Raw genomic sequence first — 56,972 nt, forward strand, 5'->3', positions numbered from 1 at the left:
TACACGTACATCTCACCGCGCGGCACCATGAAGGTCCGCGAGGCGACGTCCTTCACCACCAGCCAGCGGGCCGCCGCCGTGCTGCCGGGCCTGCCGAAGGCGTCCGGCGTCGACGCGGCCCGGCTGCGCGGCTACCTGAACGAGGTCGTGAACGCCCCCGACCCGCTGCAGGGCGCCACCGACACGTACTGGACCGGCAAGGCCCTCGGCCGCCTCGCCCAGCTCGTGCCGCTCGCCGAGCAGACCGGCGACACCGCCGTGCGCGACAGGCTGCTCGGCCTCATCAAGGGCCGCCTCCAGGACTGGTTCACCGTGGGCGGCGGCAACGAGTTCTCGTACGACCGGACGTGGAAGACGCTGACCGGCTACCCCGCCTCGTACGGCAGTGACACCGAGCTCAACGACCACCACTTCCACTACTCGTACTACGTCTACGCGGCGGCGATCGTCGCCCAGTACGACCCCGGCTGGGCCGCCGACTCCGCGTGGGGCGGCATGGTGAAGACGCTCGTGCGCGACGCCGCGAACCCCAGCCGCACCGACACCGCCTTCCCCTTCCTGCGCGGCTTCGACGTGTACGCCGGGCACAGCTGGGCCTCCGGTCACCAGGGCTTCGCCGCCGGCAACAACCAGGAGTCCTCGTCGGAGTCCACCAACCTCAGCGCCGGCCTGGTGCTGTGGGGCGCGGCCACCGGGGACACCGCCCTGCGCGACCTGGGCGTGTACCTGCTGACGACGGAGTCCGAGGCGATCACGCAGTACTGGTTCGACGCCGACCAGCAGGTCTTCCCCGCCTCCTTCGCCCACGACACGGCCGGCATGGTGTGGGGCAGCGGCGCCGCCTACGCGACCTGGTGGACCGCCAACCCCGAGGAGATCCACGGCATCAACGTCCTGCCCGTGACCGGCGGCTCCCTGCACCTCGGCGGCGAGAAGGCCGCGATCCGGCGCAACCTCGCCGAGATGGAACGCGAGAACGGCGGACCGGCCGTCGAATGGCGCGACATCCTCTGGGAGTTCCAGGCCCTCGCCGACCCCGCCGCCGCCAAGGCGAAGTGGGACTCCGGCCACGCCGCGTACACCCCGGAGGCGGGGGAGTCCAAGGCCCACACGTACCACTGGATCGCCACGCTGGACGCGCTCGGCGCCCCCGACGCCACCGTCACCGGTGACATCCCGACGTCGGCGGTCTTCACCAAGGGCACCGTACGGACCTACGCGGCGCACAACCACGGCTCCACCGCCCGCACCGTGACGTTCTCCGACGGCGCGAAGCTCACCGTCCCGGCCCGTTCGACGGCCACCGGCACCGGAACCGGAGGCACCGATCCCGGGCCCGGCCCCTCCACGGGCGACACCTTCCAGCTGCGCACCGGCGGCGCCCTGACGACCGCCACGAACGGCACGGCCGGCAGCGACACCATCGCCTCGGCGGGCGGCGCCAACCACGACGGCACCCCTCACCAGCCGCTCGTGTACGAGGCGAAGGGCGTCAACGGCACCCTGAAGCCCGGCGGTGCCACCGCCTTCCGCCTCCAGGTGGACGCGGGCACCACGGTCGGCCTCGGCCAGCAGGCGCGGGTCAGCTACGACCTCACGGGCGACGGCACCTTCGACCGGACGGAGACGTACCACTACTTCGCCACCGACCCGGTGGCCGGCTGGGAGGAGTACGGCCAGGGGCGCGGCCTGAAGTCGGCGACCGGCACCCTGGGCGACCTCCGGGGCGGCACCGTCCGCCTGGAGGTGTGGCACGCCATCGGCAACGGCACCGCCAAGCTCCAGACCGGTACGGACCGGTCCGTGCTCGTCATCCCGTACGCGTAGTCAGGCCGAGGCCCGGCGGACCAGTTCCGTCGGCATGATCACCGAGCCCGGGGCGCTGCTCGCCCCGGGCTCGGCCCCTTCCTGCCCGCCCAGCACGCGCATCAGCAGCCGGACCATGAGCCGGCCCATGCCCTCGATGTCCTGACGGACCGTCGTCAGCGGCGGATCGGTCGCCTCCGCGATGGACCTCATGTCGTCGAAGCCCACCAGCGCCACGTCCTCGGGCACCCGCACCCCGCGCTCGCGCAGCACGCGCAGGGCCCCCGACGCCATCAGGTCGTTCGCGGCGAACACCGCGTCCAGGTCCGGCCGCCGCTCCAGCAGCTCCGCCATCGCCCGGGCCCCGCTCTCCTCCGTGAAGTCGCCCTGCGCGATGAGGCCCGGTCCGGCGTCGAGCAGGACGTCCCGGTACCCGTCGAGCCGGTCCGTCGCGGAGGTCTGGTCGCGGGGGCCGGCGATGTGGGCGACGCGTTCGCGGCCCAGGGCGAGCAGGTGCCGCACGGCCTCGCGGGCGCCGCCGCGGTTGTCCACGTCGACGTACGGCACGGCGAGGCTTCCGGTCGCGCCCGGCCAGCCCGGCCGGCCGCCGAAGACCGCCGGCACCTGGACGCGCCGGATGATCGCGGGCAGCTCGTCGTCGTCGTGCACCGAGAAGGCGAGCGCTCCGTCGACGTGGCCGCCGCCGAGGTAGCGGCCGATCCGGTCGTAGTCGCCCGGGCCCTCCACCCACAGCAGCACCAGCTGCGCGTCGTGCGCGGTCAGCTCGCGGCTGATGCCGCGCACCTGCTGCTCGAAGAACGGGTCGGAGAAGACCCGGAACTCCGGCTCCGCGATGATCACCGCGACCGCGCCGTTGCGCCGGGTCACCAGGGTGCGGGCGGCGTGGTTGGGGATGTACCCCAGCTCCTCGACCGCCCGGCGCACCTTCTCCACCAGCGGCCCGCGCACCCCCGTACCGCCGTTCACGACACGCGAGACCGTCGCCCGCGAGACCCCGGCGCGGGCGGCGACGGCTTCCAGCGTGGGGCGGGACCCGGGGGCGGGATCGGGCGGTGCGGGCAGGGCGGGCAAGCGAGCTCCTCGGCGTCGCGGGCGGACCGGGTGTGCGCGGACGTCGTGCGCGCACAGGAGCAGGGTAACCGGTCACGACTCCTTCTGAGAGCGCTCTCATCCATCGCGAGCCCGGCGAGATGCGGAAGACAGCCCTTAGGCTCCCCGCATGTCAGGTCCGACGCTGGTGATCGAGTTGGCCGCGCCCCTACCACCGGAGGTGCTCGGGGAGTTCCGCGCGTTGATGGTGGCGCTCTCCTGCGGCTTCACGGAGCTGCGGCCCGGGTCTTTCGACGTCCATGTGCCCGCTGAGCGGCTGGGTGTCGAGGACACGCGGGACAAGGACTGGCGCAAGCCGTTCCCGCTTTCCCTCACCGGCGAAACGGTGAGGGACGAGAAGCTGACGGCTCAGGTCGGCTTCAATCCGTGGCGCGAGGACTGGCGTCGGCCTTTCCTGGTGTACCTGATGGGGCCGGGTGCCGGGGACGAGAGCCTCTTCGAGGCCGAGCATGAGGACGAGCCCGAGGTGGAGGCCGTTCTCGGCTTCAAGCCGACCCATGCCGTCAATGTCAGCGCCTGCTGCAACGGCGGGATCGACCATGTGGCCGCAGCCCTGCTGACCGCCGCCGTCATGGACGTCATCGGGGGCGTGGCCAAGGCGGAGCTGCTGGACGGGCAGGCGGGGATCGTCGCGGGCCTGCCGGGAGTGCTGGGGATCACGGAGGACGACGGGACGGCGCTGGGCAGCGCGGAGTTCCTGCGGGCCTGGGCCGGGCAGCCAGGTTTCCGGCTGCTCAAGTAGCCGGCCGGCGGCCGCCGCCCCCACGCCGGGTGGAGGCGGCGGCTTGGGTCACCTCAGTGGTCGTGCCCGTGGTCGTCGTGCTCGTGGACCGTGTTCGTCGCGGCGATCTTCTTCCACGACTTCGGCTGCGCGGGCGCCGCCGACGGGGCCGTCGCCGCCCGCGAGCGCGCGGCGATCCCCGACTCGGCCGCCGTCGGCGCCTCCGGCTTCGACGGCTGGTACAGCCAGGTGTCGAAGAGCCCGGAGAGCGGCTTGCCCGAGATGCGTTCGGCGTACGCGACGAAGTCGCCCACCTTGGCGTTGCCGTACGCCCGCTCGGTCGGCCAGCCCTTGAGGATGGCGAAGAAGTCCTCGTCGCCTATCTCGTTGCGCAGCGCCTGGAGCGCGAGCGCGCCCCGGTCGTACACGGCGATGTCGAACTGCTTGTCCGGACCCGGGTCACCCGGCTTCACCGTCCAGAACGGGTCGTCGGCCGCGCGCGTGGCGTACACGTAGTCCGCCAGCTCCTGCGCCGTGCCCTCGCCCTCCTTCTCCGACCAGAGCCACTGGCTGTAGCGGGCGAAGCCCTCGTTGACCCAGATGTCCTTCCAGCCGTCCACCGACACGCTGTCGCCGTACCACTGGTGCGCCAGCTCGTGCACGACCACCGAGACGTTCGCGCCGTTCGCGAACTGCCGGGGGCTGTAGAACGGCCGGGTCTGCGTCTCCAGCGCGTACCCGCTCGTCACGTTCGGCACGTACCCGCCGAGCGCGTTGAAGGGGTACGGCCCGAAGACCTCCTCCAGCCACTCGGCGACCTCCTTCGTGCGCTCGATGCTGGCGCGCGCCGCGCCCGCGTTGTCGCCGAGGTCCTTGCTGTACGCGTTGAGGACGGGCAGCCCCTTGTCCGTCTTGTCCGTCGTGATGTCGAACTTGCCGACGGCGAGCGTGGCGAGGTAGGTGGCCTGCGGCTTGTTGGAGCGCCAGTTGAAGCGCGTCCAGCCGAGCCGGGAGGACTGCGACTGCAGGACGCCGTTGGAGATGGCCTGCGTACCGTCCGGGACGGAGACCGAGATGTCGTACGTCGCCTTGTCCAGCGGGTGGTCGTTGGAGGGGAACCACCACACGGCCGAATCCGGTTCCTGCGCGGCGACACCGCCGTCCGGCGTACGGTGCCAGGCCGTCCAGCCGCCGATCTTCAGCTCGGACGGCTTGCCCGCGTACCGTACGACGACCGAGATCGCCCGGCCCTTCTCCAGCGGCGTGGCCGGGGTGATCTCCAGCTCGTGGTCGCCGGTCGCGGCGAACTTCGCCCGGGTGCCGTTCACCCGCACCTCGCTGGCCTTGAGCCCCAGGTCCAGGTTGAAGCGGGACAGGTTCTGCTTGGTGGTGGCGAGGATCGTCGCCGTGCCCTCCAGCAGGTCGGTCTTCGGCTGGTACTTCAGGCGCAGGTCGTAGTGCGACACGTCGTACCCGCCGTTGCCGCTGGCCGGGTAGTACGGGTCGCCGATTCCGGCGGCTCCGGGTGCGTAGTCGGCGGCCGATGCCGGGATCGCCAGCATCAGCGAGACCACGAGTGCGCTCGGGACGATCAGTCTGCGGTGCACGTCAGGCTCTCCAAGTCGTAGGACCATAAGATCTTCTGAAGGTTATTCAGCCCTCCTCGACGCAGTCATGTCCATGGCCTCTTCCGTCACACGATCGCCATTCAGCCGACATGAACGCGCCCGCCCATGCCGTCCCACATGCCCCATTGGTACCGGTCCGGCACTCTTTTACGCGGCAGTTGACCCGTGTACGTTCCCGGCCATGCCCCTACATCTGCGCGGCACCCGCCCGGCGAGGAGATCCCTGGCCGTGGCGGCCTCGGCCGTACTGCTGACCGTCGTCCTGACCCCGATGGCGAACGCGCGGAGCGACGCCGGCGCCGCGTCGCCACCCCGTGCGCCCCATGCGCCCCGCGAGTCCGCCCCCGTCTACTCGTACGACGATGCCGTCCGCGAGTCCGTCTGGGTCGACACCGGCCTCGACGGCGACCGCGACGGCAAGACCGACCGCGTCGCCGCCGACATCATCCGGCCGCGCGAGGCCGAGGCCCAGGGCCGCAAGGTCCCCGTGATCATGGACGCCAGCCCGTACTACTCCTGCTGCGGGCGCGGCAACGAGAGCCAGAAGAAGACGTACGACGCCGACGGCAGGCCCGTCCAGTTCCCGCTGTTCTACGACAACTACTTCGTGCCGCGCGGCTACGCCTTCGTCGCCGTCGACCTCGCCGGCACCAACCGCTCCGACGGCTGCGACGACGTCGGCGGCCCCTCCGACATCCAGTCCGCCAAGGCCGTCGTCGACTGGCTGAACGGCCGCGCCCCCGCCTACACCAGCCGCACCGGCTCCGAGCGGGCCCGCGCCACCGGCTGGACCACCGGCGACACCGGCATGATCGGCAAGAGCTGGGACGGCACCATAGCCAACGGTGTCGCCGCCACCGGCGTCGAGGGCCTGAAGACCATCGTGCCGATCGGCGCCATCTCCTCCTGGTACGACTACTACTTCGCCAAGGGCGCCCCGCTCTACGACTCCGGCCCCGAGTGGCTCTCGCACCACGTCAACAGCCCCGACGCCCGCGCCCGCTGCGGCCACGTCCAGCAGCGGCTCACCGCCGGCGCGCCGCGCAGCGGCGACTGGACCCCCCTGTGGGACGCGCGCGACTACGTCCCCGACGCGGGCAGGGTGAAGGCCAGCGTCTTCGTCGTCCACGGGCAGCAGGACCTCAACGTCCGCGCCAAGCACTTCGGCCAGTGGTGGGACGCCCTCGCCGCGCACGGCGTCGAGCGCAAGATCTGGCTCTCCCAGACCGGGCACGTCGACCCCTTCGACTTCCGCCGCGCCGAGTGGGTGCGGACGCTCCACCGCTGGTTCGACCACCACCTCCTCGGTTACGACAACGGCATCGACCGCGAGCCGATGGCCGACATCGAGCGCGCCCCCGACCGGTGGTCCACCGACCGCGTCTGGCCGCCGCGCGCCACCGTCCCCACCACCCTGCGGCCCGGCACGGGCACGGCGCCCGGCGTCGGCACCCTCTCCCTCGCCCCGGCGCGGCCGGGCACGACGGAGACGTTCACCGACGACCCGGGCCTGAGCGAGATCGACTGGGCGTCCCACATCGACACCTCCACCCCCGGCAAGGCGGGCTTCACCTCCCGGCCACTCGCCAAGGACCTGCGCCTGTCCGGCTCCGCCACGGTCACGGTCACCGCCACCCCGAACACCACCGCCGCCCACCTGACCGCCGTGCTCGTCGACCTCGGCCCGGACACCATCCGCGACTACGCGGCCCGCGGCGAAGGCATCACCACGCTGACGGAGCGCAGCTGCTGGGGCGCGAGCACGAGCGGCGACAGCGCCTGCTTCAAGGAGACCGAGGCCAAGACCGCCGACGTCGACTTCACCGTCTTCAGCCGCGGCTGGGCCGACCTCGGCAACTGGGCCGACGACCGGCGGGGCCGCCCGCTGACCCCCGGCAAGGCCCACACCATCACCCTCGACCTCGCCGCCGCCGACCACGTCGTCCCGGCCGGACACCGCCTCGCGCTCATCATCGGCGGCACCGACGCGGGCCTCATCGATCCTCCCGCGAGCACCACCGCCCCCACCCTCACCCTCGACCTGGCCCGCACCCGGGCGAAACTGCCGGTCGTCGGCGGGGCGGGAGCGTATCTGCGCGCCACCTCCGGCACGATGCCCCACACGCCGCGCAAGGCGCCGCTCGACGGCGTCGCCGAGCCGCGCGCCACCACCCCGATCCCGTTCCCGTCGACCGGTGGAGGCGGCCTCCGATGAGACCTCGCCTCCGCACCGCCCTCCTCTCCGTCACCGCCACCGCCCTCGTCCTCCCGCTTCTCACCGCCCCCGCGTCACAGGCCTCGTCCGCCACCGCGCCGCCGCGCACCGGCTTCGAGACGAGCGCGGGCGCCCGCTGGACCACCCAGCCCGAGGAGCAGCGCTTCCTCGCGGCCGTCGACCGGGCGAGCGACCGCGTGGCGATGTCCACCATCGGTACGACGAAGCAGGGCAGGCCCCTCCAGCTCGTCACCATCGGCACCGGGCGCCACACCCGCACCACCGTGCTCCTCATCTGCAGCCAGCACGGTGACGAACCGTCCGGCCGCGAAGCCTGCCTCACCACCGTCCGCGACCTCGCGTACGCCCGGGACGCCGGCACCCGGCTCTTCCTGTCCCGTACGACCGTCCTCGTCGTGCCCACCGCCAACCCCGACGGCCGCGCCGCCGGCACCCGCACCAACGCCGACGGCGTCGACGTCAACCGCGACCACATCGCCCTGAAGACCGCCGAGGGCCGCGCCCTCGCCGCCGTGCTGCGCGACCACCGCCCCGACGTCGTCTACGACCTGCACGAGTACGACGCCACGCCGCCGTACTACGACAAGGCGCTGCTGTCGCTCTGGCCGCGGAACCTCAACACCCACGCGCGCGTCCACGACGAGGCGCACGCGCTCTCCGAGTCGTACGTCCGCCCCGCCGCCGAGCGCGCCGGGTTCACGAGCGGCGTCTACGGCATCTGGACCGACCCCGCCACCGGTGAGCCCCTCAAGCAGGTCGCCGGCGACGGCCAGGAACGCATCCTGCGCAACACGGCCGGCATCAAGCACTCCGTCGGCCTGCTCGTCGAGACGCGTGTCACCCCCCTCACGGACGAGGAGAAGCGGGACACCGCCGTCAACAACCGCCGCCGCGTCACCACCCAGCTCACCGCCCTCGACGGCCTCAAGCGGTACGTCGACGAGCGGCGCGGCCGCATCGAGGCGGCCACGACGGCCGCCCGGCTCGCCGGCCTGGGCGACCGCGGCCCCGTCCACCTCGGCGGCGCCGACAACGACCCGGCCGAGCCGGCGGAGGTCATCCAGGACCCGCCCTGCGCCTACCGCCTGAGCCCCGCCCAGTACGCCGACGTCGGCGACGAGCTCGCCCTGCACGGCGTCCGCGTCACGCCGCCGGACGGCGGCGACGGCTCCGTCCGCGTACCGCTGCGGCAGTCCGCGCGCGCCCTGGTGCCGCTGCTCCTCGACGCGCGGGCCGCGTACCACCTCACGGCGGGGGAGCCCATGACCGCCTGTTGATCCCGATTCGTATGGTGCGGGTGTGGTAGGGGGTACCGAGAGCGAAATCACCCATGGATTCGTGAAAGGTGCCGCCTGTGTCGCACGACGAACGCAAACCGGGGCAACGGCTGCGGCTGCCGGTGAAGGCGGCCCTCCCGGGCCGCCACCCGCACGAGGAGAAGCCGCCCGTGACCGACGCGGTGGTGTTCGGTGTGGCGGCCGTCCTCACCCTGGCCTTCGTCATCTGGGGCTCCACCGCGACCAAGTCCCTGGAGAGCCTCTCCGACACGATGCTCGGCGGGCTGATGCACAACGGCGGCTGGGCGTTCGTCCTGGCCGCCTCGGGGTTCGTCGTCTTCGCCCTCTGGCTCGCCGTCAGCCGCTACGGCCGCATCGAGCTGGGGCAGGAGCACGAGGAGCCCGAGTTCAAGACCGTCTCGTGGGTCGCCATGATGTTCAGCGCGGGCATGGGCATCGGGCTGATGTTCTACGGCGTGAGCGAGCCGCTCGCGCACTACACCACGCCGCCGCCGGGGACCGACCCGGCGGACTCGGCGGCCGCCATGCAGACGGCGCTCGCGACCACGCTGTTCCACTGGACCCTGCACCCCTGGGCCATCTACGCGGTGGTGGGCCTGGCCATCGCGTACAGCACCTTCCGGCGCCGCAGGCGGCAGAACATCAGCGCCGTCTTCACCCCGCTGATCGGCAAGCGGCGGGCCGAGGGGGCGCCCGGCCGGGTGATCGACATCCTCGCCATCTTCGCCACGCTCTTCGGCTCCGCCACCTCGCTGGGCCTGGGCGCGCTCCAGATCGGCAGCGGCATGCGCGAGGTGGGCTGGCTGGACAAGGCCGGGACCGGGCTGCTGGTCTCCATCATCGCCGTGCTGACGGTGTGCTTCGTCCTCTCGGCGGTCTCCGGAGTGGAGCGCGGCATCCAGTGGCTGTCGAACACGAACATGGTGCTGGCCGTCGTGCTCGCCCTCTTCGTCTTCGTCGCCGGCCCCACCATCCTGGTCCTCGACCTGATCCCCACCTCGCTCGCCTCGTACCTCGACGAGCTGCCGCAGCTCGCCGGGCGCACGGAGGCGGCGACCGGCGGCGGTGACGTGGCCGACTGGCTCAGCAGCTGGACGGTCTTCTACTGGGCGTGGTGGATCTCCTGGACGCCGTTCGTCGGCATGTTCATCGCCCGCATCAGCCGGGGCCGGACCATCCGCCAGTTCGTCGGCGGCGTGATCCTGGTGCCCAGCACGGTGAGCCTGATCTGGTTCGCCGTCTTCGGCGGCACCGCCATGCACCTGGAGGAGCGGGGCCGGCTCGCGGCCGACGCGACGCCGGAGGCGCAGCTGTTCGGCGTGCTCCAGGAGTTCCCGATCGCCGGGGTGATGAGCCTGGTGGTGATGATCCTGGTCGGCATCTTCTTCATCTCCGGCGCCGACGCGGCCTCGATCGTGATGGGCACCCTCTCGCAGAAGGGCACCTTCGAACCGGCCCGGTTCGTCGTCGTCTTCTGGGGCGTCGTGACGGGCGCCGTCGCGGCCGTGATGCTGCTCGTCGGCGAGGGCAAGGGCGACGCGCTCGCCGGTCTGCAGCACCTGACGATCCTCGTCGCGGCGCCGTTCGTGCTGGTGATGGTCGGCATGTGCTGGGCCCTCATGCGCGACCTCCGGCAGGACCCGCTGATCGTCCGCGGCGAACTCGCCGAGGAGGCCGTGGAGGAGGCGGTGATCGCCGGTCACGAGAAGTACGCGGGCGAGTTCGAGATCCGCATCGGCCCGGCCGATCCGGACGCCGGGCACCGGGCCGAACCGGGGCCGGAGGGTGGCGAGGAGCCGGGGGAGGGGCGTGACCGGCCGTCCGGGGAGAGGTGATCGTTGCGCTATGGTTACCAGTCGGTAATGATCAACCCCACGAACGGGCCCGCACAGCCCGGAAGTTGAGGCTCCTTTTCTATGCGTGTACGTATTTCCGCGCTGGCCGTCTCCGCCCTGGTGGCGGGCGGGCTCCTGATCGGCGGCGCCCATGTGGACCGGCCCTCGGTCGACCTGGTCGCCAAGACGGGCACCTGCCACATCGCCCAGATGGAGAACCAGATCGCCGACCTGCGGCAGAAGGCGCAGCGACTCGAGCGTGACGGCGCCAGGACCGAGGCCACCAAGGTCCGTGCGCAGGCCACGGCGATCGAGCGCAAGCTGAAGGCCTGCATCGACAGCGACAAGAGCGCCAGCAAGCCGTTCCCGCGCTGATGCCCCTCGCCTCCGTGCCCGTCCCGGACTGAAACCGCGCGTCACCGGCCCCAGGGCCGGTGACCCGCGCGACTCCGAGACCACCGACCGGCGTCGGACCGCCCCACGAGGGCGGCCGAGCGGTCGGGAACCCCGAAAGGGCCGCCACCCGCGGCCCTTTCGGCATGTCCGGGCCCCGCGGCCGGGACGGTGCCCCGGCCCCGGGCATACTCCCTCGCCTCCGACGTACCGCCCGCCATCCTCACCGCGCACCCACCACCTCTTCGACGGCGTCCTGGACCCGGGCGCGCACCACCCCCGCTGGACGCCCGCGTCGCGGGCGGCGGCGGGGCGTACCTGGTGGCCCGGGCCATGGGCAGCGTGCTCGTCGCACCCGTGGCAGCGCCTAGGATCGGGGACGCTATGACTGCCACTCTCGTCGCCAAGGACCTCGCCGCCGGCCACGGCGAACGCTCCCTCTTCTCCGGCCTCGACCTCGTCGTCGCACCCGGGGACGTCATCGGCCTCGTCGGCGTCAACGGCGCGGGCAAGTCGACCCTGCTCCGGCTCCTCGCCGGACTCGACGCACCAGAGCACGGGGAGCTGCGCCTGTCGCCGCCGACCGCCACCGTGGGGCACCTCCCGCAGGAGCCCGAGCGCCGCGAGGGGGAGACCGTACGGGGCTTCCTCGCCCGCCGCACCGGCGTGGCCGCGGCCCAGGAGGCGATGGACGCGGCCACCCAGGCGCTCGTCGACGGCGCGCCCGGCGCCGACGACGCCTACGCCACCGCCCTGGAGCGCTGGCTGGACCTCGGCGGCGCCGACCTCGACGAGCGCGCCGAGGAGGTCGCCGGCTCCCTCGGCCTCACCGTCGGCCTCGACCTGCCGATGACCGCGCTCTCCGGCGGCCAGGCCGCCCGCGCCGGACTCGCCTCCCTGCTCCTCTCCCGCTACGACGTCTTCCTGCTCGACGAGCCGACCAACGACCTCGACCTCGACGGCCTGGAGCGGCTCGAGCGCTTCGTCACCGGCCTGCGTGCCGGGACGGTCGTCATCAGCCACGACCGCGAGTTCCTCGCCCGCACCGCCACCAAGGTCCTGGAGCTCGACCTCGCCCAGCAGCAGATCCGGCTGTACGGCGGCGGCTACGACGCCTATCTGGAGGAACGGGAGACCGCCCGCCGCCACGCCCGCGAGGACTTCGAGGAGTACGCCGACAAGAAGGCCGCCCTCGAAGGCCGGGCCCAGATGCAGCGCTCCTGGATGGACAAGGGCGTCAAGAACGCCCGCCGCAAGGCCGGCAACGACAACGACAAGCTCGGCCGCAAGTTCCGCAGCGAGGCGAGCGAGAAGCAGGCCGCCAAGGCCCGCCAGACCCAGCGCATGATCGAGCGCCTGGACGTGGTCGAGGAGCCCCGCAAGGAGTGGGAGCTGCGGATGGAGATCGCCGCCGCCCCGCGCTCCGGCGCCGTCGTGGCGACCCTGCGGGACGCGGAGGTCCGGCGGGGCGAGTTCCGCTTCGGCCCGGCCAGCCTCCAGATCGACTGGGCCGACCGGGTCGCCATCACCGGGGCCAACGGCGCGGGCAAGTCCACCCTGCTCGCCGCCCTCCTGGGCCGGCTCCCGCTGGACGCGGGCCACGCGGCCCTCGGCTCAGGGGTCGTGGTCGGCGAGGTCGACCAGGCCCGTCGCCTCTTCCACGGCACCGAGTCGCTGCTGGACGCGTTCTGTGCGGCCGTACCGGACACCGAGCCCGCCGAGGTCCGCACGCTGCTGGCGAAGTTCGGGCTCAAGTCCCACCACGTGCTGCGCCCGGCGACCTCGCTCTCCCCGGGCGAACGGACCCGCGCCGCGCTCGCCCTGCTCCAGGGGCGGGGCGTGAACCTGCTCGTGCTGGACGAGCCGACCAACCACCTCGACCTGCCGGCGATCGAGCAGCTGGAGTCCGCGCTCGACTCCTACGCGGGCACGCTGCTGCTGGTCACCCACGACCGCCGCATGCTGGACGCGGTGCGTACGACCCGTCGCGTCGAGGTGGCGGACGGCAAGGTCACGGAGGTCTGACGCCCGGAGGTCTGACGCCCGGCCCGCTACGGGCGGTCCTCGGGCTCCTCGTAGCGCTCTTCGTACGGTTCGTCGAACGGCTCGTCGTCGCGCCGTACCGGCCCCGGGGTCTTCGCGGACCGGTCGTCGCCGGGCTTGCGTTCCTTCCGACGGGCGTCCCGCCGCTCCTCCTGGAGGTGCTTGCGGACTTCCTCGGGCTTGTCACCGACCTGGTTCATGCGGCCAGGGTCACACACCCCGCAAACGCCCGCACGCCGGGCGGGCGGGTCCCCGGGAGCACCCCGGGGACCCGCCCCTCGCCTCAGCGGCGGCGCTTGCCCCCGCCGTCGCCGCCGAGCAGACCGGCCTTGCGCAGGGCGTCCGCCATGGCGCTGTTCGCGGGCGCCGCAGCCGACGCCTGGGCCTTGCCCCCGCCGCCACCACCGCCTGCGCCCGCGCCGCCCCTGCGCTGCTGCGGCGGCCGGCCGCCGCCGCCCCGCTCGCGCTTCGGCCCCTTCTGGCCCGGCGCCGCCGTACCGCCGGGCTTCTCGTCGTCCAGCCGCAGCGTCAGCGAGATCCGCTTGCGCGGGATGTCGACCTCCAGCACCTTCACCTTCACCACGTCACCCGGCTTCACGACCTCGCGCGGGTCCTTGACGAAGTTCCGCGACATGGCCGAGACGTGCACGAGCCCGTCCTGGTGCACACCGACGTCCACGAAGGCGCCGAAGGCGGCCACGTTCGTGACGACGCCCTCCAGCACCATCCCCGGCTCCAGGTCGCCGATCTTCTCGACGCCCTCCTTGAAGGTGGCCGTCTTGAACGCGGGCCGCGGGTCGCGACCCGGCTTCTCCAGCTCGCGCAGGATGTCGGTGACCGTCGGCAGGCCGAAGGTCTCGTCCACGAAGTCGTCCGCCCGCAGCGACCGCAGCACCGACGTGTTGCCGATCAGCGAGGCCACCTCGCCGCCGGTCGTCTTCACGATCCGCCGCACCACCGGGTACGCCTCGGGGTGCACGCTCGACGCGTCCAGCGGATCGTCGCCGCCCCGGATCCGCAGGAAGCCCGCGCACTGCTCGTACGCCTTCGGGCCCAGCCGCGGCACGGCCTTGAGCGCCTTGCGCGACCGGAAGGGGCCGTTGGCGTCCCGGTGCGCCACGATGTTCTCCGCGAGACCGGCGCCGATACCGGACACGCGCGACAGCAGGGGCGCCGACGCGGTGTTGACGTCGACCCCGACGCCGTTCACACAGTCCTCGACCACCGCGTCAAGCGACCGCGAGAGCTTCACCTCGGACAGGTCGTGCTGGTACTGGCCGACGCCGATCGACTTCGGGTCGATCTTCACCAGTTCGGCGAGCGGGTCCTGGAGGCGGCGCGCGATCGACACCGCGCCGCGCAGCGACACGTCGAGCTCCGGCAGCTCCTGCGAGGCGAAGGCGGAGGCCGAGTACACCGACGCGCCCGCCTCCGACACCATCACCTTCGTCAGGTTCAACTCCGGGTGCTTGGCGATGAGTTCGCCGGCGAGCTTGTCCGTCTCGCGCGACGCGGTGCCGTTGCCGATGGCGATCAGCTCGACCGCGTGCTCCTTCGCCAGCCGGGCCAGGGCCGCCAGCGACTGGTCCCACTTGTTGGCGGGCACGTGCGGGTAGATCGTGTCGGTGGCGACGACCTTGCCGGTCGCGTCCACGACCGCCACCTTCACGCCCGTACGGAAACCGGGGTCGAGCCCGAGCGTCGCCCGCGTCCCGGCCGGGGCGGCCAGCAGCAGGTCGCGCAGGTTCGCGGCGAAGACCCGTACCGCCTCGTCCTCGGCCGCCGTGCGCAGCCGCAGCCGCAGGTCGATGCCGAGGTGGACGAGGATGCGGGTGCGCCACGCCCAGCGGACCGTGTCCGCGAGCCACTTGTCACCCGGCCGCCCCCGCTGCGCGATCCCGAAGCGGGACGCGATGATCGCCTCGTACGACGAGGGGCCCTCGACCGGCTCCTCCGGCTCCAGGACGAGGTCGAGGACCTCCTCCTTCTCGCCGCGCAGCATCGCCAGCACCCGGTGCGAGGGCAGCTCGGTGAAGGGCTCGGCGAAGTCGAAGTAGTCGGCGAACTTCGCGCCCGCCTCCTCCTTGCCCTCCCGGACCTTCGCCACCAGCCGGCCGCGCGTCCACATCCGCTCGCGCACCTCGCCGATCAGGTCGGCGTCCTCCGAGAACCGCTCGGTGAGGATCGCGCGGGCGCCCTCCAGCGCGGCGGCCGGGTCCGCGACGCCCTTGTCGGGGTCGACGAACGCGGCGGCCGCGACCAGCGGCTCCACCGACGGGTCGCCGAGCAGTCCGTCGGCCAGCGGCTCCAGCCCCGCCTCGCGCGCGATCTGCGCCTTGGTGCGCCGCTTCGGCTTGAACGGCAGGTAGATGTCCTCCAGGCGCGCCTTGGTGTCGGCCTCCCGGATCCGCGCCTCGAGCTCCTCGGTGAGCTTGCCCTGCTCGCGTACGGAGTCGAGGATCGCGGTCCGCCGCTCCTCCAGCTCCCGCAGGTAGCGCAGCCGCTCCTCGAGCGTGCGCAGCTGCGCGTCGTCGAGCATCTCGGTCGCTTCCTTGCGGTAGCGCGCGATGAACGGCACGGTCGACCCGCCGTCGAGCAGCTCGACGGCCGCCCTCACCTGCCGCTCCCGTACGCCGAGCTCCTCGGCGATCCTGCCTTCGATGGACGTCGTCACGGTGTCCCGACTCGCCTTCTCGTGCCTACCAGCTTGAGCCTGCATTCTGCCGGGTCACCGTGCGACGTGTCCGCCTGCCCTGCCGTCAGGCGCGGCGCGCCCTGCCCCCGCCGCGTGACGCCCCGCCGAAGAGCCGTGCCAGCAGCCGGAAGGGCAGGGTCACCACGGTCGCGACGGCCGAGCCGATCATGCGGAAGAAGTCCGCGATGGTACGCAAGGGGCACCTCCATGTCCTGTTGGTCGCCCCGTGCGGGTTGCCGCGCCCGACGCCGCGAAACGTCGGCCCTCCGCGTTCAGCCCTTGCCGGCCAGGTCCTGAGGGAACGCGCCCGCCGCCACCGCCGCGGTCAGGAAGCCGCGCCCCAGCTCCGTGAGGCGCTCGACGTCCGCCGCGCCGAGGTGCTCGTACGGGGCGGCGTCCAGGCGGTCGGTCTGCTCCTCCAGCTCCGCGCGCAGGGCGGAGCCCGCCTCCGTCAGGTCGCCGGCCTCGTCCAGCAGGCCGCGGTCGCGGAGCCGGCCTGCCGCCGCGTCCCAGTCGGCGCGGCTCCAGCCACGGGTGGCGAGGATCCAGCGCGGGGCCATGCCCTTGCCGGTCGCCGTGTGACTGACCAGCGCCTCCAGCGGGTCCAGCCCGGCGGCCAGCAGCGCGACCAGGTGCGCGTCCCCGCGGTGCTCGCGCAGCAGCGTCGCGGCGTGCCAGTACGCGAGGTGCGGCTCCTCCGGTACCGGCAGGTCGGCGTGGGCGGCGTACAGCGGGCGCGCGTGCCGCGTGCACGCCTCGGTGGCGCGCAGGGCGAGCCGGGCGGCCTCGGCCATCGCCTCCGAGGCGACCGCCTCCGCACCGAGCAGCCGCCGCAGCGTGGCGTCGGCGGCCCGCAGCCGCGCCGCGAGCACGGTCTCGGGGGAGGCGGTGTCCCAGACGGCGGGGAGGTGGCGGGCGACGAGCTCGTGGTTGAAGTTGTAGAAGGCGGCCGCGACCACACCGGGGCCCACGGCCCCCATCGCGGCGGCGCGTCCGGCGAAGTACGCGGCGCTGGAATCCTCCACGCCCAGCCCGGCGAGCTCCTTGGCGTAGTCGGGGGAGAAGTAGACCGTCGAGTGGAGCGGGTTGAGTGCGTTGTGGCAGCGGCGGCCGGCGCGCGGCGGCAGTGTCGTCATGAACGGTACGTTACCGACTGGTCGGTACGACCGGCCAGGCCGTGCGCGGAACCTGGCCGCCATGCGCCGGGCGAACCCGTCGCGACCCCGCGGTGGGAACTCTGCGTCGGCGTCGACGACGTGGACGGCGTCGTCTCCCGCGTGGCCGGTGGCCAGGGCCTCACCGCCTGGACCCGGGAGACCGACCACTCCGTGCTGAGGCTGCACAGCCCGGAAGGGCTGATGTTCCGCGTCACCCGCTGGGCGGATGAAGGCCGAAGCGCCGAACGCCTGGGTTCGTGATCCGTCGTGCGAGGCGGGAAGGGCGGTGTCACCGCGGTTCCCATGGATGCAGCGGGCGGAGTGAGTACTCACTCATTGACGGAGTGAGTGCTCACTCCGTACTCTTGCCGTCATGACGGAGCCTCAGGAGAACCAGACCACCCGCCGCCGCGCCCCCGGGATGTCGCCGGAGCGCCGCCGCGAAATGATCATCCAGACCGCGATCCCGCTGATCGCCGAGTACGGCGCCGCGGTCACGACCGCGAAGATCGCCCGCGCCGCGGGCATCGGCGAGGGCACGATCTTCCGCGTCTTCGCCGACAAGGAGGAGCTGCTGCAGGCGTGCATGGCCGAGGCGCTCTCGCCCGAGCACGCGGTCCGCGAGCTCGACGCGATCGACGTGTCCCAGCCGCTGCCCGACCGGCTCGCGGAGGCGGCCGAGGCGCTGCAGGCGCACATGTCCAGGATGGGCGCGATCGCCGGCTCGCTGGGGCATCGCGGCGGCAAGCACCCCGGCACGGTGCGCGGCGTGGGCCGCGACGAGTCGACGACCCGTATCCGCGCGGCCCTCGTGGAGCTGCTTGAGCCCGACAAGGCCGCCTTGCGCCGGCCGCCGGAGCAGATCGCGGCCCTCTTCTTCGGGCTGCTCTTCATCCAGCCGCGTACGGACGACGAGCCCGACCTGACCCCGCAGGAGCTGGTGGAGGTCTTCCTGCACGGGGCACTCTCCGGGGACGCCAAGTGAGCGCGCGGAGAAGGCGCCTGGGGGTGACCGCCCTGGCCGTCCTGGCCCCCGTCCTGGTGTGGCTGGTGGCGGACCCGCTGTTGGGGAACCGGATACGGATCGCCGACAGAGAGCAGACGCTCGACATCGGCGCCGCGCCGGTGGCGGTCGTCGCACTGCTCGCGTCGCTCTCCGGCTGGGGACTGCTGGCCGCCCTGGAGCGGTTCGGGTTACGGCGTGCCCGCGCCCTGTGGACCGGGATGGCCGGGCTCGTACTGGCCCTGTCCTTCCTGCCGTTCACCGGCGACGGCATGGACGGCGGCACCCGGGTCTCCCTCGCCCTGATGCACCTGGCGGTGGCGGCGGTGCTGATCCCGGGGCTGGGCGGCAGCTCCCGCGGGGCGGGGGCCGGTGCCGCCAGAGGGTGACCGGCGGCACCGAATTGCGAAGTACGAGGCCGTCCCGCGCGGGGCGCTCGAGTCGACCGCGCGCTGCGCCGGCGCCGGATGCGGCGGAAGCGCCTCCGGGAGCCCGGCACAGCGGCGCGGTCATGCGCTCATCCGGTGGCCTGGGAGCCGATGTGGGCGAGCAGCGCAGCGGTGCCGTCCTCCGCGGCGATCCCGCGGGCGAGTTCGGTCGCGCGGCGGCGGTGGGCCGGTTCGGAGAGGCAGGCCGTGATCGCGTCGCCGAGGGCCTCGGCGGTGAGGTCCTGGAACGGCAAGGGCCGCGGGGCGACTCCCAGCTCGTGCAGCCGAGACGCCCAGAACGGCTGGTCGGCCATGACCGGAACGGGCACGGCGGGCACGCCCGCCCGCAGCCCGGCCGCGGTGGTGCCCGCGCCGGCGTGATGGACGACGGCGGCGGCGCGCGGAAACAGCCAGTCGTGCGGGACGTCCCCGATGGCCAGGACGTCGGCGCCGCAGCCGTTCAGACCGGCCCACCCCGCCTGCACCACCGCGCGCACGCCCGCCCGCTCCACCGCCGCGGCCACCAGCTCGCTGAGCCGCTCCCCCTGGCCCACCGCCATACTGCCGAACCCGATGAACACCGGAGGCGGACCGGCCTGGAGGAAGTCGACCAGTTCGGCAGGGGGCTGCCAGCCGTCCGGCCGCGCGGGCCACCAGTAGCCCGCCACTTCGACCCAGGACGGCCAGTCCTCGGGGCGCGGCACCACCAGCGGGCTGAAGCCGTGGAAGACCGGCCGGACGTCCGCCGCCGCCGAGGGCGCAGCGGCGGGCAGGCCGAGGCGGGCGCGCAGCCGGGTGACGGCGCCCGCGAAGACGCCGTCCGCGCGCCTCAGCACATCCCGGCCCGCGGCGAGGTTGCCCTCCTGCCCCAGGCCGCCGGTGTTCCGGGCGTTGGGCAGCGGAAAGCGCCTGGTGGCGAAGGACGGTACGAGGTAGGTGCCGATGACGGGCACGCCGAGCGCTTCGCCGGCCGTCCGGCTGAGCGCCGCCGGGCCGAAGGCGGTGAGCAGCAGGTCGGCTCCGCCCGCCACGGCCTCCGCCACCCCGTCGGCGAGCCCGTCCGCGTACGCCCTCGTCAGTGCCTGGACCTCCTCCCGCGACGCCGCGCGGGACCAGTCCCGGATCAGCCCCTGAGCATCCCCCGGCACGGGCCGGTGGTCGAGGCCGCACCCGCCGATGAGCGCCTCGAAGGAGGAGTGCGCGGCCACGGCCACCTGATGGCCGGCGTCCAGCAGGCGCCGCCCCAGACCCGTGAACGGCGCGACGTCGCCGCGTGAACCGGCGGTGATGATCAGAATGCGCATGCCCTGATTCTCCTCGCGGCGCGAAGTACCCGGCGCATGGCAGGAAAGGTGGGGTTCTCGTCATTGCCGCCACCGGGCCGCGCCCCGAAGGATGGGGGGCATGACGCAGCGACCCGTACTCGTCGTCCTCTTCGACGGCGTGCAGAGCCTGGACGTCACCGGACCGGTGGAGGTGTTCGCCGGGGCGTCCCGTCTCGGCGCCGTCGCCCCCTACCCGATCCGTACCGCCTCGCTCGACGGAGAGCCCGTCCGCACCCAGAGCGGCCTGCGGCTGGCCGCCGACACCTCGCTCACCGACGCCGAACCGCCCCACACCCTCCTGGTCCCCGGCGGCGACGGCACCCGCGCACCCGACCCGCGCCTGATCGACTGGCTGCGCCTCCACGCACCGCGCGCCGAACGCCTGGTGTCGGTCTGCACCGGCGCGGTCCTCCTCGCCGAGGCGGGCCTGCTGGACGGCCGGCGCGTCACCACCCACTGGGCGTTCTGCGACCGCCTCGCCCGCGACCACCCGGCGGTGGAGGTCGACCCCGAGCCGATCTTCGTACGCGACGGGAACCTCGCCACCTCCGCCGGGGTCACGGCGGGCATCGACCTCGCCCTCGCCCTGGTCGAGGAGGACCTCGGCCGGGACACGGCACTCGCCATCGCCCGCCACCTGGTGGTCTTCCTCCGCCGCCCCGGCAACCAGGCCCAGTTCAGCGCCCAGCTCGCCGCCCAGACCGCCCGGCGCGAACCACTGCGCGAGCTGCAGCGGTTCATCACCGAGCACCCGGCCGCCGACCTGTCGGTCGACGCCCTGGCCGCCCGCGCCAGCCTCTCACCGCGCCACTTCGCCCGTGCCTTCCGGGCGGAGACCGGCACGACCCCCGGCCGCTATGTCGACCGGGTCCGCCTCGAACACGCGCGGCGCCTGCTGGAGGACACCCCCGAGGGGGTCCAGGAGGTCGCCCGGGCCGCCGGCTACGGCACGCCCGAGGCGATGCGCCGCGCCTTCGTCAAGGCGCTCGGGACCGCGCCCGCCGAATACCGGCGGCGCTTCCACGCGCCCCACGTACCCGTCCCACGAAAGGACAGTTGAGCCCATGCGGATCGCCATCCTCCTCTACCCGGGCTTCACCAGCCTCGACGCCATCGGGCCCTTCGAGATGATCAGCCACCTGCCCGGCGCCGAAACCCTCTTCGTCGCCAAGGAGACCGGGCCGTCCGCAACGACCAGGGCAACCTCGCCGTCGTCGCCGACCGCACCCTCGCCGAGGTCCCGCGCCCCGACATCGTCATCGTTCCGGGAACCGGCGAGTGGGAGCCGGTCCTGCGCGACGAGGACATCCTCGACTGGCTCCGCACCGTCGACGCCACCACCACCTGGACCACCTCCGTCTGCACCGGCTCCCTGCTGCTCGCGGCGGCCGGGCTCCTGGTCGGCCGCCGCGCCACGACCCACTGGCTCGCCATGGACAGGCTGAAGGAGCTCGGCGCCCAACCGACCGGCGAACGGGTCGTCTTCGACGGCAAGTACGTCACGGCCGCCGGCGTCTCGTCCGGCATCGACATGGCCCTCCACCTGCTGGGCCGCATCGCCGGCGACACCGTCGCGCAGACCGTCCAGCTGATGACCGAGTACGACCCGCGTCCCCCGTACGACTCCGGCTCCCCCCAGAAGGCCCCGGCCGAGATCGTGGCCCGGATGCGCGGCGAAGCGCACGCGCCGACCCCAGGACGTGATCAGACCTGAGGATCCGGGAGACGGACGCTAGGCGACGTCGGGCAGCCCCGCCCGGTCCATGAGCTCGTGCATCGTGGCCTCGGGCAGGGTGGGGTTCGCCGCCGCCTCGTCCGCGGTCTCCTGATCCCCCAGCAGTGCGGCCACCACCTCGCCGGGCACCCGGGGGTCGCGTACGGCCGCGTTCCTCACCCACCACGCGGGGTCGCGGGTCAGCCGGACCACCGACTCCGCCGACAGGCGGGGGTCGTCCAGCGCACGGCGGCGTACGGCCTCCTCCGGGTCACGGCTGAGCCGTTCGACGACCTGGGCCGGGCAGTCCGGGTCCAGCAGCGCGAGCTCCCGCATCCGGGGCCGCGGATCGTCGGCGTACCGCAGCAGTCCCTCGCGCGGGAAGTTCGGGTGCTCGGGCAGGTGGTGGGCGGAGCGGCCCTTCCAGGTCTCCCATATCTCCAGCAGCAGGCGTCCCGGGGCCTCGGCGCACCGCTCGGCGAGCATGAGCCGTACGGCGAAGTCCTCGTCCCTCGCGAGGAGTTCCACCACATCGGCGGGCAGGCTGCGCGCGGTCGCGACGCTGCGGCGCAGCAGCACATGCCCGGACGCGGCGCACCGGCGCATCTCGTCTGCGTCGCCGTGCCGGTCCTGGACCCAGCGCAGCGGATAGTGGCGGTCGTGCGGGGCCACCTCCACGCGCGCCGCCGCCCGCTGCTCCTCGCTGAGCGCCGGATGGACGGAGGCGTTGAGGCGTACCGCGTCGTCGGGGTCCTCGCACAGGACGGCCGCCAGGTCCGCATCCAGGTGGAGGTTGCGGGCCACGGCGCACCGTGTCCCGTAGTCCTCGTCGCGGACCAGCCGCTCGGCGAGGTCACGCGTGAGCCGGCACTCCTCGGCCGCTTGCTGCGGGTACCGGTGCCCGTCGTCGACCAGGAACGCGTACGCCGCCGGGTCCATCGGCGGCCCGTCCCGGTGGTGACTCAGCAGCGCGGCGGAGCGTACGGCGTCGTCCTCGTCGGCCAGCAGCGCCGCCCGCTCCGCCGCGTCGAGGTGCTCCCAGGCGTTCGGGCAGGCCGCGCGGCGGATGCCCGGCTCCGGGTCCATGGCCAGCCGACGCAGTGGAGCGGGCGGCAGCCGGCGGTGGCGGGCGATCTCACCGCGCACCAGGTGGTGCTCGTGCGTCGCCAGCCGCTCGAAGCCCGCATCGGTCAGCGCGGAGGAATCCCAGCCGGCGCTCAGCGCCACGGCGTACGCCATCCGGGGCTCCACGTCGAGCAGCCAGGTGCGCTGCTCGGGGGTGAGGTGGATGTGCTCCGCCACCGCGCGGCGGGTCTTCGGGTGCGGATGGTGCGCCCAGGCCTCGATCACCTCGGGCGGCAGCCGCCGGAAGCGCCAGTTGAAGGGCAGTTCACGGTCGGGCGCCATGCCCAGTACCCGGAGGAGCACGCGCGTCGGCGCGGAGGGGTTCATGGCCAGGCCGTGCAGCCAGGCGCCGTGCAGTGCGGCCGTCGACGCCATCTCACACCCCGTACGTGAAGCGCGGCGTCCGCCGCTCCAGGAAGGCGGCGATCCCCTCGGCGGTGTCACCGCTGGAACGCGCCTGCTCCGCCCAGTACGCGTCCCGGTCCGTGCGGCCGGTCGCGAACTCCTTCGCCGCCGCCTGCGTCAGCTGCGAACGGGACACCAGGACCCGGGTGAACTCCGCCACCCGCTTGCCCAGTTCACCCGGCGCGAGCACCTCGTCCACCAGGCCGGTGCGCAGGGCCCGTTCCGTGTCGATCAGCTCACCCGAGAAGAGGAGGTACTTGGCGGCCGACGGCCCCACCAGCGAGACCAGGCGGCGGGTGGAGGAGGCGGGGTAGACGATGCCGAGCTTCGCCGGGGTGATGCCGAAGAGCGCGCCCTCCTCGGCGAACCGCAGGTCGCAGGCGGCCGCGAGCTGGCTGCCGCCGCCCACGCAGTAGCCCCGCACCGCGGCGAGCGTCGGCTTCGGGAAGGCGGCCAGCGCCTCTTCGGCCCGTACCGCCAGCGTCTGCTGCTCGTCGCCCGGTGCGCCGAGCGAGGCGATGTCCGCCCCGGCGCAGAAGGTGGCGCCCGCGCCGGTCAGCACCAGCGCCCGGACGTCCCGGTCGGCGGCCAGTCCGGCGAGCAGGCCGGGCAGGGCGCGCCACATCGCCGCCGTCATGGCGTTCCTCTTGGCGGGGTTGCTGATGACGACGGTGGCCACACCGTCCGAGACGCTGTGCTCCAGCTGTGGCTGCTGCTCCATGGCCGGATGCTATCCGTCGACGGGGATCGTGCCGTGACCAGGCATGTCGACAAAGCGGTCAAAGGACAATCCCCGGCGACGTGTTCGGTCAAAAGGCGTCGGCTACACGGTGACTTCCGGTCAGTGGCCGGGCGGCGCTCCCGGCGCTCCCACACTCGTTGCGTGGCGACAATCGAGCACGAAGGTGAAAGCCGGACCATCGAACCCCGTGGGAGCGCACCGGCGCGGACGCCGACACCTGCGCCCGCGCCCACGCCGACGCGGCCACCGACGTACGACGGGGTCTGGCGGTTCACCGCGCCCGCCGTCGACGTCTCCGTACCGCAGGCCAGGCACGCCGTCAGGGATCTGCTGAAACGTCAATGCGCCCCCATCCGCGAGGACGTCGCGCACGGGCTGCTGCTGATCGTCTCCGAGCTCGTGACCAACGCCGTACGGCACGCGGCGCTGCTGTCACCCGAGGTCGCGGTCGAGGTCGGGATCGGCCCGGAGTGGATCCGGGTCTCCGTGGAGGACAACCACCCGTACCGCCCCAAGGCGCTGGAGTCCGACGCCGCGCGGACGGGCGGCCGCGGACTGCTGCTCGTACGCGAGATCACCCGGGAGGCGGGAGGCACGTGCGACGTCGAGCACACCGCGAGCGGCGGCAAGATCATCTGGGCGGCACTGCCCCTGAGACCGGGGCCGCCGTTGCCCTGAGGCGAGGGCGCGGCGGTACCCGCCCGTACGTGAGGCCGGGACGGTGGCCTGATCTTTGTGGCTTCCGCCAGTACGAGAGTCCGTCGTGATGTGGAGAGACTGCCCAGCAGAGGCGGCGGCGTGTCCCGGGAACGGGAACGGGACGTGCGCCGAGCCACGCGCATGAGCAAGCACACGGGAGGACGGCGCAATGAGCGTGCAGCAGTATGACGAGATCGGTGAGGCGTACGAGGGCTTCAAGGCCCTGACGCTGGAGCGGTACGTGGTGGTGCCCAGCTTCCTCGCCATGGTCGGGGACGTACGCGGCAAGTCGGTCCTCGACCTGGCCTCCGGCACGGGCTTCTACAGCCGGGAGTTCAAGCGGCGCGGCGCCGCGGAGGTGCTCGGCATCGACATCTCCAGTGAAATGGTCGCCGTGTCCCAGGCGCTGGAGGAGCAGGAGCCGCTGGGCATCCGCTACGAGGTGGGCGACGCGGCCGAACTGCGCACCTTCGACGAGCCTTTCGACATCGGCCTGGCGGTGCAGCTGCTCAACTACGCGCAGGACATCGCCACCACGGAGCGGATGTGCCGCAACGTGCACCGCAGCCTGAAGCCCGGCGCCGAGCTCTTCCTGCTCAACCAGTCGCCCGACTACCGGTTCGACGGGCCGACCCCCGAGAAGTACGGCTTCCGCACCGAGCTCACGGGCGAGGAGGGCGAGACCGGACCCCAGGTCCGGACCACGGCGCTGCTCGACCCGCCGGTCTCGTTCGTCGCCAACCGCCCGCGCCGCGACGTCTACGAGCAGTGCCTGCGGGCAGCCGGCTTCACCGACCTGACCTGGGTCCCCATGGAGGTGTCCGACGCCGGCGTGCGCGAGTTCGGCGCGGACTTCTGGGCGGACTTCCACGCCAACCCGCCGCTGGTGATGCTGCGCTGCCGCGCCTGACACCCGCCCGGACGTCACGGTGGCGCCGACGGCCCGACCTCTGAGGTTCGCCCGAACGGAGGCCGGGGCCGTCGGTTGTGCTCCGTCAGGCAGGATGCCGTGGTGAGCATCATCGAACTCGAGAACCCCTGGACGCCCGCCCACCAAGCGGTGGAATCGGGCGACCACGCCCTGCTCACCCGGCTCCTCGACGAGGGAGCCGACGTGAACGAGGTTTGCTGCGGGATGACGCTGCTGATGCACGCAATCGACCTGGAAGCGGACTCGGCTGCCCAGTCGGGACAACCGATCGACAGCGCGCTCACCGCGATCCTTCTCGCCTATGGTGCGGACCCGGCACGCACCCTCGACGGCCAAACCGCCGACGACGTGGCCCGCCGCCACGACCACACCATGGCGATCAGGCTGTTGGAGCGCTTCACCGCCCCTCATGGGGCCGGTGCTGAGGGCGGTCCGGGCGGATCCGTCCGTCGGGCCGCGGAGACACGGGAGCGGCCGGCCAGGATCTCGGCGGACAGGCCTCGGCCGGGCCCGCGGCCCTGACCCCGTCCGTCACCGCGAGCACGCCGAGCGTCGCCGCCCACGGCACCAGCGGGCTCTCCGTCAGGCCCGCGCGGACGCAGCGCATCGCCTCGCGCGCCTCGTACGTATAGCCGCGCCCCACCAGCGCCGATCGCCACGCGCGGGGCGGGCCGCCGGCCGGGTGCAGCACCACGCGGTCGGCGGCGTAGAAGGGGGCCGGCAGCTCGAGGCGGCCCGCGCTGCCGGAGAGTTCGGCGTGTGCGGGCAGCTCGGTGGCGAAGGAGCAGGCGAGCTCCGCCATCGCGCCGGAGCGGTAGCCCAGCAGCAGCGCCGTGGTGTCGTCCACCGGCGGAGTGGTCGACAGGGAGCGGGCGCCGATGTACTGCGGCCTGCCCAACAGCAGGTCGGCGAGGGCCAGCGGGTAGACGCCCGAGTCGAGCAGCGCCCCGCCGCCCTCCGGGTCCCGCAGCCGGCCCAGCGCGTGTGCCGGGGCGTGGCCACCCGTCGCGGCGCGCAGCAGGTGCGGCGTACCGACGGCGCCGTCCGCCACCAGCCGCGCGGCCCGGCGTACGGCGGGCAGGCAGCGCGTCCACATCGCCTCCATCAGGAACAGGTTCCGCGCCTCAGCCAGCCGCATCAGCTCCTCCGCGTCCCGGACGTTCGTGGTCAGGGGTTTCTCACACAGCACGTGCTTGCCCGCCTCCAGGCAGGCGCGGACAGCGGCGTGGTGCGCGGTGTTGACGGACGCCACGTACACGATCTCGACGTCCGGGTCGGCGGCGAGCTCCTCGCGGCAGCCGTACGCCCGCTCCACCCCGTACCGCGCCGCGAAGGCCCGCGCCGAGGCCGCGGTCCGGGAGCCGACCGCGACCAGCTCGGCGCTGTCCCCGAGCAGCGCCAGGTCCGCGGCGAACGCGGCGGCCTGGCGCCCCGTCGACAGCACGCCCCACCGGACCGGGGTCACGGTGCCGTCCCCTGCGGCACGGTCTGCTCCGCGTGCCCGTCACCGGACCCCGGCGGGACGGCGGTCCGCGCACCGTGCCGGGCGGCCAGCCGGGAGAACAGCACGACCAGCGCCACCACCCCGCCCACGCACCCCAGCGCCACCGACAGCGAGGTGGCGTGCGCGAGCGCCCCGATGGCCGGCGGCCCCGTCACCAGCCCGACGTACGCGACGGAGGACACGAAGCCCACCTCCCGTTCGCCACTGGTGCCGAGGCTCTGGCCGTGCTTGCCCGCCTGGCCGATGGCGACCGGGAAGACCAGCGCGAAACCGAGGCCCGCCAGGGCCAGCCCCGCGTACCCGGCCACCGCCCACGGCAGGGCGACGGCGATCAGCAGGCCGCCGGCGGCGGTCGCGCCGCAGAGACTGAGCAGCAGGTACGGGCCCAGCCGCTCCTCCAGCCGGACGCCCAGGAAACGGACGACGACGGTGGTGACGGAGAAGACGGTGTACCCGGCGGCGGCCGCCGACGCGGACAGGCCGCGCTCGGTGTCGAGGAAGAGGACGGACCAGTTCGCCATGGCACCCTCGCCGATCGCGGCGCAGAAGAGCGTGAACGCGATCAGCCACAGCATCACCTGCCGGACCGGGCGTGGCACCGCCCCGTCCCCAGCCTGGCCGGCACGCCCCGCCGCCTTCTGCTCCGCCCCCACCTTGGGCAGGTGGCGCCCGAACACGGCCACCAGCACCAGCGCCACGGCCGCCACCAGCAGGAAGTGCGGACGCGTTCCCCAGTCGGCCCAGGCGGCGAGGGCGGCCCCCGCCGAACCGGCGACCGCGCCCACGCTGAAGACCGCGTGGAAGAAGGACATCAGCGGCCGTCCCACCTGCGCGGTGACGAAGACCGCGCAGATGTTCATCGCCACGTCGAGCGTGCCGACGGTGAACCCGATGACGAAGAACGCCGCGCCCAGCACGCCGTACCCGCCGGGCAGCGACAGCACCACCAGCGCAAGGCACATCGCCGGGAGGGCGGTGAGCGTGACCCGGCGCGTGCCGAGGGCCGCGCACGCCCACCCGGCGAAGGTGGCGCCGGAGAGCAGCCCCGCGACCTGGCCCAGCAGGGCCAGACCCAGGGCGCCCTCGTCGGCGCCGACCTGGTGGGCCAGGGCCGGCACCCGGCCCACCCACGAGCCGTACACCATGCCGTTGAGGACGAACGCGGCCGCGACCGCCGTACGCGTGGAGATCATCCGCGGCTCTCCGGGGCTGTCTGCCGGGCATCCTGCGGGGCTTCCTGCGGGTCCTCCTTCTGGAAGCTGGAGGTGATGGACGGCAGTTCGGGGTGTTCGCCCAGCTCCCGGGCCAGGGCCGCGATCCCGTCGTGCAGCGTCACGCGCGGGGCGTACCCGAGGGCACGCGCCCGGGTGATGTCGCCGACGAGGGCGTAACTGTCGTCCAGGACGGTGGCGTCGGCCGCCAGCACCGCCTCGTTCCCCGTCGCCTCGCCGATGGTCCGGGCGAGCTGCCGCAGCGACGTGTCCGTGCCGGACCCGACGTTGACCGCCTCGCCCGGCTCCGCGCGCCCCGCGACGTACAGCAGTCCGCTGACCATGTCCTCCACGTGGACGAAGTCGCGGCTCTTGCGGTCGATGTCGCCGACCGCCGGGATGGGCTTGCCGTTGAGGTGCCAGCGCAGGAACTGCGAGACCTCGCCCTCGGCGCGGCGCGGGTCCTCGCCGGGACCGTAGATCACGAACGGCCGGGCGATCGAGGCGGGCAGGTGCCACGTCTTGACCAGCCCCCGGATGATGGCCTCGCCGCACAACTTGTGCGCCCCGTACGGCAGGATCGGGTCCTTGGCGTGCGCCTCGTCGGTGGGGCTGTACGTCGGCGGCCCGTAGACGGAGGCCGCGGACTGGTGGACCAGGCGGGTACGCGAACGGGCGCACGCCTCGGCGACGTTGAAGGTGGCCTCGACGTTCATCCCGAAGTCGAAGCGCGGGTCCAGCAGCGAACGCGTCCCGCTGGGGTTGCCCGCCAAGTGGAAGACGACGTCGACGCCGCCCAGCGCCTCGGCGGTCGCGGCCGGGTCCCGCAGGTCGGCCGGGTGGAACTCGGCGCCTGGTAAGGGCACGTCCGGCGCGACCAGGTCCACCACCCGCACCCGTACGCCGTGATGGGCGAGCGCGGTGACCAGGTGGCGGCCGACGAAGCCGGAGCCGCCCGTGACGGCGGCGGTACGGAAGGGGGCGAGGACGTCCTCGGGGACGTGCGCCCACGCGGGGTCAGTGGAAGGCATGCGGTTCTCCCTGCGGTGTCACTCCGTGCGGAGTTCGACTGATGTGGGTATCGCCGTGGATCACGTGGTGGACCGCGCCGGCCAGGCCCCGGCGGGCGCCCGGCGGCCGGTCGGGCAGCAGGTGGACCCGGAGGCCCGCGGTGACGGCGGCGCCGTCGTTCACCGGGTCGTCGCCGACCATCAGCGCCCGCTCCGGAGGCACCCCCAGGCGGGCGCAGGCCGTCCGGAACAGCCCCGGATCCGGTTTCTCGGCGCCCTCCTCGCACGACAGGACGAAGGCGTCGGCGTCGACGTACCCGGCGAGGCCGTGCGCGGCGAAGGTGGGCCGGATGTCCCAGCCGACGTTGCTGACGACGCCGGCCGGCACGCCGCGGGCCCGCAGCGCCGCCAGGGTCGCGCCGACGTCCTCGTACGGAGTCCAGGCCTCCGGCGAGAGCAGCCGCGCGTACAGCGCCCGCGCGAGCTCCTCGTCCGCCCCGGCCCGCCCGAACCACACCAGGTGGGCGCGGCGGTGCGCGGCGGCGGACCGCTGGCAGCCCCGCATCGCGGCGGTCACCCCGGGGGTGCGGCGTACCGCGAGCATCCGCGCGTACAGCGCCCGCGCCGCCGCCTCGTCGGCCGTCCGGCCCGTGGCGCGGCAGGCGTCGAGCACCCACCGCGGGCTGTCGTCGTGCGCGAAGAGCGTGTGGTCGAAGTCGAAGAGGACCGCGAGGAGAGGAGTTCCGCTGCCGCCTGCGACCGGAGGAGTTCCGGTGCCGCCTGCGAGGAGAGGAGTCCCGCTGCCGCCCGCGACGGGAGGTGTTCCGGTGACGCCGCTCACGGCACGGACACCCCCTCGGCCACGGCCCGCTGCACCTCGCGGGGGAAGCCGAGCCGCGAGGGCGCCCGCCCGGCCCGGATCGCGGCGACGTCGGCGAGCTGGTCGTACAGCCAGTCGACCGGGTCGGCGTGCGCGACCGCCGCGCGGGCGCGGGCCGCCATGGCCCGCCGCCGCCCGGGCGGCAGGGCCAGCGCCGTGTACAGCGCGTCCGCCGTCGCCTCGACGCTGTACGGCCGCTCCAGGGGCACGGTGCCGTCCCGGGGGAGCAGGTCGGCGGCGCCGGTGCCGGCGGACAGCACCGTCACACCGTCCCGCTCGTTGAGGAGCGCGCCCTCCTGGGCGACCAGGTTCATCCCGTCGGCCACCGCGTTGACCAGCAGCACGTCATGGGCGCGCAGCACGCCGAGGGCGCGCTCCGGGTCGTCGCCCTCGTGGACCGTGATGGCCCCGGGATGGCGGGCGTTGACCGCGTCGACCGTCCGCCGGACCCGGTCGCGGTAGTCGCGGTAGGCGGGCACGCGCTCCCGGGAGGGCACCAGGCAGGCCACGAACCGGACCCGCTCGGCCAGCCCCGGGTGGAGGTCCAGCAGGCGGGCGTACGCTTCGAAGCCGCGCAGCGCGTTCTTCGCCGGGTCGAGGCGGTCCACGCGGGCGATCACCGCGCGCGGGTCGCCGTCCCTCGTCCGCGCCGCCCACTCGGTCACGCGCGGCGCCAGGGCGCGGGTGGCGAGCGCCGGGCCGTCGACGGTCACCGGGTAGCACCGCACCCACGTGGTGCGGCCCCGCCCCGACGCGACCAGGCCCCGGTCGTGGTCGACCGCCAGTCCCAGCGCGGCGCAGCACTCCAGGAACCGCCGTGCCCACGCGGGCCGCTGGAAGCCGAGCAGGTCGGCGCCGAGCATGCCGTGGACGAGCGTCGGGACCAGCGGGTGCGGCAGGCGCGACCACGACTCCCGGGCCGGGAAGGGCGTGTGGCTGAAGTGGGTGATCCACAGGTCGCCGCGGCGACGGCGTACGGCGCCGGGCAGCAGCAGCACCTGGTAGTCGTGGCAGGCCACCACCGCTCCGGGCGGCGCGCTGCGCGCGACGTGGGCCGCCAGCGTCTCGTTGACGGCCCGGTAGCCGGTCAGCGACCGCAGCGGCTCGCGCGGGTCGACGAGCACGGGCACCTCGTCCTCGATGCCGTGCCACACCGTCCACAGCAGGTTGACCCCGGCGTCGTCGTAGTAGCTCCGGTACGCCTCCGGGTCGACCGGCACGGCCTCGTAGCGGTAGCCCAACTCGGTGCCGAGGCCCTGGAAGAGCCCGAGCCGCACGGCGCGCGCGTCGGCCTCCGCGTCCGACGGCGCCAGCCAGCGGAGCGTGGCGGTGCGCGGGTCGACGGCCCGGCCGATCCGGTCCAGCAGGACGGTCACGCTGCCGTTGCGGCGCTCGGGCCGCAACCCCGCGTGCCGAGACTCCGCGTCCCCGGACCGCCCGTCCCCGGACCTCCGGTCCCCGGAGGTGAACCGCACGGGACCGCGATCGGAGACCAGGACGACGTCCTGGGCTCCGGGAGCCGCCCCCGTCACGGCGTACGCGCCGTCGCGGAGGCGGCGGCGACGCCGACCGGCTCGGGGACGGCGGTCCGCAGCACATCGGCGAAGGCGTGCACGATCGCGATGTGCGCCGTCTCGATCACCCCGAAGTCGTCGGAGCCCACGATCAGCGGGATGTCGACCAGCTCGGCGGCCGTCCCGCCGCCGCACCCCAGCATGCCGATGGAGACCAGCCCCATCCGCCGCGCTGCGCGCAGCGCGGCGACGATGTTCGGCGAGCGTCCGCTCGCGCTGATCGCGACGACCGCGTCGCCGGGCTCGGCGTGGTCGGTCAACTGCCGGACGAACGCGTCGGCGTACGACACGTCGTTGGCGTACGCCGTCAGCACGGCGATGTTGTCGGCGAGCGCGAACGCCCGCAGCGGCGGCTCGGTGGGCCGCCGTGCCGTCTTCACCAGGTCGCACACGAGGTGGGTGGCGGTCGTCGCGCTGCCGCCGTTGCCCATGGCGTACACCCGGCCACCCCGCCGCCGTACGCCGTCCAGCGCTTCGACCGCGTCCGCCACGGCGGGCAGCGACACGGTGCCCAGACCGTTCACGGTGTTGCTGAAGAACCTCTCGCTCAACCACTGGTAGTGCTGCACCACAGACCTCCGGATCGGTATGTCCGTACATCGGTTGCGTCGGGTACGTCACTTACGGGTCCTCAGCGTGCGCCGCCCGCCGACCGGACCCCGCACAGAAAGCGCCCAGATCCCGCCCTGCGGCGGCCCGGCCCCGGGGCGTCCGGCGGCGCGGCGGGCCCCGCGCCCGCTTCTCGCCAGCACATCGCCCGGTTCCGGACAATCTCCCCGCCCAGGTGTGGAAGGCGCGAAAAATGAGACTCGACGCGGGCCCATGTCGGAGGCAACTGACCGGAAGGCCGCGAGATGCGTTACGGATTGCTCGGTCCCCTGGAGGTGTACGAGGACGACGGCACGGGGCCGTTACCCCTGGGCGGCCCGCGCCAGCGGGCCGTCCTCGCGTCGCTCGCGCTGCGCGCCAACGAGACGGTGAGCGTCGACTACGTCATGGACGCCGCCTGGGAGGAGCCTCCCGCCTCGCCCGGCTCCAACATCCGCACGTACGTCAACGGGCTGCGCCGGCGGCTGCGCGACCACGGCCGCGAGCCGCGGCTGCTGGTCACCCGGCCCCCCGGCTACCAACTGCGCACCCGTTCCGGCGAGGTGGACGTCGAGGTCTTCGAGGACCTGGCGGCGCGCGGCACCCTCGCCGCGGAGGGCGGGGAGCTCGCCGCCGCCGCCCGCCACCTCGGCCGGGCGCTCGCCCTGTGGCGCGGCCGCCCCCTGGAGGGCCTGCCGCTGGGCTCGGCGCTCCAGGCGGAGGCGGCGCGCCTGGTCGAGCGGCGCCTGGCGGTCGCCGAGCAGTACGTCGAGGTGCTGCTCGCCCAGGGGCGCTCGGCGGAGGCGGTGACGGTGCTGCGCCCGCTGGTCGCGGAGTACCCGCTGAACGAGAGTCTGACGGCGTACCTGATGCGGGCGTTGAGCCGGGCCGGGCGCCGCACGGAGGCGCTGGAGGTGTACCGGCAGGCGGCCGGGGTGCTGGCCGACGAGCTGGGGGTGGCACCGGGCGGGGAACTCACCGCGGTACGGCGCGGGCTGCTGGACGGCCCGCGCCCCGGGACCGTGCCGGCACCGCGTCGCGCCCCCGGGCTCGTACCGGCGCACGAGCCGCGCCACGACCCGTCGGTACGCGCCCCCCGCCCGGTACGCGGACGGGCCCCGGCGGCCCTCGCGGCCACGCCCGCCCCGACCCCGCCGCCGCCGACCGTGCCGACCGTGCCGCCATCGACCGTGCCGCCCGCCCCGACCCCGCCGACCGTGCCGCCACCGGCCCCGGTACCGGCGGCCGCGCGTCGCCCCGCCCCCGCCGTACGGGCCCTGCCCGGCGACAGCGCGGAGTTCACCGGGCGCGCAGCCGAGCGCGCCCAAGTGCACGCATGGGTGCGGGAGGCGGTGGGCGCGCGGCAGGAGGCCACGGCGCCGCTCGTCTGCGTCATCACCGGGATGCCGGGCGTCGGCAAGACGCGGCTCGCGGTGCGCCTGGCACACGAGACCGTGCGGGCGGGCCACGTGGGCGACGTCCAGCTCTTCGCCCACCTGCGGGGCCACGCGCCCGGCCGGGTGCCGATGGACCCCGCCACCGTGCTCGCCCGGTTCCTGCGGATGCTGGGCGTTCCGCCGGACCGGATCCCCGACAGCGTGGAGGAACGGGCGGCGCTCTACCGGGACCGGCTGCACGGCCGGGCCCCGTTGATCCTGCTGGACGACGTCACCGGGCCCGGGCAGACGGACCCCCTGCTGCCGGGCGATCCGGCGTCCCTCGTCCTGGTGACCAGCCGCCGCGCCGGCTGGGCGCCGGCCGGGGCGCGCACGGTGCAGCTCGGCCCGTTCACGGTCGAGGAGTCCGTCGCGCTGCTCGCCGGGGTGGCGGGCGCGGAGCGCGTGGCGGCCGAGCGGGCGGCCGCCGAGCGGATCGCCGCGCTGTGCGGCCGGCTGCCGCTGGCGGTCGCCCTGGCCGCCCTGCGGCTACGGGCCCGGCCGCTGTGGCGGCTCGCCGATCTCGCGGCGCGCCTGGAGCCGGAGGACGCCCGGCTGGACCGGCTCAGCGTCGGCGGCCGCTCGGTCCGGGCCGCGTTCGACACGTCGTACCGCAGGCTGCCACCGCACCGCCGCCGGACGCTGCGCTGCCTGGCCGGCGTGCCCGGCGCCGCCCTCGGCGGTGCCCGCCGGGCGGGGGAGGCGGAGGAACTGCTGGGCCAGCTGCTCGACGAGTGCCTGGTCCAGCAGACCCCGACGGGCGGGTACGAGCTCCACGAGCTGCTCCGCCTCTACGCCCGCGACCTGCCTCCCGGCTGAACCCCCGACCCGGGCCGGGGGTCACCAGCCGCCGCTCTCCCCGGTCAGCTCCCTGACCGCCGGACGAGCGGCGTCCAGCACCGTCATGAACCACGCCGAGAACGGCTCCGCGGCGTGCCGCTCGGCCAGCTCCCGTGCCGTCACGAACGCCGTCGCCTCCACTTCCTGCGCGTCCGGCCGCAGCGGGGCCTGCACCATTCCGACGAAGAGGTGGTTGTACTCCTGCTCCACCAGACCCGAGGCCGGGTCCGGGTGGTTGTAGCGGACCGTGCCCGCCTCGGCGAGCAGCGACGGCGACACGCCCAGCTCCTCGTGCACGCGCCGCGCGGCCGCCGCGAACGGCGCCTCACCCGGATACGGGTGCCCGCAGCACGTGTTCGACCAGACGCCGGGGGAGTGGTACTTGCCCAGCGCCCGCCGCTGCAGCAGCAGGCGTCCCGCCTCGTCGAAGAGGAACACCGAGAAGGCCCGGTGGAGCTGCCCCGGCGGCTGGTGGGCGGCCAGCTTCTCCGCGGTGCCGATCGTGGTGCCGTCCTCGTCGACCAGTTCGAGCATGATCGATGGCTTGACTCCGTTCGACGAGCTGCTCGCCGCCGTGGCTGGTGTGATCGGCATGACCATCCTTCGCTTCGGTTACCGGCCCTGTGGGGCAGTCTCAGTCTGCCGCACAAAAGCCGCTTGTCGGCTCACGTCGCCCCGCGCCCGGGATGTCTGCTCCACCGGGGTGACGGGCGGTCAGCCCCCGGGGGCCGGCGGTTACGCGTCCGGCCCCCGGCGACCGCCCCGGAGACGTCCATGACCAGCGCCGTCATCGCCTCGCCGGGGCCTCGGAGGGCGCTGCGACGCCGTACCGCGACGCCGGTACGAAACCGGGGCGGGGGGAGTACTCCGGATGACCGAGGGCCGGCACCGGCCGCTCCCCGCGCAGCCGCTCCCCGCGCAGTCGCGCCGCGGCCGGCACCGCGCGGACCACCGCCGGCCCCGCGCCCCGCCGCTGGTGCGCGGCCGCCGTGACCGGGGCCGGCGCCGGTGCCGGGGTACCGCCCACCCCGGCACCGGGTGATCAGCCGGGTGCGTCAGCGCCCGTCGGCCGGCCGCAGGACGTAGCCCCGGTAGCCGTACTCCGCGCCGTGCTCGCGGCGCAGGGCGATCTCGGCGCGGGTGGCGGCGAGCGCCTCGGCCATGCCGGGCGCTGCCGGATCGGCCGCGTCGGCGCGCTCGCCGAGCGGGCCGTAGTACTCGTCCCAGTCGCTCTCGGGCTGGGCGTACGTGCCGACCACGCGGTAGCCGGCTTCGACGGCCGCGGCGGTGTTGGCCTCGGTGGTACGCAGCGGGTAGTGCGCGTCCCAGAACGCCCGCGCCTCGGCGGACGGCTCACCGCCGGTCCACTCGCACTCGGTGAGGACCAGCGCCCCGCCGGGCGCCAGCAGCCGCCGCCAGGTGCGCAGCGCGCGGTCGAAGCCGATGGCGTACGCCGAGCTCTCCGCCCACACGAGGTCGAAGGACCCGTCGGCGTACGGCGGCTCGGCCATGTCGGCGGTGACGGTACGGATGGAGGCGCCGAGCCCGCGGGCGTCGGCGGCCCGCCGCAGCTCGGCGAGGAACGGCTCGTGCAGATCGACGGCGGTCACCTCGGCGCCGGCCGTGCCGGCCTCCGCCGCCAGCAGCAGGGCGGCCCGGCCGGGACCGCAGCCCAGGTCGAGCACGCGGGGACGCGGAGGCAGGGGGCCGGCGAGGGAGAGCAGCCGGCGCGTGGTGTCGTCGGAACCGGGGCCCTGCCGGGGAAGACCGTGGTGCAGGGCGAAGAAGGCGTCGTACAGAGCGTTGTCGGACAACGTGGAAACCCTTGTGTGAGGGCGGGCCCGGCCGACGTACGAGTCAGGTCAGCCGAGAACCCGCGGGATGAGGTTGCGGGTCGAGCGGGACACCACCGCGACGGTCATCAACCTCAGCTCCTCTCACAGGCACGGACGGCCGCACCCTATCAGTGGCAGAGCCGCGCCTCATGGGCCGCATGGCCGCTCGGCTCCAGCTGGAAGGTGCAGTGCTCGACGTCGAAGTGGCCTTCCAGGCACTCCTGGAGCTCGTGCAGCAGCTTCTCGTGCCCCACCGAGTCCAGAGCGCTCTGGGTCACCACCACATGCGCCGACAGCACGGGCATCCCCGAGGTGATCGTCCAGGCGTGCAGATCATGGACGTCCTCCACATTCGGCAGCGCCAGTATGTGGGCGCGCACCTGCGCCATGTCCACGCCCTTGGGCGCCGCCTCCAGCAGCACGTCGAGGGTCTCGCGCAGCAGCTTCACCGTGCGCGGGACGATCATCAGGCCGATCACCAGGGACGCGATGGGGTCGGCGGCCTGCCAGCCGGTGGCCAAGATGATGCCCGCCGAGACCAGGACGGTGACGGAGCCCAGCGCGTCGGCCAGCACCTCCAGATAGGCGCCGCGCACGTTGATGCTCTCCTTCTGGCCCCGTACCAGCAGGGAGAGCGAGATCATGTTGGCGACCAGACCGAAGAGCGCGAACGCGATCGCCAGCCCGCCCTTCGTCTCGGCCGGCGTGATGAACCGCTGCACCGCCTCGATGAGCAGGTAGCCGCCGGCGCCGAGCAGCAGCAGGCAGTTCGCGAGCGCGGCGAGGATCTCGGCCCGGGCGTATCCGAAGGTGCGCTTCTCGGTGGCCGGGCGGCCGGCGAAGTGGATCGCCATCAGGGCCATCGCCAGGCCCACCGCGTCCGTCGCCATGTGGGCGGCGTCGGCGATCAGCGCGAGGGAGTCGGCCAGCACACCGCCGATGACCTCCGCCACCATGACCGAGAGCGTGATCGCCAGCGCGATCCGCAGCCGCCCCTTGTAGGCGGCGGCCGCCGTGCCCGTCGGCGGCGGGCCCGCGTGCGTGTGCCCGTGGTCGTGCCCAGCCCCCATGCCCATGCCTCCAGCCGCTCGCGAAACCTCGTTCGAGCGGCCAGTGAACTACGGGTGGGGGGTATGTGCAAGCCGGGACTGAACACCGTTGTCATATGCTCTGACCTGCGGTGATGCCCGCAGGTCAGAGCGGTGGGCGTATCGGTGGCCGCCAGGCGGCCTCAGTGGCCGCGCGCCTCCGGGTGGCGCAGGCACCAGCCCTGCCACGCGGACTCGACCATCGCGCGCACGCCGTACGACGCCGTCCAGCCGAGCTCCTTGGTGATCCGCTCGACCGACGCCACGGCCTTGGCCGCGTCACCCGGGCGGCGCGGGCCCACCACCGGATCGGTGGTGTCCCCGGTCACCTCGGAGACGACCCGCGCCAGCTCCCGCACGGAGACGCCCTCGCCGCGGCCGATGTTCACGGTCAGGTCCCCGGGGCCGTCCTGGTCGGCCAGCCGGCGGGCGACGGCGAGGTGCGCGTCGGCGACGTCCGCGACGTGAATGTAGTCACGGATGCAGGTGCCGTCCGGCGTCGGGTAGTCGTCGCCGAAGATCCGCGGGGCCTCGCCGCGCGTGATCCGGTCGAAGAACATCGGGATGATGTTGAACACGCCGGTGTCCGCCAGCTCGGGGCGCGCGGCCCCGGCCACGTTGAAGTAGCGCAGGCAGCCCGTGGCCATGCCGTGCGCCTGCCCCGTCGCGCGGACCAGCCACTCGCCCGCGAGCTTCGTCTCGCCGTACGGGTTGATGGGCGCGGTCGGCGCGTCCTCGCCGATCAGCTCCACGTCCGGGACGCCGTACACCGCGGCGGACGAGGAGAAGAGGAACCGCCGCACCCCGGCGGCCACCACGGCCTCCAGCAGCACGGTCAGCCCGTGGACGTTCTCCCGGTAGTAGTGGAGCGGCCGCTCGACCGACTCGCCGACCTGCTTCTTCGCCGCCAGGTGCACCACACCCGTGACGGCGTGCTCGGCGAGCGTCCGGTCCAGCAGCTCCCGGTCCGCGACCGCCCCCCGGACGAGGGGGATCCCGGCGGGTAGCCGCCCGGGCACGCCGGAGGACAGCTCGTCGAGCACGACGACGCGCTCACCGGCCTCCGCCATGGCGTGCGCCACGTGGGCGCCGATGTATCCCGCTCCGCCTGTGATCAGCCAAGTCATGACGGCCAGCCTATGCCCTGGCCGACCGCGGTTTGTGGGCCGAGGCGCGGATCCACCATGATGATCTCGGCCCCCCGCGCCGCCGCGAGCCCGCGTCACGCCTCGGTGAACTTCCTCTTCCGTTCATCGGATAGCCTCACCCGGCGTGCCGCCGCGCCGCACCCGTCCCCGTTCGGCTCCAAGGAGTGAGTTCGTCTGTCGACCGCCATCCTCACCGGTCCTCCGGTACCCGGATCGCCGCTCGAGGGCGATCTGCGGTCGCTGGGCTTCGACGTCCGCGTCGCCACGGACCCGCGTGAGACCGCCGCACTGCTCGCCGCCGTCCCGGCCGCCGAGCGCGTCGCGGTCGTGGACCCCCGCTTCGTGGGCCACGTCCACGCCCTCCGCCTGACCCTGACGGACCCCCGCTTCCCGGCGGCCACGGCCCCCGGCGCCCTGACGGCCCAGCCCGAGGCCCGCCCGGCCCTGAGCCGCGCCCTGACGACGCTGAGCGCCGCCGCGAAGGCGGGCGCCTCCCCGGCCGCTGCCGCGAAGGCGGGCGCCTCCCCGGCCGCTGCCGCGGACGCCGGCGCCACCCCGGCGCCCGGCGCCTCCGGCGCCGACGCCGTGCCCGCTTCGGCCGACGGCCCTGCCGCGCAGGGCACCGGCACGGCCGCGGACACGGCCCCCGCCACCGCAGGCACCCCGTCCGGCGCCGCGCCGCAGGCCGGCCCCGCCGACTCGGCTGCCCCGGGCCCCGCTCAAGCGGCCCCGGGCCCCGCTCAAGCGGCCCCGGGCCTCGCCCAGGCCCCGGCCGCCGCCCGCCCCCCGGGCGGCGACGCCCACGGCGGTGTCCTCACCCTTCCCGACCGCCTCGCCGAGGCGCTCCGCGCCGACGGCGTCGCCGTCCACCGGCCCGAGTTCGGCACGCTCGTCGCCGCCGTACCGGCCGACCCGCAGAGCCGCAAGGAGACGCGGGACGCCGTCGAGGCCGTCGACGACGAAGCCGTACGGCTGCGCTCCGCCGTGAAGGCCCGCGACGGGTTCTTCACCACCTTCTTCATCAGCCCGTACTCGCGCTACCTCGCCCGCTGGTGCGCCCGCCGGGGCCTCACGCCCAACCAGGTCACCACCGCCTCGCTGCTCACCGCGCTGATCGCGGCGGGCTGCGCGGCGACCGGGACCCGGGGCGGGTACGTCGCGGCGGGCGTGCTGCTCCTCTTCTCCTTCGTGCTCGACTGCACCGACGGGCAGCTCGCCCGCTACTCGCTGCAGTACTCCACGATGGGCGCCTGGCTCGACGCGACCTTCGACCGGGCCAAGGAGTACGCCTACTACGCGGGCCTCGCCCTCGGCGCAGCCCGCGGCGGGGACGACGTATGGGCCCTGGCCCTCGGCGCGATGGTCCTGCAGACCTGCCGCCACGTCGTGGACTTCTCCTTCAACGAGGCGAACCACGACGCCACTGCCAACACCAGCCCCACCGCCGCGCTCTCCGACAAGCTCGACAGCCGCGGCTGGACGGTCTGGGCGCGCCGGATGATAGTCCTGCCCATCGGTGAACGATGGGCCATGATCGCCGTCCTCACGGCCGTCGCCACGCCGCGCATCGTCTTCTACGCCCTCCTCGTCGGCTGCGCCTTCGCCGCCTGCTACACCACCGCCGGCCGCCTCCTGCGCTCGGTGACCCGCAAGGCCCGCCGCACCGACCGCGCCGCCCGGGCGCTCGCGGACCTCGCCGACTCCGGCCCGATCGCCGAGCTGGTCGCCCGGGCCTGCCGGCGGCCGGCGGTCCGCCCGATCTTCCGTTCGCCCGCGCTCGTCAGCCTGATCGGCGCCGTGTTCCTGCTGGCGTTCGTCTGCCTGGAGCCCTTCGGCAGCCCCTTCACGGTCATGGCCGCGGCCGTGTACGCCGTGTTCGCGGGCGGGGCCGTCGCCCGCCCCCTCGAGGGCGCCCTCGACTGGCTCGTCCCGCCCGTCTTCCGGGCCGCCGAGTACGTCACCGTCCTGGTCCTCGCCGCCCGCTCCGACGACCCGGGAGCCCTGCCCGCGGCATTCGGCCTGGTCGCGGCCGTCGCCTACCATCACTACGACACGGTCTACCGCATCCGCGGCGGCACCGGCGCGCCGCCCGCGTGGCTGGTGCGGACGATCGGCGGCCACGAGGGCCGCACGCTCGTGGTCGCGGTCCTCGCCGCGACCCTGACGGCAGGCGACCACCTCAGCCTCGCGCTCACCGTCCTCGCGGTGGCCGTCGCGCTGGTCGTGCTCGTGGAGTCCATCCGCTTCTGGGTGTCCTCCGGAGCACCCGCAGTACACGACGAAGGAGAACCCGCATGATCGGCCTCGTACTGGCAGCCGGTGCCGGACGGCGTCTGCGCCCCTACACCGACACGCTCCCGAAGGCCCTCGTGCCCGTGGACCCGGCGGGAACCGGCGAGAAGACGGTCCTCGACCTGACCCTCGCCAACTTCGCCGCCGTCGGCCTCACCGAGGCCGCCATCGTCGTCGGCTACCGCAAGGAGGCCGTGTACGCGCGCAAGGCCGAGCTGGAGGCCACGTACGGCCTGAAGCTCACGCTCATCGACAACGACAAGGCCGAGGAGTGGAACAACGCCTACTCCCTGTGGTGCGCCCGTGAGGTCCTGAAGCAGGGCGTCATCCTCGCCAACGGCGACACCGTCCACCCGGTCTCCGTCGAGGAGACCCTCCTCGCCGCCCGCGGCGACGGCCGGCGGATCATCCTCGCCCTCGACACGGTGAAGACCCTCGCCGAGGAGGAGATGAAGGTCGTCACCGCCGACGGCAAGGGCGTCCAGCGGATCACCAAGCTGATGGACCCGGCCACCGCCACCGGCGAGTACATCGGCGTCACCCTCATCGAGCCCGAGGCCGCCGCCGACCTCGCCGACGCGCTGAAGGCCACCTTCGAGCGCGACCCCGACCTCTACTACGAGGACGGCTACCAGGAGCTCGTGCACCGCGGCTTCCAGATCGACGTGGCGCCCATCGGCGACGTCAAGTGGGTCGAGATCGACAACCACGACGACCTCGCGAAGGGCCGTGAGATCGCGTGCCTGTACTGACCCGGCTCATCCCGTCGCCGGTCGTCGTCGACATCCACCGGGGCGCGATGGACGACCTGGCCGGCCTCCTCGCCGACCAGCGCATCTCCGCCTCCGGCAAGCTCGCCATGGCGGTCAGCAACGGCTCCGGGCAGGCGCTGCGCGAGAAGCTCGCGCCGCTGCTCCCGGACGCCGACTGGTACGACGTCGCGGACGGCACCATCGACTCCGCCGTCCGTCTCGCCGACGAGATCAAGGGCAAGCGGTACGACGCCGTCGTCGGCGTCGGCGGCGGCAAGATCATCGACGTGACGAAGTACGCCGCGGCGCGCGTCGGCCTGCCCATGGTCGCCGTCGCGACGAACCTCTCGCACGACGGCATCTGCTCGCCGGTCTCGATCCTCGACAACGACAACGGCCGCGGCTCCTACGGCGTCCCCTCGCCGATCGCCATGGTCATCGACCTCGACGTGATCCGCGAGGCGCCGGCCCGGTTCGTCCGCTCCGGCATCGGCGACGCGATCTCCAACATCTCCGCGATCGCCGACTGGGAGCTGTCGCACCGCCACACCGGCGAGCAGGTCGACGGCCTGGCCGCCGCCATGGCCCGGACGGCCGGCGAGTCCGTGCTGCGCCACCCGGGCGGCGTCGGCGACGACGAGTTCCTCATCGTGCTGGCCGAGGCGCTGGTCCTGTCCGGCATCGCCATGTCGATCAGTGGCGACTCCCGCCCCTCGTCGGGCGCCTGCCACGAGATCTCCCACGCCTTCGACCTGCTCCACCCGGGACGCTCCGCGCTCCACGGCGAGCAGGTGGGACTCGGCGCCGCCTTCGCGATGCACCTGCGCGGCGCCCGCGAGCAGTCCGGGCTCTTCGCCGAGGTGCTGCGCAGGCACGGCCTGCCGGTGCTGCCCGAGGAGATCGGGTTCTCCGCGGACGAGTTCGTCGCGGCCGTGGAGTACGCGCCGCAGACCCGCCCCGGTCGCTTCACCATCCTGGAGCACCTCGACCTGTCCACCGACCAGATCAGGGACGCGTACGCCGACTATGCCAAGACCATCCGTAGCTGAACTCCGCCCGGTCGTTCACCCGGAGGGAGTGAAGGACCGGCGCAGCGGTGAGCACTGGGGCGGCCGCCTCTACATGCGCGAGATCTCGCTGCGCGTCACGCGGCTCCTGGTCACCACCCGGGTCACGCCGAACCAGCTCACGTACGTGATGACCCTCGCCGGCGTGCTGGCCGCCCCGGCGCTGCTGGTGCCGGGCGTCTGGGGCGCGGTCCTCGGTGTGGTCGCGGTCCAGCTCTACCTGCTGCTCGACTGCGTCGACGGCGAGGTCGCCCGCTGGAAGAAGCAGTTCTCGCTCTCCGGCGTGTACCTCGACCGGGTCGGCGCCTACCTCTGCGACGCGGCGGTCCTGGTCGGCTTCGGCCTGCGCGCCGCGGACCTGTGGGGCGGCGGCCGGATCGACTGGCTGTGGGCCTTCCTCGGCACCCTCGCGGCGCTCGGCGCGATCCTGATCAAGGCGGAGACCGACCTCGTCGGCGTCGCCCGCCACCAGGGCGGCCTGCCGCCGGTCAAGGACGCGGCCGCCGAGCCGCGCTCCTCCGGCATGGCGCTGGCCCGCCGGGCCGCCGCCGCGCTCAAGTTCCACCGGCTGGTCCTCGGCATCGAGGCGTCCCTGCTCATCCTGGTGCTGGCGGTCGTGGACCAGGTCCGCGGCGACCTGTTCTTCTCGCGCCTCGGCGTGGCGGTACTGGCGGGCATCGCGCTGCTCCAGACGCTGCTGCACCTGGTGTCGGTCCTCGTCTCCAGCAGGCTGAGGTGAGCGCCGTGACCGCGATGAAGCTCGGCGCCGTCATCATCACCATGGGCAACCGCCCCGACGACCTGCGCGCCCTGATCGACTCCGTCCGCAAGCAGGACGGCGACCCGGTCGACATCGTCGTCGTCGGCAACGGCGCTCCCGTCACCGGCGTCCCCGAGGGCGTACGCACCGTCGACCTCCCGGAGAACCTGGGCATCCCCGGCGGCCGCAACGTCGGCATCGAGGCCTTCGGCCCGAACGGCTCCGACGTCGACGCCCTGCTCTTCCTGGACGACGACGGCCTGCTGCCGAACACGGACACGGCCGAGCTGGTGCGCGAGGCGTTCGCCGCCGACCCGAAGCTGGGCATCATCAGCTTCCGGATCGCCGACCCGGACACCGGCGTCACCCAGCGCCGCCACGTCCCCCGGCTGCGCGCCTCCGACCCGATGCGCTCCTCGCGGGTGACGACCTTCCTCGGCGGCGCCAACGCCGTCCGTACGAAGGTCTTCGCCGACGCGGGCCAGCTGCCCGGCGAGTTCTTCTACGCGCACGAGGAGACCGACCTCGCCTGGCGGGCGCTCGACGCCGGCTGGATGATCGACTACCGCTCGGACATGGTGCTGCTCCACCCGGCGACCGCGCCCTCCCGGCACGTGGTCTACCACCGGATGGTCGCCCGCAACCGCGTCTGGCTGGCCCGCCGGAACCTCCCCGCGCCCCTGGTGCCGCTCTACCTCGGCGTCTGGCTGCTGCTCACGCTGGCGCGGCGCCCCTCCGTCCCGGCGCTGAAGGCCTGGTTCGGCGGGTTCAAGGAGGGCTGGACCAGCCCCTGCGGACCCCGGCGGCCCATGAAGTGGCGTACGGTATGGCGGCTGACCAGACTGGGCCGGCCCCCCGTCATCTGACAAGCTCGTACCGACAAACCCCGGGCGCACCGGGAGGGCCCGCCGGCCGTCCCGCGCCCACCCCCGCCGCGCATCTTGAACACGAAAGTTTCAACTGGTGAGTGAGACAACCCATGACGGAGCGATCGCCGTGACCGCGGCCTCCGCCCCGCCATCTCCGGACGACGGTCTGTCCCCGGCGGAACTGGCCGCCAAGTACGGCCTCTCGGTGAGCGGTGCCCGGCCCAGCCTGCCCCAGTACGTCCGGCAGCTGTGGGGCCGGCGCCACTTCATCCTGACCTTCTCCCGCGCCAAGCTCACGGCCCAGTACAGCCAGGCCAAGCTCGGACAGCTGTGGCAGGTGGTCACGCCGCTGCTGAACGCGCTGATCTACTTCCTGATCTTCGGCCTGATCCTGAACGCCGCGAAGGGCATGTCGAAGGAGGTGTACATCCCGTTCCTGGTGACGGGTGTGTTCGTCTTCACCTTCACCCAGAGCTGCGTGATCGCGGGCGTACGCGCGATCTCCGGCAACCTCGGGCTGGTGCGGGCGCTGCACTTCCCCCGCGCCTCCCTGCCCATCTCGTTCGCCCTGCAGCAGCTCCAGCAGCTGCTGTACTCGATGATCGTGCTGTTCGTCATCGTGGCGGCGATGGGCAGCTACCCCTCGCTGAGCTGGCTGCTGATCCTGCCCGCGCTGGCCCTGCAGTTCGTGTTCAACACCGGTCTCGCGCTGATCCTGGCCCGTCTCGGCAGCAAGACGCCGGACCTCGCCCAGCTGATGCCCTTCATCCTGCGGACGTGGATGTACGCGTCCGGCGTGATGTTCTCGATCCGGGTGATGCTCGCGGACAAGCCGGAGTGGATCGCCAACGTCCTGATGTACAACCCGGCGGCGATCTACATGGACCTGATCCGCTTCGCGCTGATCGACGGGTACGGCGCCGAGAACCTCCCGGCGCACGTCTGGCTCGCGGCCCTGCTGTGGGCGGTCCTCGTCGGCGTCGGCGGCTTCGTGTACTTCTGGAAGGCAGAGGACCGGTACGGCCGTGGCTGACAACACCCAGGCGACCGCCGCGGCGGGTGCCGCGGCCGGGGCCCGCGTCCCCACGGTCATCGCCGACGAGGTGCACATCGTGTACCGCGTCAACGGCGGTTCGTCGGGCAAGGGCAGCGCCACCGCCGCGCTGAACCGCATAATCCGGCGCGACAAGGGCGAGTCGCGCGGCGTGCGCAAGGTGCACGCCGTGCGCGGCGTCTCCTTCACGGCGTACCGGGGTGAGGCCATCGGCCTCATCGGCACCAACGGCTCCGGCAAGTCCACCCTGCTGCGGGCCATCGCCGGCCTGCTGCCCTGCGAGAGCGGCAAGGTCTACACCGACGGCCAGCCCTCGCTGCTCGGCGTGAACGCGGCGCTGATGGGCGACCTGACCGGCGAGCGCAACGTCATCCTCGGCGGCCTGGCCATGGGCATGTCGCCCGAGGAGATCCGTTCGCGCTACCAGGACATCGTGGATTTCTCGGGCATCAACGAGAAGGGTGACTTCATCACCCTCCCCATGCGGACGTACTCCTCCGGCATGGGCGCCCGCCTCCGGTTCGCCATCGCGGCGGCCAAGGACCACGACGTCCTGATGATCGACGAGGCCCTGGCCACCGGTGACCGGAAGTTCCAGATCCGCTCCGAGGAGCGCATCCGCGAGCTGCGCAAGGAGGCCGGCACCGTCTTCCTCGTCAGCCACAGCAACAAGTCGATCAGGGACACCTGCGACCGCGTCCTGTGGCTGGAGAAGGGCGAGCTCCTGATGGACGGCCCGACCGAAGAGGTCCTCCAGGCGTACGAGAAGGAGACGAGCAAGCCGTGATCCCGTCGGAAGGGCCCCTGCCGCAGCAGTCGGCGGGGGCCCTTCCGGCGGGCGGCTCGCGCCGTGCCGTTCGTGCGTGTGTTCCCCCGTGTGGAACGCCCCGACGGGGGCCCGGGCGTTGTACAACGTAAGCTGTGCCGGTGCCGATTCACGGCAAGTGGGGCGATACCGCCCGGGTCCCGCCACTCCGGAGGTCCGGCGGCGTGTCCGAAATGGGATGTTTTGGGTCGGCAGTGTAGAACGGGAGACGTGACGGCATTGACGGAAGATCTCCAGCTCCGCGAGAGTGCCGCCGTCCCCGTGCCGGGCAGTCCGCGGTGACAGCCACCCGGCAAGTGCGCCCCGACGCCTCCTCGCGCACCACACTCGACAAGGCCGCGCACGAGAACTTCCCCGTGGCCCCCTTCTTCCTGCCCGCCGCCTGGCGGGACGACCTGATGGCGATCTACGGCTACGCCCGGCTCGTCGACGACATCGGCGACGGCGACCTCGCCCCCGGCGGCGCCGACGCCCGCCACCTGGGCGCCGAGGGCGAGACGGACCGGCTCGCCCTCCTCGACGCCTTCGAGGCGGACCTGTACCGCGTCTTCGACTCCGTCCCCGCCCACCCGCTGCTGCGCGCCCTCCAGCCCACCGTGCGACGCCACGCCCTGCCCCCCGAGCCGTTCCTGGGCCTGATCGCGGCCAACCGCCAGGACCAGCTGGTACGCCGCTACCAGACGTACGACGACCTCGTCGCGTACTGCGAGCTCTCCGCCAACCCCGTCGGCCGCCTCGTCCTCGGCGTCACCGGCACCACCACCCCCGAGCGCGTCCGCCACGCCGACGCCGTCTCCACCGCGCTCCAGATCGTCGAGCACCTCCAGGACGTCGCCGAGGATCTCGCCCGCGACCGGATCTACCTCCCCGCCGCGGACATGAAGCGGTTCCACGTCACCGAGGACGACCTCGCCCGCCCCACCGCCGGCGCCTCCGTCCGCGCGCTCATCGCCTACGAGGCGGAGCGCGCCCGCCGCCTCCTCGACGAGGGCGCCCCCCTCGTCGGCAGCGTCCACGGCAGGCTGCGCCTGCTGCTCGCCGGCTTCGTCGGCGGCGGACACGCCCAGCTCGACGCGATCGCGGCCGCCGGCCACGACGTACTGCCCGGGCCGCCCAGGGCCACCAAGCCGCGACTGCTGCGCCGAACGGGAGCCGTCCTGCGAAGCGCGCGCAGAAAGGGGTGAGCGGGACCATGGAAGGACACACGCCCATGTCCGCGCCCGTGCAGGCCGCGTACAGCTACTGCGAGGCCGTCACCGGCCGGCAGGCCCGCAACTTCGCGTACGGCATCCGCCTGCTGCCGACCGAGAAGCGCCAGGCCATGTCGGCGCTGTACGCGTTCTCGCGGCGGGTCGACGACATCGGCGACGGCCGGCTCGACCCGGTCGCCAAGGAGGACCGGCTCGACGCCACCCGCGGCCTGCTCGACCGCATCCGCAAGGACGCCGTCGACGAGGACGACACCGACCCGGTCGCCGTGGCCCTCAGCGACGCCGCGCGCCGCTTCCCGCTGCCCCTCGGCGCGCTCGACGAGCTCATCGACGGCGTCCTGATGGACGTACGCGGCGAGACGTACGAGACCTGGGACGGCCTCAAGGTGTACTGCCGGTGCGTCGCGGGCGCCGTCGGGCGGCTCTCGCTCTCCATCTTCGGCACCACCCCCGGCGCCCGCTCCACCGAACGCGCCGCCGAGTACGCCGACACGCTCGGACTCGCGCTCCAGCTGACCAACATCCTCCGGGACGTCCGCGAGGACGCGGCCAACGGCCGCACCTACCTCCCCGCCGACGACCTCGCCAGGTTCGGCTGCACGGACGGCTTCCGCGCCGCCACCCCGAGGCCCGGCGCCGACTTCACCGGGCTCGTCCACTACGAGGTCCGCCGCGCCCGCGCGTTGTTCGCCGAGGGCTACCGGCTGCTGCCCATGCTCGACCGGCGCAGCGGCGCCTGCGTCGCCGCGATGGCCGGCATCTACCGGCGCCTCCTCGACCGCATCGAGCGCGACCCGCTCGCCGTGCTGCGCGGCCGCGTCTCCCTGCCCGGCCGGGAGAAGGCGTACGTCGCCGTACGCGGCCTGTCCGGCCTGGACGCCCGGACCATCTCCCGGCAGACCGTCCGGAGGCACGCCTGATGACCGCATCCGAGGAGGGCGCATGAGCGGCGACGAACCGGCACCGCGCCACGCCGCCGCCGATCCGTCGGCGGCGCCCGAGACGCGCAGGCAAGGCGCCCCGGCGCCCCGGCGCTCCACGGCCGCCGGGCCGTCGGCACCGCGCGCCGTGCCCGACGGCGCCGACCCGGCACGGGAGCGGCACGCCGTGGTCGTCGGCGGCGGGCTCGCCGGGATCACCGCCGCGCTGCGCCTCGCCGAGGCGGGCACCCGCGTCACGCTCCTCGAAGGGCGGCGCCGCCTCGGCGGCCTCGCCTTCTCCTTCAAGCGCGGCGACCTCACCGTCGACAACGGCCAGCACGTCTACCTCCGCTGCTGTACCGCCTACCGCTGGTTCCTCGACCGCGTCGGCGGCGCCCACCTCGCCCCGCTGCAGCCGCGGCTCGACGTACCCGTCCTCGACGTGGCCCACCCGCGCGGACCCCGCCTCGGCCGGCTGCGCCGCACCGCCCTGCCCGTACCGCTCCACCTCGCCGCGAGCCTGGCGACCTACCCGCACCTCTCGCTCACCGAGCGCGCGAGCGTCGGACGCGCCGCCCTCGCCCTGAAGAAGCTCGACCCGGCCGACCCCGCCCTCGACGGCATCGACTTCGCCACCTGGCTCACCCGCCACGGCCAGTCGCCCCGCACCGTCGAGGCCCTGTGGGACCTGATCGGCGTCGCCACCCTCAACGCCACCGCGCCGCACTCCTCCATGGGCCTGGCCGCGATGGTCTTCAAGACCGCCCTCCTGACCGACCCCGGCGCCGCCGACATCGGCTGGGCCCGCGTCCCGCTCGGCGACCTGCACGACACCCTCGCCCGCAAGGCCCTCGACGCCGCCGGCGTCCGCACCGAGCTGCGGGCCAAGGCCACCGCCGTCTCCCGCGCCGCGGGCGGCCGCTGGCACGTCCAGCTGCCCGGCGAGACCCTGGAGGCGGACGCCGTCGTCCTCGCCGTACCGCAGTACGAGGCCCACGGCCTGCTCCCGCACGGCGCGCTCGACGACCCCGGCGCCCTCCTCGACATCGGCACCGCGCCGATCCTGAACGTCCACGTCCTGTACGACCGCAAGGTACTGCGCCAACCCTTCTTCACCGCCCTCGGCTCCCCGGTCCAGTGGGTCTTCGACCGCACCGACGCCTCCGGATACACCGACGGCCAGTACCTGGCGCTGTCCCAGTCCGCCGCGGGCGACGAGATCGACGAGCCCGTCGCCGTCCTGCGCGAGCGCTACCTGCCGGAGCTGGAACGGCTGCTGCCGGCCGCGCGCGGCGCGAAGGTGCGCGACTTCTTCGTCACCCGGGAGCGGACGGCGACGTTCGCCCCCACGCCCGGCGTCGGACGGCTGCGCCCCACCGTCCACACCCGCGCACCCGGCCTGTACCTGGCGGGCGCGTGGACCGCCACCGGCTGGCCCGCCACCATGGAGGGAGCGGTACGCAGCGGCCTCAGCGCCGCGGGCGCCGCCCTCTCGGCACTCGGCCGCCCCCATGTACATCCGCTCGAGGAGGCGGCATGAGCCTGAGTACTGGAACAAGAGGAGAGACCGTGCCGACTGTGCCCCCGGTGAATCCGGCCGTCGACACCGTGGACGTCACCGCCCTGCTGGAGCGCGGGCGGACCATGTCCACCCCGGTTCTGCGCGAGGCCGTGAAGCGGCTCGCGCCGCCCATGGACACCGTCGCCGCGTACCACTTCGGCTGGATCGACGCCCACGGCCTGCCCGCCGACGGCGACAGCGGCAAGGCCGTGCGCCCCGCGCTCGCCCTGCTGTCCGCGGAGGCGGCCGGCGCGGAGCCGGAGACCGGCGTACCCGGCGCCGTCGCCGTGGAGCTCGTGCACAACTTCTCGCTCCTGCACGACGACCTGATGGACGGCGACGAGCAGCGCCGCCACCGCGACACCGTGTGGAAGGTCCACGGCCCCGCCCAGGCCATCCTCGTCGGCGACGCGCTCTTCGCCCTCGCCAACGAGCTGCTGCTGGAGCTCGGCACCGTCGAGGCCGGCCGCGCCACGCGGCGGCTGACCACCGCCACCCGCAAGCTCATCGACGGCCAGGCCCAGGACATCTCCTACGAGCACCGCGAGCGGGTCACCGTCGAGGAGTGCCTGGAGATGGAGGGCAACAAGACCGGCGCCCTGCTCGCCTGCGCCTGCTCCATCGGGGCCGTCCTCGGCGGCGCCGACGACCGCACCGCCGACACGCTGGAGGCGTACGGCTACCACCTCGGCCTCGCCTTCCAGGCCATCGACGACCTGCTCGGCATCTGGGGCGACCCGGAGGCCACCGGGAAGCAGACCTGGAGCGATCTGCGCCAGCGCAAGAAGTCCCTGCCGGTCGTCGCCGCCCTCGCCGCGGGCGGTCCGGCCTCCGAGCGCCTGGGCGAGCTGCTGACGGCCGACGCCAAGAGCACCGACCTCGAGAGCTTCTCCGAGGAGGAGTTCGCCATGCGGGCGGCCCTCATCGAGGAGGCGGGCGGCCGCGAGTGGACCTCCCAGGAGGCCCGCCGCCAGCACGCCGTCGCCATCGAGGCCCTGTACCGGGTCGACATGCCGGAACGGGTCCGCGCCCAGCTCATCGCGCTCGCGGACTTCGTCGTCGTACGAAAGCGATGACCGCCATCGGGACCGACATCACCACCCCCGTCCGCACCTCCGTCCCCACCACCATCCGCACCATATGAATCGCTAGTCGCCGGCCGGTGCCCCCGCGTGCACCGGCCGACGGCCCACCCGTAGCCGCAGCACATCCACTGCACGAAGGGGAAGCCATGACAGCGACGACCGACGGAAGCACCGGGGCCCTCGACCCCCGCGCCGCCTCGGCCACCACGACCACCACTCCTACGAGGCCCACGCCGCCTACGAGCCCGGCGCCCCCGGCGGCGGGCGACGTCCGCGAAGCCGCCGCCCGGGCCACCGAACGGTCCATCGCCCACCTCCTCGAACGGCAGGACGCCGAGGGCTGGTGGAAGGGCGACCTGGAGACCAACGTCACCATGGACGCCGAGGACCTCATGCTCCGGCAGTTCCTCGGGATCCAGGACGACACGATCACCCGCGCCGCCGCCCTGCACATCCGCGGCGAACAGCGCGAGGACGGCACCTGGGCCACCTTCTACGGCGGACCCGGCGAACTCTCCGCCACCGTCGAGGCGTACGTCGCCCTGCGGCTCGCGGGCGACCCGCCCGACGCCCCGCACATGGCCCGCGCCGCGGCCTGGATCCGGGAGCGCGGCGGTATCGCCGCCGCCCGCGTCTTCACCCGCATGTGGCTGGCCCTGTTCGGCTGGTGGAAGTGGGAGGACCTGCCCGAGCTGCCGCCCGAGCTGATCTTCCTGCCCCGGTGGTTCCCGCTCAACATCTACGACTTCGGCTGCTGGGCCCGGCAGACCATCGTGCCGCTCACCATCGTCTCGGCGAAGCGGCCCGTCCGCCCCGCGCCGTTCGCGCTCGACGAGCTGCACACCGACCCCCGGGTACCCCACCCGTCCAAGCCCCTCGCCCCGGTCGGCACCTGGGAAGGAGCCTTCCAGCGGCTCGACAGGGCCCTGCACGCCTACCACCGGGTCGCCCCCCGCCGGCTGCGCAAGGCCGCGATGAACACCGCCGCCCGCTGGATCATCGAACGGCAGGAGAACGACGGCTGCTGGGGCGGCATCCAGCCACCCGCCGTCTACTCCCTGATCGCGCTCCACCTGCTCGGCTACGACCTGGAACACCCGGTGATGCGCGCGGGCCTGGAGTCCCTCGACCGGTTCGCCGTCTGGCGCGAGGACGGCGCCCGCATGATCGAGGCCTGCCAGTCGCCCGTCTGGGACACCTGCCTCGCCACCATCGCGCTCGTCGACGCGGGCCTGCGCCCCGACCACCCGGCGCTGGTCAAGGCCGCCGACTGGATGCTCGGCGAGGAGATCGTCCGCCCCGGCGACTGGGCCGTCCAGCGCCCCGGACTCACCCCCGGCGGCTGGGCGTTCGAGTTCCACAACGACACCTACCCCGACATCGACGACACCGCCGAGGTGATCCTCGCGCTGCGCCGGGTCAAGCACCCCGACCCGGAGCAGATCGAGGCGGCGGTCCGGCGCGGTGCCAACTGGACCGTCGGCATGCAGTCGCGCGACGGCGGCTGGGCCGCCTTCGACGCCGACAACACCAGCCCCTTCCCGAACCGGCTGCCGTTCTGCGACTTCGGCGAGGTCATCGACCCGCCGTCCGCCGACGTCACCGCACACGTGGTGGAGATGCTCGCGCACGAGGGCAAGGCCCACCACCCCCGTACGCGCCGGGGCATCGAGTGGCTGCTCGCCGAACAGGAGGCGAACGGCGCCTGGTTCGGACGCTGGGGCGTCAACTACGTGTACGGCACCGGGTCCGTGGTGCCCGCGCTCACCGCGGCCGGCCTGCCCGGCTCGCACCCGGCGATCCGCCGCGCCGTCGCCTGGCTGGAGTCCGTCCAGAACGACGACGGCGGCTGGGGCGAGGACCTGCGCTCCTACCGGGAGGAGGAGTGGATCGGCCACGGCGCCTCCACCGCCTCCCAGACCGCCTGGGCGCTGATGGCGCTCCTCGCGGCGGGGGAGCGCGACTCGCAGGCGGTGGAGCGCGGCGTCCGCTGGCTGACCGCCACCCAGCGCGAGGACGGCTCCTGGGACGAGCCGTACTTCACCGGCACCGGCTTCCCGTGGGACTTCTCCATCAACTACCACCTGTACCGGCAGGTCTTCCCGCTCACCGCGCTCGGCCGGTACGTCCACGGCGAGCCCTCCTTCGGCCGCTCCGGCGCGCTCGACAAGGGGGCCTGATGGCGGCCGAACCGGAGCGGCCGGAGCCACCCGGTTCCGGCGAGCCCGTGGTCCCGCCGCTGCTCATCGCCTGTGCGCTCGGCATCGAGCGCCTCGCGCTGCGCGGCCGGCGGCGCCACGGAGCCGCGCCCGGCCCGGTGACCGTGCTGCGCACGGGCATGGGGCCCGCGAGCGCCGAGCGGGCGGTGGCCCGGGCGCTCGCCGGTGCACCGCTGCGGGGCGCCGCGGTCGTGGCCTCCGGCTTCTGCGCGGGCCTGGCCCCGGGGATGCACCCGGGGGACCTGGTCGTGGCCGACGAGACCTGGGGGCCGGGTGGCCGGTCCGCCTGCACCGGCACGGAGCTGCTGGTCAAGGCGCTGACCGGCGCGGTGCCCGGGCGCCGCGCGGTCCACACCGGCCCGCTGACCGGCTCCGACCACGTCGTACGCGGACAGGAGCGGTCCGCGCTGCGCGCCACCGGCGCCATCGCGGTGGACATGGAGTCGGCCGCCACCCTCGGTGCCGCGCTGAGCGCCGGGCCGCGCCCGGTTGCGGCCGTCCGAGTGGTCGTGGATGCTCCTGAGCACGAACTCGTCCGGATCGGCACGGTGCGCGGGGGAATATCTGCATTCCGCGTTCTTCAAGCCGTATTGCCTGCTTTCTATGAATGGCACCGTTCTTTGCTGCTCCCCAGGAGGTGAGCCAGATGGCCATGCCGCTCCGCCAAACCATCCGGGTCGGGACCTATCTTTTCCAGCAGAAGCTCCGCAAGCGCGACAAGTTCCCCCTCATCGTCGAGCTCGAACCGCTCTACGCGTGCAACCTGAAGTGCGAGGGCTGCGGGAAGATCCAGCACCCGGCCGGGGTCCTGAAGCAGCGCATGCCGGTCGCCCAGGCGGTCGGGGCCGTCCTGGAGTCCGGCGCGCCGATGGTCTCCATCGCGGGCGGCGAGCCGCTGATGCACCCGCAGATCCACGAAATCGTGCGGCAATTGGTGGCCCATCGGAAATACGTGTTCCTCTGCACGAATGCCCTGCTGCTGCGCAAGAAGATCGAGGACTTCCGGCCGTCGCCGTATTTCGCCTTCGCCGTGCACATCGACGGACTGCGCGAACGCCACGACGAGTCCGTCGCCAAGGAGGGCGTGTTCGACGAGGCGGTGGCGGCCATCAAGGAAGCCAAACGGCGCGGATTCCGGGTCACCACCAATTCCACCTTCTTCAACACCGACACCCCGCAGACCGTCATCGAGGTGCTGAACTTCCTCAACGACGACCTCGGCGTCGACGAGATGATGATCTCGCCCGCGTACGCCTACGAGAAGGCGCCCGACCAGGAGCACTTTCTCGGCGTCGAGCAGACCCGCGAGCTGTTCCGGAAGGCGTTCGCGGGCGGCAACCGGCGGCGCTGGCGGCTGAACCACTCGCCGCTCTTCCTGGACTTCCTGGAAGGCAAGGCCGACTTCCCCTGCACCGCCTGGGCCATCCCGAACTACTCGCTCTTCGGCTGGCAGCGGCCCTGCTACCTGATGGCCGACGGCTACGTCCCGACGTACCGCCAGCTCGTCGAGGAGACCGACTGGGACAAGTACGGCCGCGGCAAGGACCCGCGCTGCGCCAACTGCATGGCGCATTGCGGCTACGAGCCGACCGCCGTCCTCGCCACCATGAGCTCGCTGAAGGAGTCGCTGCGCGCGACCCGCGAGACGGTCTCCGGCGGCCGGGGGTGAGCCCCCCGGGAACGCCCGCCGACACCGCCGGTTGAACCGACCAGAGAGGGGGTCCGAAGCGTGACGTTGCTGGAGAACATCCGGGGGCCGCGCGACCTCAAGGCGCTGGACCGTACACGGCTCGGCGAACTCGCCGAGGAGATCAGGAAGTTCCTCATCCAGGCGGTGGCCAGGACCGGCGGGCACCTGGGGCCCAACCTGGGCGTCGTGGAGCTCACCATCGCCCTGCACCGGGTCTTCGACTCACCGGCGGACCGCGTCCTGTGGGACACCGGCCACCAGTCCTACGTCCACAAGCTGCTCACCGGCCGCCAGGACTTCTCCAAGCTGCGCGGCAAGGGCGGCCTGTCCGGCTACCCGTCCCGCGCCGAGTCCGAGCACGACGTCATCGAGAACAGCCACGCCTCCACGGTCCTCGGCTGGGCCGACGGCCTCGCCAAGGCCAACGAGCTGTGGGGGAGGGCCGACCACGTCGTCGCCGTCATCGGCGACGGCGCGCTCACCGGGGGCATGGCCTGGGAAGCGCTCAACAACATCGCCGCCGCCAGGGACCGCCCCCTCGTCATCGTCGTCAACGACAACGAACGCTCCTACGCCCCGACCATCGGCGGCCTCTCCAGTCACCTCGCCACCCTGCGCACCACCGACGGCTACGAACGCTTCCTCGCCTGGGGCAAGGACGTCCTGCGCGGCACGCCCGTCATCGGGCAGCCGCTGTACGGGTCGCTGCACGGCGTCAAGAAGGGCTTCAAGGACGTCATCGCCCCGCAGGGACTCTTCGAGGACCTGGGCCTGAAGTACGTCGGCCCGATCGACGGCCATGACGTCGAGGCCGTCGAGTCGGCACTGCGCCGCGCCAAGGGCTTCCACGGCCCCGTGCTGGTGCACTGCCTGACCGAGAAGGGGCGCGGCTACCCGCTCGCCCTGGAGGACGAGGCCGACCGCTTCCACGCGGTGGGCGCGATGGACCCGCTGACCGCCGTGCCGCTCGCCCCGGCCGGCGGACCCTCCTGGACGTCGGTCTTCGGCGACGAGATGGCGGCCATCGGGGCCGAGCGGCCCGACGTCGTGGCGATCACCGCGGCGATGCTCCAGCCGGTGGGGCTGGCGGCGTTCGCCGAGCGTTTCCCCGACCGGGTCTGGGACGTGGGCATCGCCGAGCAGCACGCCGCCGTCTGCGCCGCCGGTCTCGCCACGGCCGGGCTCCACCCGGTGGTCGCCGTGTACGCCACCTTCCTCAACCGCGCCTTCGACCAGGTGCTGATGGACGTCGCCCTGCACCGGCTGGGCGTCACCTTCGTCCTGGACCGGGCGGGCGTCACCGGTACCGACGGCGCCTCGCACAACGGCGTGTGGGACCTGTCGGTCCTCCAGGTCGTGCCGGGCCTGAGGATCGCCGCCCCGCGCGACGCCGCCCAGCTGCGGGCGCAGCTGCGCGAGGCGGTCGACGTGCCGGACGCGCCGACCGTGGTCCGCTTCCCGAAGGAGGCGGCGGGTCCGCCGGTCCCGGCCGTGGGACGCGTCGGCGGTATGGACGTCCTGTACCGGCCCGACCACGGCGAAGCCGACGTGCTGCTGGTGGCCGTCGGCGTCATGGCCCCCGTCTGCCTCCGGGTCGCCGGGCTGCTGGCCGAACGCGGGCTGCCCGCCACCGTCGTCGACCCGCGCTGGGTCAAGCCGGTCGACGACCAGCTCGCGCCGCTGGCCGAGGCGCACCGCCTCGTCGCCGTCGTCGAGGACGGCAGCCGCGCCGGGGGCGTCGGGAGCGCGGTCGGGCAGGCGCTGCGCGACGCCGGGATCGACGTACCGCTGCGCACCTTCGGCATCCCGGAGCAGTTCCTGTCGCACGCCAAGCGCGGTGAGGTGCTGGCCGATGTCGGACTCACTCCCGTCGAGATCGCCGGACGGATCAGCGCCGCGCTGGGCAGCAGCACCGCTCCGGCACGCAAGGAGAGCGAAGCATGAGCAAGAAGTTCGATCTGGCGGCGCTGCTCGCCGACCGCGGAGCCGAGCGGTACGACCTGCACGCCCGGCACCTCAACCACCAGCTGCCGCGCATGCTCCACACCCTCGGCTTCGACAAGGTCTACCAGCGGGCCGAAGGTGCCTACTTCTGGGACGCCGACGGCAACGACTACCTCGACATGCTCGCCGGCTTCGGCGTGATGGGCGTCGGCCGCCACCACCCCGTCGTCCGCAAGGCCCTCCACGACGTCCTCGACGCCGAGCTGCCCGACCTCACCCGCTTCGACTGCGCC

At 73.5% G+C, this 56,972-nt stretch carries 48 protein-coding genes and 3 pseudogenes (2 of these 51 only partly in view); 32 read left to right on the plus strand and 19 right to left on the minus strand.

What is annotated here, in order from left to right; translation table 11 throughout:
* A protein-coding gene (locus AC07FJ_RS06210; protein WP_479045836.1) for a glycosyl hydrolase crosses the window boundary here: on the plus strand, positions 1-1,827 show its 3' portion. The gene continues 945 nt to the left of window position 1, outside the view; the window shows 1,827 of its 2,772 coding nt (coding positions 946-2,772); the start codon falls outside the window, past its left edge; its stop codon occupies positions 1,825-1,827.
* Here the strand turns inward: AC07FJ_RS06210 and AC07FJ_RS06215 are convergent, their stop codons facing one another.
* Positions 1,828-2,889: a LacI family DNA-binding transcriptional regulator gene (locus AC07FJ_RS06215; RefSeq protein ID WP_479046909.1), complete on the minus strand. Its 1,062-nt coding sequence runs from the start codon at positions 2,887-2,889 to the stop codon at positions 1,828-1,830.
* Positions 2,890-3,046: 157 nt separating this feature from the next.
* On the opposite strand from AC07FJ_RS06215, the gene AC07FJ_RS06220 reads away from it, so the two are divergent.
* A complete protein-coding gene (locus AC07FJ_RS06220) occupies positions 3,047-3,679 on the plus strand; it encodes a DUF6368 family protein (RefSeq protein WP_479045839.1) in 633 nt (210 codons plus the stop codon).
* 53 nt (positions 3,680-3,732) lie between these two features.
* Here the strand turns inward: AC07FJ_RS06220 and AC07FJ_RS06225 are convergent, their stop codons facing one another.
* Positions 3,733-5,265 (minus strand): M1 family metallopeptidase, encoded by a 1,533-nt coding sequence (locus tag AC07FJ_RS06225; RefSeq protein ID WP_479045841.1) that lies wholly within the window; start codon positions 5,263-5,265, stop codon positions 3,733-3,735.
* Between the two features lie 202 nt (positions 5,266-5,467).
* Here AC07FJ_RS06225 and AC07FJ_RS06230 point away from each other — a divergent pair, with 202 nt between their 5' ends.
* From AC07FJ_RS06230 to AC07FJ_RS06250, 5 genes are all read left to right on the plus strand, one after another.
* Positions 5,468-7,501: a Xaa-Pro dipeptidyl-peptidase gene (locus AC07FJ_RS06230; protein WP_479045843.1), complete on the plus strand. Its 2,034-nt coding sequence runs from the start codon at positions 5,468-5,470 to the stop codon at positions 7,499-7,501.
* Positions 7,498-8,799 (plus strand): M14 family metallopeptidase, encoded by a 1,302-nt coding sequence (locus AC07FJ_RS06235; RefSeq protein WP_479045845.1) that lies wholly within the window; start codon positions 7,498-7,500, stop codon positions 8,797-8,799. The genes AC07FJ_RS06230 and AC07FJ_RS06235 overlap by 4 nt, the downstream gene beginning before the upstream one ends.
* A 77-nt stretch (positions 8,800-8,876) precedes the next feature.
* The gene (locus tag AC07FJ_RS06240) at positions 8,877-10,655 is read left to right on the plus strand and encodes a BCCT family transporter (protein ID WP_479045846.1); all 1,779 of its coding nucleotides are present in this window, start codon (positions 8,877-8,879) and stop codon (positions 10,653-10,655) included.
* An 81-nt stretch (positions 10,656-10,736) separates the two neighbouring features.
* Positions 10,737-11,030 (plus strand): hypothetical protein, encoded by a 294-nt coding sequence (locus tag AC07FJ_RS06245; protein WP_479045848.1) that lies wholly within the window; start codon positions 10,737-10,739, stop codon positions 11,028-11,030.
* A gap of 402 nt (positions 11,031-11,432) precedes the next feature.
* Positions 11,433-13,073 (plus strand): ABC-F family ATP-binding cassette domain-containing protein, encoded by a 1,641-nt coding sequence (locus AC07FJ_RS06250; protein WP_479045850.1) that lies wholly within the window; start codon positions 11,433-11,435, stop codon positions 13,071-13,073.
* A 26-nt stretch (positions 13,074-13,099) separates the two neighbouring features.
* On the opposite strand, the gene AC07FJ_RS06255 is transcribed toward AC07FJ_RS06250, so the two are convergent.
* The 4 genes from AC07FJ_RS06255 to AC07FJ_RS06270 form a co-directional block, all read right to left on the minus strand.
* Positions 13,100-13,291 carry a hypothetical protein gene (locus tag AC07FJ_RS06255; protein ID WP_479045852.1) on the minus strand — a complete coding sequence of 64 codons (192 nt, stop codon included), beginning with the start codon at positions 13,289-13,291 and terminating at the stop codon, positions 13,100-13,102.
* Positions 13,292-13,374: 83 nt separating this feature from the next.
* Positions 13,375-15,765: a Tex family protein gene (locus AC07FJ_RS06260; protein ID WP_479045854.1), complete on the minus strand. Its 2,391-nt coding sequence runs from the start codon at positions 15,763-15,765 to the stop codon at positions 13,375-13,377.
* 85 nt (positions 15,766-15,850) lie between these two features.
* The gene (locus tag AC07FJ_RS06265; RefSeq protein ID WP_260604312.1) at positions 15,851-15,982 is read right to left on the minus strand and encodes an LPFR motif small protein; all 132 of its coding nucleotides are present in this window, start codon (positions 15,980-15,982) and stop codon (positions 15,851-15,853) included.
* A 76-nt stretch (positions 15,983-16,058) separates the two neighbouring features.
* Positions 16,059-16,922 carry an SCO6745 family protein gene (locus AC07FJ_RS06270; RefSeq protein ID WP_479045857.1) on the minus strand — a complete coding sequence of 288 codons (864 nt, stop codon included), beginning with the start codon at positions 16,920-16,922 and terminating at the stop codon, positions 16,059-16,061.
* A 120-nt stretch (positions 16,923-17,042) separates the two neighbouring features.
* On the opposite strand from AC07FJ_RS06270, the gene AC07FJ_RS06275 reads away from it, so the two are divergent.
* The 3 genes from AC07FJ_RS06275 to AC07FJ_RS06285 all read left to right on the plus strand — a co-directional run bounded on the left by AC07FJ_RS06275 (position 17,043) and on the right by AC07FJ_RS06285 (position 18,335).
* A complete protein-coding gene (locus AC07FJ_RS06275) occupies positions 17,043-17,204 on the plus strand; it encodes a hypothetical protein (RefSeq protein ID WP_479045859.1) in 162 nt (53 codons plus the stop codon).
* Between the two features lie 112 nt (positions 17,205-17,316).
* Positions 17,317-17,928 (plus strand): TetR/AcrR family transcriptional regulator, encoded by a 612-nt coding sequence (locus AC07FJ_RS06280; RefSeq protein ID WP_479045862.1) that lies wholly within the window; start codon positions 17,317-17,319, stop codon positions 17,926-17,928.
* Positions 17,925-18,335 carry a DUF6069 family protein gene (locus AC07FJ_RS06285; RefSeq protein ID WP_479045863.1) on the plus strand — a complete coding sequence of 137 codons (411 nt, stop codon included), beginning with the start codon at positions 17,925-17,927 and terminating at the stop codon, positions 18,333-18,335. Before AC07FJ_RS06280 ends, AC07FJ_RS06285 begins: the two co-directional genes overlap by 4 nt.
* Positions 18,336-18,463: 128 nt before the next feature.
* Here the strand turns inward: AC07FJ_RS06285 and AC07FJ_RS06290 are convergent, their stop codons facing one another.
* Positions 18,464-19,678 (minus strand): glycosyltransferase, encoded by a 1,215-nt coding sequence (locus AC07FJ_RS06290; RefSeq protein WP_479045865.1) that lies wholly within the window; start codon positions 19,676-19,678, stop codon positions 18,464-18,466.
* Between the two features lie 100 nt (positions 19,679-19,778).
* Here AC07FJ_RS06290 and AC07FJ_RS06295 point away from each other — a divergent pair, with 100 nt between their 5' ends.
* Both AC07FJ_RS06295 and AC07FJ_RS06300 read left to right on the plus strand, forming a co-directional pair.
* Positions 19,779-20,759: a GlxA family transcriptional regulator gene (locus AC07FJ_RS06295; RefSeq protein ID WP_479045868.1), complete on the plus strand. Its 981-nt coding sequence runs from the start codon at positions 19,779-19,781 to the stop codon at positions 20,757-20,759.
* A 4-nt stretch (positions 20,760-20,763) separates the two neighbouring features.
* Positions 20,764-21,413: pseudogene (locus AC07FJ_RS06300) on the plus strand (DJ-1/PfpI family protein).
* A gap of 18 nt (positions 21,414-21,431) precedes the next feature.
* On the opposite strand, the gene AC07FJ_RS06305 reads toward AC07FJ_RS06300, so the two are convergent.
* A complete protein-coding gene (locus AC07FJ_RS06305; protein WP_479045870.1) occupies positions 21,432-22,913 on the minus strand; it encodes a PE-PGRS family protein in 1,482 nt (493 codons plus the stop codon).
* A gap of 1 nt (position 22,914) precedes the next feature.
* Positions 22,915-23,664: an enoyl-CoA hydratase/isomerase family protein gene (locus tag AC07FJ_RS06310; protein WP_479045872.1), complete on the minus strand. Its 750-nt coding sequence runs from the start codon at positions 23,662-23,664 to the stop codon at positions 22,915-22,917.
* A 198-nt stretch (positions 23,665-23,862) separates the two neighbouring features.
* Between AC07FJ_RS06310 and AC07FJ_RS06315 the strand changes: the two genes are divergently transcribed.
* From AC07FJ_RS06315 to AC07FJ_RS06325, 3 genes and pseudogenes are all read left to right on the plus strand, one after another.
* Positions 23,863-24,363, plus strand: coding sequence for an ATP-binding protein (locus AC07FJ_RS06315; protein WP_479046912.1), 501 nt, complete (start codon positions 23,863-23,865; stop codon positions 24,361-24,363).
* 190 nt (positions 24,364-24,553) lie between these two features.
* Positions 24,554-25,294, plus strand: a complete 741-nt coding sequence (locus AC07FJ_RS06320; RefSeq protein ID WP_479045874.1) for a class I SAM-dependent methyltransferase — start codon at positions 24,554-24,556, stop codon at positions 25,292-25,294.
* 102 nt (positions 25,295-25,396) lie between these two features.
* A pseudogene (locus AC07FJ_RS06325) lies at positions 25,397-25,495 on the plus strand (hypothetical protein); the annotation flags it as partial.
* Positions 25,496-25,712: 217 nt separating this feature from the next.
* On the opposite strand, the gene AC07FJ_RS06330 reads toward AC07FJ_RS06325, so the two are convergent.
* From AC07FJ_RS06330 to AC07FJ_RS06355, 6 genes are read right to left on the minus strand one after another with little or no spacing between them, the layout of a single operon-like run.
* Entirely contained in the window at positions 25,713-26,780 is a 1,068-nt protein-coding gene (locus AC07FJ_RS06330; RefSeq protein ID WP_479045876.1) for a Gfo/Idh/MocA family protein, read from the minus strand.
* Positions 26,777-28,012 carry an MFS transporter gene (locus AC07FJ_RS06335; protein ID WP_479045879.1) on the minus strand — a complete coding sequence of 412 codons (1,236 nt, stop codon included), beginning with the start codon at positions 28,010-28,012 and terminating at the stop codon, positions 26,777-26,779. Before AC07FJ_RS06335 ends, AC07FJ_RS06330 begins: the two co-directional genes overlap by 4 nt.
* The gene (locus AC07FJ_RS06340) at positions 28,009-29,061 is read right to left on the minus strand and encodes an NAD-dependent epimerase/dehydratase family protein (RefSeq protein WP_479045882.1); all 1,053 of its coding nucleotides are present in this window, start codon (positions 29,059-29,061) and stop codon (positions 28,009-28,011) included. The genes AC07FJ_RS06335 and AC07FJ_RS06340 overlap by 4 nt, the downstream gene beginning before the upstream one ends.
* Positions 29,048-29,881 carry an HAD family hydrolase gene (locus AC07FJ_RS06345; protein ID WP_479045885.1) on the minus strand — a complete coding sequence of 278 codons (834 nt, stop codon included), beginning with the start codon at positions 29,879-29,881 and terminating at the stop codon, positions 29,048-29,050. The genes AC07FJ_RS06340 and AC07FJ_RS06345 overlap by 14 nt, the downstream gene beginning before the upstream one ends.
* Entirely contained in the window at positions 29,878-31,395 is a 1,518-nt protein-coding gene (locus AC07FJ_RS06350) for a trehalose-6-phosphate synthase (protein WP_479045887.1), read from the minus strand. Before AC07FJ_RS06350 ends, AC07FJ_RS06345 begins: the two co-directional genes overlap by 4 nt.
* 53 nt (positions 31,396-31,448) lie before the next feature.
* Positions 31,449-32,063, minus strand: coding sequence for a D-sedoheptulose-7-phosphate isomerase (locus AC07FJ_RS06355; RefSeq protein WP_468283496.1), 615 nt, complete (start codon positions 32,061-32,063; stop codon positions 31,449-31,451).
* A gap of 285 nt (positions 32,064-32,348) precedes the next feature.
* On the opposite strand from AC07FJ_RS06355, the gene AC07FJ_RS06360 reads away from it, so the two are divergent.
* Entirely contained in the window at positions 32,349-34,337 is a 1,989-nt protein-coding gene (locus AC07FJ_RS06360; RefSeq protein ID WP_479045890.1) for an AfsR/SARP family transcriptional regulator, read from the plus strand.
* 21 nt (positions 34,338-34,358) lie between these two features.
* Here the strand turns inward: AC07FJ_RS06360 and idi are convergent, their stop codons facing one another.
* The 4 genes and pseudogenes from idi to galE form a co-directional block, all read right to left on the minus strand.
* On the minus strand, positions 34,359-34,952 hold the full coding sequence (gene idi, locus AC07FJ_RS06365; RefSeq protein WP_479045893.1) for an isopentenyl-diphosphate Delta-isomerase: 594 nt from the start codon (positions 34,950-34,952) through the stop codon (positions 34,359-34,361).
* A gap of 71 nt (positions 34,953-35,023) precedes the next feature.
* A pseudogene (locus AC07FJ_RS06370) lies at positions 35,024-36,172 on the minus strand (class I SAM-dependent methyltransferase).
* A 149-nt stretch (positions 36,173-36,321) separates the two neighbouring features.
* Positions 36,322-37,263, minus strand: a complete 942-nt coding sequence (locus AC07FJ_RS06375) for a cation diffusion facilitator family transporter (RefSeq protein ID WP_479045894.1) — start codon at positions 37,261-37,263, stop codon at positions 36,322-36,324.
* A gap of 161 nt (positions 37,264-37,424) precedes the next feature.
* Positions 37,425-38,408 carry a UDP-glucose 4-epimerase GalE gene (gene galE, locus AC07FJ_RS06380; RefSeq protein WP_479045896.1) on the minus strand — a complete coding sequence of 328 codons (984 nt, stop codon included), beginning with the start codon at positions 38,406-38,408 and terminating at the stop codon, positions 37,425-37,427.
* A 348-nt stretch (positions 38,409-38,756) separates the two neighbouring features.
* On the opposite strand from galE, the gene AC07FJ_RS06385 reads away from it, so the two are divergent.
* The 16 genes from AC07FJ_RS06385 to AC07FJ_RS06460 all read left to right on the plus strand — a co-directional run.
* Complete coding sequence (locus AC07FJ_RS06385; protein WP_479045898.1) at positions 38,757-40,727, plus strand: DUF5941 domain-containing protein; 1,971 nt, start codon at positions 38,757-38,759, stop codon at positions 40,725-40,727.
* Positions 40,724-41,473, plus strand: coding sequence for a phosphocholine cytidylyltransferase family protein (locus tag AC07FJ_RS06390; RefSeq protein ID WP_361415344.1), 750 nt, complete (start codon positions 40,724-40,726; stop codon positions 41,471-41,473). The genes AC07FJ_RS06385 and AC07FJ_RS06390 overlap by 4 nt, the downstream gene beginning before the upstream one ends.
* Complete coding sequence (locus AC07FJ_RS06395) at positions 41,461-42,522, plus strand: iron-containing alcohol dehydrogenase family protein (RefSeq protein WP_479045900.1); 1,062 nt, start codon at positions 41,461-41,463, stop codon at positions 42,520-42,522. The genes AC07FJ_RS06390 and AC07FJ_RS06395 overlap by 13 nt, the downstream gene beginning before the upstream one ends.
* Positions 42,500-43,279, plus strand: a complete 780-nt coding sequence (locus tag AC07FJ_RS06400) for a CDP-alcohol phosphatidyltransferase family protein (protein WP_479045902.1) — start codon at positions 42,500-42,502, stop codon at positions 43,277-43,279. Before AC07FJ_RS06395 ends, AC07FJ_RS06400 begins: the two co-directional genes overlap by 23 nt.
* A gap of 14 nt (positions 43,280-43,293) precedes the next feature.
* Positions 43,294-44,166, plus strand: a complete 873-nt coding sequence (locus AC07FJ_RS06405) for a glycosyltransferase family 2 protein (RefSeq protein ID WP_479046915.1) — start codon at positions 43,294-43,296, stop codon at positions 44,164-44,166.
* A gap of 97 nt (positions 44,167-44,263) precedes the next feature.
* Positions 44,264-45,202, plus strand: a complete 939-nt coding sequence (locus tag AC07FJ_RS06410; protein ID WP_479045904.1) for an ABC transporter permease — start codon at positions 44,264-44,266, stop codon at positions 45,200-45,202.
* The gene (locus AC07FJ_RS06415; protein WP_479045907.1) at positions 45,195-46,010 is read left to right on the plus strand and encodes an ABC transporter ATP-binding protein; all 816 of its coding nucleotides are present in this window, start codon (positions 45,195-45,197) and stop codon (positions 46,008-46,010) included. Before AC07FJ_RS06410 ends, AC07FJ_RS06415 begins: the two co-directional genes overlap by 8 nt.
* Positions 46,011-46,327: 317 nt before the next feature.
* Positions 46,328-47,233, plus strand: a complete 906-nt coding sequence (hpnC, locus tag AC07FJ_RS06420) for a squalene synthase HpnC (RefSeq protein ID WP_479045909.1) — start codon at positions 46,328-46,330, stop codon at positions 47,231-47,233.
* Between the two features lie 8 nt (positions 47,234-47,241).
* Positions 47,242-48,180, plus strand: a complete 939-nt coding sequence (gene hpnD, locus AC07FJ_RS06425) for a presqualene diphosphate synthase HpnD (RefSeq protein WP_479045912.1) — start codon at positions 47,242-47,244, stop codon at positions 48,178-48,180.
* A 22-nt stretch (positions 48,181-48,202) separates the two neighbouring features.
* Positions 48,203-49,720, plus strand: a complete 1,518-nt coding sequence (gene hpnE, locus AC07FJ_RS06430; protein ID WP_479045914.1) for a hydroxysqualene dehydroxylase HpnE — start codon at positions 48,203-48,205, stop codon at positions 49,718-49,720.
* A complete protein-coding gene (locus AC07FJ_RS06435; RefSeq protein WP_479045916.1) occupies positions 49,717-50,817 on the plus strand; it encodes a polyprenyl synthetase family protein in 1,101 nt (366 codons plus the stop codon). The genes hpnE and AC07FJ_RS06435 overlap by 4 nt, the downstream gene beginning before the upstream one ends.
* A gap of 155 nt (positions 50,818-50,972) precedes the next feature.
* On the plus strand, positions 50,973-53,006 hold the full coding sequence (shc, locus tag AC07FJ_RS06440) for a squalene--hopene cyclase (protein ID WP_479045917.1): 2,034 nt from the start codon (positions 50,973-50,975) through the stop codon (positions 53,004-53,006).
* Entirely contained in the window at positions 53,006-53,686 is a 681-nt protein-coding gene (locus tag AC07FJ_RS06445) for a phosphorylase family protein (RefSeq protein ID WP_479045920.1), read from the plus strand. The genes shc and AC07FJ_RS06445 overlap by 1 nt, the downstream gene beginning before the upstream one ends.
* A 5-nt stretch (positions 53,687-53,691) precedes the next feature.
* Positions 53,692-54,714 (plus strand): adenosyl-hopene transferase HpnH, encoded by a 1,023-nt coding sequence (gene hpnH / locus AC07FJ_RS06450; RefSeq protein ID WP_479045922.1) that lies wholly within the window; start codon positions 53,692-53,694, stop codon positions 54,712-54,714.
* Between the two features lie 60 nt (positions 54,715-54,774).
* On the plus strand, positions 54,775-56,679 hold the full coding sequence (gene dxs / locus AC07FJ_RS06455; protein ID WP_479045924.1) for a 1-deoxy-D-xylulose-5-phosphate synthase: 1,905 nt from the start codon (positions 54,775-54,777) through the stop codon (positions 56,677-56,679).
* Positions 56,676-56,972, plus strand: the start of a protein-coding gene (locus AC07FJ_RS06460; protein ID WP_479045927.1) for an aspartate aminotransferase family protein. 1,089 nt of this gene lie beyond the right edge of the window; only the first 297 of its 1,386 coding nucleotides appear in the window; it begins with the start codon at positions 56,676-56,678; its stop codon lies beyond the right edge, outside the window. The genes dxs and AC07FJ_RS06460 overlap by 4 nt, the downstream gene beginning before the upstream one ends.

Source organism: Streptomyces sp. NPDC045998 (assembly GCF_056430285.1).

What these genes read in the sequence shown, in the direction of transcription:
- AC07FJ_RS06220 (WP_479045839.1), top strand. Translation starts at nt 3,047, where the DNA reads ATGTCAGGTCCGACGCTGGTGATCGAGTTGGCCGCGCCCCTACCACCG.
- AC07FJ_RS06230 (WP_479045843.1), top strand. Translation starts at nt 5,468, where the DNA reads ATGCCCCTACATCTGCGCGGCACCCGCCCGGCGAGGAGATCCCTGGCC.
- AC07FJ_RS06235 (WP_479045845.1), top strand. Translation starts at nt 7,498, where the DNA reads ATGAGACCTCGCCTCCGCACCGCCCTCCTCTCCGTCACCGCCACCGCC.
- AC07FJ_RS06245 (WP_479045848.1), top strand. Translation starts at nt 10,737, where the DNA reads ATGCGTGTACGTATTTCCGCGCTGGCCGTCTCCGCCCTGGTGGCGGGC.
- AC07FJ_RS06250 (WP_479045850.1), top strand. Translation starts at nt 11,433, where the DNA reads ATGACTGCCACTCTCGTCGCCAAGGACCTCGCCGCCGGCCACGGCGAA.
- AC07FJ_RS06255 (WP_479045852.1), bottom strand. Translation starts at nt 13,291, where the DNA reads ATGAACCAGGTCGGTGACAAGCCCGAGGAAGTCCGCAAGCACCTCCAG.
- AC07FJ_RS06270 (WP_479045857.1), bottom strand. Translation starts at nt 16,922, where the DNA reads ATGACGACACTGCCGCCGCGCGCCGGCCGCCGCTGCCACAACGCACTC.
- AC07FJ_RS06280 (WP_479045862.1), top strand. Translation starts at nt 17,317, where the DNA reads ATGACGGAGCCTCAGGAGAACCAGACCACCCGCCGCCGCGCCCCCGGG.
- AC07FJ_RS06290 (WP_479045865.1), bottom strand. Translation starts at nt 19,678, where the DNA reads ATGCGCATTCTGATCATCACCGCCGGTTCACGCGGCGACGTCGCGCCG.
- AC07FJ_RS06295 (WP_479045868.1), top strand. Translation starts at nt 19,779, where the DNA reads ATGACGCAGCGACCCGTACTCGTCGTCCTCTTCGACGGCGTGCAGAGC.
- AC07FJ_RS06305 (WP_479045870.1), bottom strand. Translation starts at nt 22,913, where the DNA reads ATGGCGTCGACGGCCGCACTGCACGGCGCCTGGCTGCACGGCCTGGCC.
- AC07FJ_RS06310 (WP_479045872.1), bottom strand. Translation starts at nt 23,664, where the DNA reads ATGGAGCAGCAGCCACAGCTGGAGCACAGCGTCTCGGACGGTGTGGCC.
- AC07FJ_RS06320 (WP_479045874.1), top strand. Translation starts at nt 24,554, where the DNA reads ATGAGCGTGCAGCAGTATGACGAGATCGGTGAGGCGTACGAGGGCTTC.
- AC07FJ_RS06335 (WP_479045879.1), bottom strand. Translation starts at nt 28,012, where the DNA reads ATGATCTCCACGCGTACGGCGGTCGCGGCCGCGTTCGTCCTCAACGGC.
- AC07FJ_RS06340 (WP_479045882.1), bottom strand. Translation starts at nt 29,061, where the DNA reads ATGCCTTCCACTGACCCCGCGTGGGCGCACGTCCCCGAGGACGTCCTC.
- AC07FJ_RS06360 (WP_479045890.1), top strand. Translation starts at nt 32,349, where the DNA reads ATGCGTTACGGATTGCTCGGTCCCCTGGAGGTGTACGAGGACGACGGC.
- idi (WP_479045893.1), bottom strand. Translation starts at nt 34,952, where the DNA reads ATGCCGATCACACCAGCCACGGCGGCGAGCAGCTCGTCGAACGGAGTC.
- AC07FJ_RS06375 (WP_479045894.1), bottom strand. Translation starts at nt 37,263, where the DNA reads ATGGGGGCTGGGCACGACCACGGGCACACGCACGCGGGCCCGCCGCCG.
- galE (WP_479045896.1), bottom strand. Translation starts at nt 38,408, where the DNA reads ATGACTTGGCTGATCACAGGCGGAGCGGGATACATCGGCGCCCACGTG.
- AC07FJ_RS06390 (WP_361415344.1), top strand. Translation starts at nt 40,724, where the DNA reads ATGATCGGCCTCGTACTGGCAGCCGGTGCCGGACGGCGTCTGCGCCCC.
- AC07FJ_RS06400 (WP_479045902.1), top strand. Translation starts at nt 42,500, where the DNA reads ATGCCAAGACCATCCGTAGCTGAACTCCGCCCGGTCGTTCACCCGGAG.
- AC07FJ_RS06405 (WP_479046915.1), top strand. Translation starts at nt 43,294, where the DNA reads ATGAAGCTCGGCGCCGTCATCATCACCATGGGCAACCGCCCCGACGAC.
- hpnD (WP_479045912.1), top strand. Translation starts at nt 47,242, where the DNA reads ATGGAAGGACACACGCCCATGTCCGCGCCCGTGCAGGCCGCGTACAGC.
- hpnE (WP_479045914.1), top strand. Translation starts at nt 48,203, where the DNA reads ATGAGCGGCGACGAACCGGCACCGCGCCACGCCGCCGCCGATCCGTCG.
- AC07FJ_RS06435 (WP_479045916.1), top strand. Translation starts at nt 49,717, where the DNA reads ATGAGCCTGAGTACTGGAACAAGAGGAGAGACCGTGCCGACTGTGCCC.
- shc (WP_479045917.1), top strand. Translation starts at nt 50,973, where the DNA reads ATGACAGCGACGACCGACGGAAGCACCGGGGCCCTCGACCCCCGCGCC.
- AC07FJ_RS06445 (WP_479045920.1), top strand. Translation starts at nt 53,006, where the DNA reads ATGGCGGCCGAACCGGAGCGGCCGGAGCCACCCGGTTCCGGCGAGCCC.
- hpnH (WP_479045922.1), top strand. Translation starts at nt 53,692, where the DNA reads ATGGCCATGCCGCTCCGCCAAACCATCCGGGTCGGGACCTATCTTTTC.